At 74.9% G+C, this 41,500-nt stretch carries 41 protein-coding genes, 2 tRNA genes and 1 riboswitch; of the genes, 24 read left to right on the forward strand and 19 right to left on the reverse strand.

The features are described from left to right. Positions 1–58: 58 nt before the first annotated feature. The 6 genes from ACFRQN_RS11505 (at position 59) to ACFRQN_RS11530 (ending at position 6,791) form a co-directional block, all read left to right on the forward strand. Complete coding sequence (locus tag ACFRQN_RS11505; RefSeq protein WP_380739936.1) at positions 59–1,636, forward strand: TROVE domain-containing protein; 1,578 nt, start codon at positions 59–61, stop codon at positions 1,634–1,636. A 122-nt stretch (positions 1,637–1,758) separates the two neighbouring features. Continuing rightward, complete coding sequence (gene trmB / locus ACFRQN_RS11510) at positions 1,759–2,589, forward strand: tRNA (guanosine(46)-N7)-methyltransferase TrmB (RefSeq protein WP_380739938.1); 831 nt, start codon at positions 1,759–1,761, stop codon at positions 2,587–2,589. Between the two features lie 115 nt (positions 2,590–2,704). Beyond that, positions 2,705–4,054 (forward strand): PrsW family intramembrane metalloprotease, encoded by a 1,350-nt coding sequence (locus tag ACFRQN_RS11515; protein WP_380739940.1) that lies wholly within the window; start codon positions 2,705–2,707, stop codon positions 4,052–4,054. 98 nt (positions 4,055–4,152) lie between these two features. Beyond that, positions 4,153–4,226, forward strand: a tRNA-Met gene (locus ACFRQN_RS11520). Between the two features lie 193 nt (positions 4,227–4,419). Then, positions 4,420–5,193 (forward strand): hypothetical protein, encoded by a 774-nt coding sequence (locus ACFRQN_RS11525; RefSeq protein ID WP_380739942.1) that lies wholly within the window; start codon positions 4,420–4,422, stop codon positions 5,191–5,193. Between the two features lie 425 nt (positions 5,194–5,618). Further along, positions 5,619–6,791 carry a hypothetical protein gene (locus tag ACFRQN_RS11530; RefSeq protein WP_380739944.1) on the forward strand — a complete coding sequence of 391 codons (1,173 nt, stop codon included), beginning with the start codon at positions 5,619–5,621 and terminating at the stop codon, positions 6,789–6,791. Between the two features lie 9 nt (positions 6,792–6,800). On the opposite strand, the gene ACFRQN_RS11535 is transcribed toward ACFRQN_RS11530, so the two are convergent. The 4 genes from ACFRQN_RS11535 to ACFRQN_RS11550 form a co-directional block, all read right to left on the reverse strand. Continuing rightward, positions 6,801–7,250, reverse strand: a complete 450-nt coding sequence (locus ACFRQN_RS11535; protein ID WP_380739946.1) for a GNAT family N-acetyltransferase — start codon at positions 7,248–7,250, stop codon at positions 6,801–6,803. A 36-nt stretch (positions 7,251–7,286) separates the two neighbouring features. Beyond that, positions 7,287–8,030: a hypothetical protein gene (locus tag ACFRQN_RS11540; protein ID WP_380739948.1), complete on the reverse strand. Its 744-nt coding sequence runs from the start codon at positions 8,028–8,030 to the stop codon at positions 7,287–7,289. A 90-nt stretch (positions 8,031–8,120) separates the two neighbouring features. Beyond that, the gene (locus tag ACFRQN_RS11545; protein WP_053112132.1) at positions 8,121–8,861 is read right to left on the reverse strand and encodes a sensor domain-containing protein; all 741 of its coding nucleotides are present in this window, start codon (positions 8,859–8,861) and stop codon (positions 8,121–8,123) included. A gap of 120 nt (positions 8,862–8,981) precedes the next feature. After that, on the reverse strand, positions 8,982–9,551 hold the full coding sequence (locus tag ACFRQN_RS11550; RefSeq protein ID WP_380739950.1) for a GNAT family N-acetyltransferase: 570 nt from the start codon (positions 9,549–9,551) through the stop codon (positions 8,982–8,984). A gap of 42 nt (positions 9,552–9,593) precedes the next feature. On the opposite strand from ACFRQN_RS11550, the gene ACFRQN_RS11555 reads away from it, so the two are divergent. After that, a complete protein-coding gene (locus ACFRQN_RS11555; RefSeq protein ID WP_049653179.1) occupies positions 9,594–10,469 on the forward strand; it encodes a hypothetical protein in 876 nt (291 codons plus the stop codon). Between the two features lie 93 nt (positions 10,470–10,562). On the opposite strand, the gene ACFRQN_RS11560 is transcribed toward ACFRQN_RS11555, so the two are convergent. Then, complete coding sequence (locus ACFRQN_RS11560; RefSeq protein WP_053112130.1) at positions 10,563–11,411, reverse strand: M23 family metallopeptidase; 849 nt, start codon at positions 11,409–11,411, stop codon at positions 10,563–10,565. Positions 11,412–11,423: 12 nt separating this feature from the next. Beyond that, a riboswitch (cyclic di-AMP (ydaO/yuaA leader) is annotated at positions 11,424–11,582 on the reverse strand. A 195-nt stretch (positions 11,583–11,777) separates the two neighbouring features. Here ACFRQN_RS11560 and ACFRQN_RS11565 point away from each other — a divergent pair. The 11 genes from ACFRQN_RS11565 (at position 11,778) to ACFRQN_RS11615 (ending at position 21,723) form a co-directional block, all read left to right on the forward strand. Next, complete coding sequence (locus tag ACFRQN_RS11565; protein ID WP_074002080.1) at positions 11,778–12,068, forward strand: YiaA/YiaB family inner membrane protein; 291 nt, start codon at positions 11,778–11,780, stop codon at positions 12,066–12,068. A gap of 75 nt (positions 12,069–12,143) precedes the next feature. Next, positions 12,144–13,025 (forward strand): alpha/beta fold hydrolase, encoded by an 882-nt coding sequence (locus ACFRQN_RS11570; RefSeq protein WP_375876781.1) that lies wholly within the window; start codon positions 12,144–12,146, stop codon positions 13,023–13,025. A 59-nt stretch (positions 13,026–13,084) separates the two neighbouring features. Further along, positions 13,085–13,651, forward strand: a complete 567-nt coding sequence (locus ACFRQN_RS11575; protein WP_049653172.1) for a TetR/AcrR family transcriptional regulator — start codon at positions 13,085–13,087, stop codon at positions 13,649–13,651. A 127-nt stretch (positions 13,652–13,778) separates the two neighbouring features. Further along, complete coding sequence (locus tag ACFRQN_RS11580; RefSeq protein WP_380739955.1) at positions 13,779–15,998, forward strand: SpoIIE family protein phosphatase; 2,220 nt, start codon at positions 13,779–13,781, stop codon at positions 15,996–15,998. A gap of 232 nt (positions 15,999–16,230) precedes the next feature. Continuing rightward, the gene (locus ACFRQN_RS11585) at positions 16,231–17,490 is read left to right on the forward strand and encodes a sensor histidine kinase (protein ID WP_380739988.1); all 1,260 of its coding nucleotides are present in this window, start codon (positions 16,231–16,233) and stop codon (positions 17,488–17,490) included. Further along, positions 17,474–17,887, forward strand: a complete 414-nt coding sequence (locus ACFRQN_RS11590; RefSeq protein WP_049653168.1) for a roadblock/LC7 domain-containing protein — start codon at positions 17,474–17,476, stop codon at positions 17,885–17,887. The genes ACFRQN_RS11585 and ACFRQN_RS11590 overlap by 17 nt, the downstream gene beginning before the upstream one ends. Continuing rightward, complete coding sequence (locus tag ACFRQN_RS11595) at positions 17,884–18,249, forward strand: DUF742 domain-containing protein (RefSeq protein ID WP_049653167.1); 366 nt, start codon at positions 17,884–17,886, stop codon at positions 18,247–18,249. The genes ACFRQN_RS11590 and ACFRQN_RS11595 overlap by 4 nt, the downstream gene beginning before the upstream one ends. 70 nt (positions 18,250–18,319) lie before the next feature. Further along, the gene (locus ACFRQN_RS11600; RefSeq protein ID WP_049653188.1) at positions 18,320–18,889 is read left to right on the forward strand and encodes an ATP/GTP-binding protein; all 570 of its coding nucleotides are present in this window, start codon (positions 18,320–18,322) and stop codon (positions 18,887–18,889) included. Beyond that, positions 18,886–20,349 (forward strand): cytochrome P450, encoded by a 1,464-nt coding sequence (locus ACFRQN_RS11605; RefSeq protein WP_380739957.1) that lies wholly within the window; start codon positions 18,886–18,888, stop codon positions 20,347–20,349. Before ACFRQN_RS11600 ends, ACFRQN_RS11605 begins: the two co-directional genes overlap by 4 nt. Further along, complete coding sequence (locus ACFRQN_RS11610) at positions 20,334–21,419, forward strand: cytochrome P450 (protein WP_234348443.1); 1,086 nt, start codon at positions 20,334–20,336, stop codon at positions 21,417–21,419. The genes ACFRQN_RS11605 and ACFRQN_RS11610 overlap by 16 nt, the downstream gene beginning before the upstream one ends. A 43-nt stretch (positions 21,420–21,462) precedes the next feature. Further along, positions 21,463–21,723 (forward strand): hypothetical protein, encoded by a 261-nt coding sequence (locus ACFRQN_RS11615; protein ID WP_049653159.1) that lies wholly within the window; start codon positions 21,463–21,465, stop codon positions 21,721–21,723. A gap of 112 nt (positions 21,724–21,835) precedes the next feature. Here the strand turns inward: ACFRQN_RS11615 and ACFRQN_RS11620 are convergent, their stop codons facing one another. Continuing rightward, positions 21,836–22,660, reverse strand: a complete 825-nt coding sequence (locus tag ACFRQN_RS11620) for an isocitrate lyase/phosphoenolpyruvate mutase family protein (protein ID WP_380739960.1) — start codon at positions 22,658–22,660, stop codon at positions 21,836–21,838. Further along, positions 22,657–23,169, reverse strand: a complete 513-nt coding sequence (locus ACFRQN_RS11625; protein WP_079272027.1) for a carboxymuconolactone decarboxylase family protein — start codon at positions 23,167–23,169, stop codon at positions 22,657–22,659. The genes ACFRQN_RS11620 and ACFRQN_RS11625 overlap by 4 nt, the downstream gene beginning before the upstream one ends. A gap of 155 nt (positions 23,170–23,324) precedes the next feature. Between ACFRQN_RS11625 and ACFRQN_RS11630 the strand changes: the two genes are divergently transcribed. The 3 genes from ACFRQN_RS11630 (at position 23,325) to ACFRQN_RS11640 (ending at position 25,458) form a co-directional block, all read left to right on the forward strand. Next, positions 23,325–24,107, forward strand: a complete 783-nt coding sequence (locus ACFRQN_RS11630) for an NRDE family protein (protein ID WP_380739962.1) — start codon at positions 23,325–23,327, stop codon at positions 24,105–24,107. Between the two features lie 113 nt (positions 24,108–24,220). Next, positions 24,221–24,436 carry a hypothetical protein gene (locus tag ACFRQN_RS11635; RefSeq protein WP_074002072.1) on the forward strand — a complete coding sequence of 72 codons (216 nt, stop codon included), beginning with the start codon at positions 24,221–24,223 and terminating at the stop codon, positions 24,434–24,436. Between the two features lie 98 nt (positions 24,437–24,534). Next, entirely contained in the window at positions 24,535–25,458 is a 924-nt protein-coding gene (locus ACFRQN_RS11640) for an undecaprenyl-diphosphate phosphatase (protein ID WP_380739964.1), read from the forward strand. Here the strand turns inward: ACFRQN_RS11640 and ACFRQN_RS11645 are convergent. Together ACFRQN_RS11645 and ACFRQN_RS11650 are read right to left on the reverse strand one after the other, a co-directional pair. Beyond that, positions 25,443–26,195 carry an alpha/beta fold hydrolase gene (locus ACFRQN_RS11645; RefSeq protein WP_380739966.1) on the reverse strand — a complete coding sequence of 251 codons (753 nt, stop codon included), beginning with the start codon at positions 26,193–26,195 and terminating at the stop codon, positions 25,443–25,445. The two genes, ACFRQN_RS11640 and ACFRQN_RS11645, sit on opposite strands and share 16 nt — an antisense overlap. Positions 26,196–26,310: 115 nt before the next feature. After that, complete coding sequence (locus ACFRQN_RS11650) at positions 26,311–27,180, reverse strand: sigma-70 family RNA polymerase sigma factor (RefSeq protein ID WP_380739990.1); 870 nt, start codon at positions 27,178–27,180, stop codon at positions 26,311–26,313. Between the two features lie 210 nt (positions 27,181–27,390). On the opposite strand from ACFRQN_RS11650, the gene ACFRQN_RS11655 reads away from it, so the two are divergent. Next, on the forward strand, positions 27,391–28,833 hold the full coding sequence (locus ACFRQN_RS11655) for a PLP-dependent aminotransferase family protein (protein WP_380739968.1): 1,443 nt from the start codon (positions 27,391–27,393) through the stop codon (positions 28,831–28,833). Between the two features lie 91 nt (positions 28,834–28,924). Here the strand turns inward: ACFRQN_RS11655 and ACFRQN_RS11660 are convergent, their stop codons facing one another. The 10 genes from ACFRQN_RS11660 to ACFRQN_RS11705 form a co-directional block, all read right to left on the reverse strand. Continuing rightward, positions 28,925–29,134, reverse strand: coding sequence for a DUF6126 family protein (locus tag ACFRQN_RS11660; protein ID WP_049651771.1), 210 nt, complete (start codon positions 29,132–29,134; stop codon positions 28,925–28,927). Positions 29,135–29,166: 32 nt separating this feature from the next. After that, complete coding sequence (locus ACFRQN_RS11665) at positions 29,167–29,802, reverse strand: helix-turn-helix domain-containing protein (protein WP_049651770.1); 636 nt, start codon at positions 29,800–29,802, stop codon at positions 29,167–29,169. 89 nt (positions 29,803–29,891) lie between these two features. After that, positions 29,892–31,604: a pyruvate dehydrogenase gene (locus ACFRQN_RS11670; RefSeq protein WP_380739992.1), complete on the reverse strand. Its 1,713-nt coding sequence runs from the start codon at positions 31,602–31,604 to the stop codon at positions 29,892–29,894. A gap of 150 nt (positions 31,605–31,754) precedes the next feature. Beyond that, positions 31,755–34,163, reverse strand: a complete 2,409-nt coding sequence (locus ACFRQN_RS11675) for a glycoside hydrolase family 65 protein (RefSeq protein ID WP_074002068.1) — start codon at positions 34,161–34,163, stop codon at positions 31,755–31,757. Further along, complete coding sequence (locus ACFRQN_RS11680; protein ID WP_380739970.1) at positions 34,160–34,909, reverse strand: HAD family hydrolase; 750 nt, start codon at positions 34,907–34,909, stop codon at positions 34,160–34,162. Before ACFRQN_RS11680 ends, ACFRQN_RS11675 begins: the two co-directional genes overlap by 4 nt. 133 nt (positions 34,910–35,042) lie before the next feature. After that, positions 35,043–35,843, reverse strand: coding sequence for a VOC family protein (locus tag ACFRQN_RS11685; RefSeq protein ID WP_049651767.1), 801 nt, complete (start codon positions 35,841–35,843; stop codon positions 35,043–35,045). 262 nt (positions 35,844–36,105) lie between these two features. After that, a complete protein-coding gene (locus ACFRQN_RS11690) occupies positions 36,106–36,597 on the reverse strand; it encodes an SRPBCC domain-containing protein (RefSeq protein ID WP_380739972.1) in 492 nt (163 codons plus the stop codon). Between the two features lie 132 nt (positions 36,598–36,729). Next, on the reverse strand, positions 36,730–38,451 hold the full coding sequence (locus tag ACFRQN_RS11695) for an LCP family protein (RefSeq protein ID WP_380739974.1): 1,722 nt from the start codon (positions 38,449–38,451) through the stop codon (positions 36,730–36,732). A gap of 588 nt (positions 38,452–39,039) precedes the next feature. Beyond that, positions 39,040–39,112, reverse strand: a tRNA-Lys gene (locus ACFRQN_RS11700). Positions 39,113–39,159: 47 nt separating this feature from the next. Next, on the reverse strand, positions 39,160–39,939 hold the full coding sequence (locus tag ACFRQN_RS11705) for a DNA polymerase beta superfamily protein (protein ID WP_117488956.1): 780 nt from the start codon (positions 39,937–39,939) through the stop codon (positions 39,160–39,162). 193 nt (positions 39,940–40,132) lie between these two features. Between ACFRQN_RS11705 and ACFRQN_RS11710 the strand changes: the two genes are divergently transcribed. After that, on the forward strand, positions 40,133–40,894 hold the full coding sequence (locus tag ACFRQN_RS11710) for an SDR family oxidoreductase (protein WP_117488954.1): 762 nt from the start codon (positions 40,133–40,135) through the stop codon (positions 40,892–40,894). Positions 40,895–41,006: 112 nt separating this feature from the next. Continuing rightward, a partial coding sequence (locus ACFRQN_RS11715) for a tyrosine-protein phosphatase (protein ID WP_380739977.1) occupies positions 41,007–41,500 on the forward strand: 494 nt, incomplete at its 3' end.

A 41,500-nucleotide genomic window follows, 5' to 3' on the forward strand; every position in this document is an offset into this window, starting at 1 on the left:
CCGCTGCCGCAGCACGCCTCCCTCCCACCGACACCAGCACGCCGAGGGGGGCTGCCGCATGTCCAGGTTCAACGTCCGCGGGGCCAAGTCCGGTCCGAGTTCGCCGGTGACCACCACCGGCGCGCGCACCGTCAACCACAACGGCGGCCCCGGCTTCGTCCGGGACCGCAAGTCCGAGCTCTTCCTGCTCGCGGTGGCCAACATGGTCGGCCAGGACACCTTCCACGAGCGCGGCGGCGAGCGCGACGACCGCTACACCGCGCTGGTGCGCGAACTCGCCGTCGCCGACCCGGAGTGGACCCTCGGACTGCTGCGCTGGCTGCGCCACGGCGCCCAGCTGCGCACCGCCGCCCTGGTCGGCGCCGCCGAGTTCACCCGCGCCCGGCTGGACGCGGGCGCCCACGGCCACTCCCGGCAGGCCGTCGCGGCGGTGCTGCGGCGCGCCGACGAGCCCGGCGAGCTGCTCGCCTACTGGACCTCTCGCTACGGCCGGGCGCTGCCCAAGCCGCTCAAGCGCGGTGTCGCGGACGCCGTCCGGCACCTCTACGACGCCCGCTCGCTGCTCAAGTACGACACCGCCGGCAAGGGCTACCGCTTCGGCGACGTGATCGAGCTGACCCACCCCTCGCCGGACCCGCGGAAGCACTGGCAGGGCGCGCTGTTCGCCCACGCGCTGGACCGCCGGCACCGGCCGGAGGAGGCCGTCCCGCCGGCCGCCGACCGGGTGCTGACCGCCAACCGCGAACTGCTCGCGCTGCCCGTCGAGGAGCGCCGGGCGGCGGTGACCGCCGAGGGCGGCGCGGAACGGCTGGCCGCCGCCGGGCTGACCTGGGAAGCTCTGGCGGGCTGGCTGCAGGGCCCGCTGGACGCGGCGGTCTGGGAGGCGGTCATCCCGTCCATGGGTCCGATGGCGCTGGTGCGGAACCTGCGCAACTTCGACCGTGCCGGGGTCCCGGACGCCGTCGCGGCCGAGGTCGCCCGGCGGATCTCCGACCAGGACGAGGTGCGGCGCTCGCGCCAGTTCCCGTTCCGCTACCTGGCCGCGTACCGCAACGTCCCCTCGCTGCGCTGGGGGCACGCGCTGGAGACCGCGCTCGGCCACTCGCTGGCCAACGTGCCGGAACTGCCCGGCCGGACGCTGATCCTGGTGGACCGCTCCGGTTCGATGTTCGACCGTTCCGGCGGGCCGACCGAGCTCAACCGGGCGGACTCCGCGGCGATCTTCGGCACCACGCTGAAGCTCCGGGCCGCCGAGGCGGACCTGGTCGAGTTCGGCACCACCAGCCGGGTCGTCGAGGTCGGCCGGGGCGAGGCGGTGCTGCGGGTGCTGGAACGGTTCTCCAGCCTCGGCGGCACCAACACCGCCGACGCGGTCCGTGCCCGCTACCGGGGCCACGACCGGGTGGTGATCGTCACCGACGAGCAGACCGGCCCGGGCCACCGGGGCGGTGACCCGCTCTCCGCCGTCCCGGCCCACGTGCCCGTCTACACCTGGAACCTGGCCGGCTACGCCCCGGGCCACGGTCCCGGCGGCGGCGCCCACCGGCACACCTTCGGCGGCCTGAGCGACGCGGCCTTCCGGCTGGTCCCCCTCCTGGAGGCCGGGGCGAACGCCCGCTGGCCCTGGGAGGAGTAGCGGGGCGGCGGAGCTTCGGGGGCGGGTCGGCGCACCGGACGGAGGGCGGGCGGACGGGCTTGGATGAGCCCGGTCACAGGCCCGGCCGGGGCGCCCCGGCAGCCCCGTAGACTCGGTTGATTGTGACTGCCACCGCCCCGATCCCCCAGCCCTCGCCGTCCGCCCGGCTGTCCGCCGCGCCGGCCGCCTACCCCGCGCCGATGTACCCGCACAAGGCCACCGAGGCCCAGCACCGCGAGCGTCGCATCCGCAGCTTCCAGCCGCGCCGGGGCCGGATGACCAACGCCCAGGCGAGCGCCCTGGACCGGAGCTGGGAGACGTACGGCATCCCCATCGACGGCACCCCGCTGGACCTGCCGGAGCTGTTCGGCGGCCTGCCGGTGACCCTGGAGATCGGCTTCGGCATGGGCGAGACCACCGCCGCGATGGCCGCCGCCGACCCGGCCACCGGCATCCTCGCCGCCGACGTGCACACCCCCGGCCACGGCAACCTGCTCGGCATGCTGGAGCGCGACGGCTCCCGCAACGTCCGGACGGCCGCCGGGGACGCGGTGATCCTGCTGCGCGACATGCTCCAGGACGCCTCGCTGGCCGGTCTGCGGGTCTACTTCGCCGACCCGTGGCCCAAGCCGAAGCACCACAAGCGCCGGCTGGTCCAGCCCTCCTTCCTCGACCTGGTGCTGCCCCGGCTCGCCCCCGGCGCCCTGGTGCACTGCGCCACCGACTGGGAGCCGTACGCGGAGCAGATGCTGGCCGTGCTGTCCGCCTCGCCGGAGCTGGAGAACCTGCACCCCGAGGGCGACGGGACCGGCTGGCTGGAGCCCGCGGACCACCCGGACGGCAGCGTCCCCGGCTACGCCCCGCGGCCGGACTGGCGGCCGGTCACCAAGTTCGAACGGGCCGGGATCGTCAAGGGCCACGTCGTCCACGACCTGCTGTTCCGCCGCCGCTGACCCACCGGCCCGGTTCGAACGGGCCACCGCGCGGCGGCCGTACGGGCGGGACCGGGACGGACGGTTCGTCCCGAGTCCTCCCGACGGGCCGCCGCCGTGGCCTACCCTGTGCCGCATGGGCAGCCCGTCCGGCGGCGGGTTCCGGGCGAACGGTCGGACGACGGTCGCCGCCGCCGGCGCACCGGAGACGGTCCCGCGCACCGGCGACACCCGGACCATCCCGGGGCCCCGGAGGCACCGGGCCCACCGCCCGCTGCCCGCTCCTGGCACCGCCGCCGTCCCGGTAGCGGCCCGGCCCCCGGCCGTCGCCCCCGCCGCGGCCCGGACGCCCGCCGCCCCTGGAGCCCCCGGAGCCCCGCCGGGCCGCAGCCGCTCGGTGGCGCTCTCCTCGGTCACCGCGACCGCCGTGCTGACCCTGATCGGCTGCGGGGTGCTGATCCTGCACCTCGTCCAGCGGCAGACCGGCACCGTCGGGCTGCTGGTCGGCCTGGGCCTGGCGATGGTGCCGCTGCCGTTCGTGCTCGGCGGCCTGGCCTGGCTCAACCTCACCGCCCGGGTGCCGCTGCGGCACACCGTGTTCTGCCTCGGCTGGGGCGCCTGCGCGGCCACCACCGTCGCCATCCTGGCCAACAACTGGACGGCGAACTACCTGGCCCGGTACCGGGGCCCGTTCGGGGAGCTGCTCGGCGCCGGGATCGCCACCCCGGTGATCGAGGAGACCGCCAAGGCCACCGCCCTGCTGGTGCTCCTGCTCCCGCTCGGCCAGCGGCTGCGCTGCCACGGCCGCCGCACCGGGCGCCCCTGCGCGCCGCTGCTGCGCCGGTCGCCCGCGCCCCGGAGCCCCCGCCCGTACCCGCGCCACCCGGTCGGGCCGCACGCCCGCGGCCGGCTGCGGCTGCGCCCGTACCTGCGGCCGCTGCCCTACCTGCGCCCGGCCCCGCCCTCCGGTGCGCCGCACCGCCGCTCCCGGCCGCGCACCCTGGCCGCCGGGGTGGTGCTCGGCGGGATGACCGCCTGCGGCTTCGCGTTCACCGAGAACGCCCTCTACCTGGGCCGGGCCTTCACCAGCGACCAGCGCCAGCGGCTGGACAGCATCGGCCTCGGCGACCCGCCCAGCCTGCGCGATTTCGACAGCACCGTGCAGACCTTCGTGCTGCGCGCCCTGCTCTCCCCCTTCGCCCACCCGCTGTTCACCGCGCTCACCGGGATCGGCCTGGCCCTCGCCCTCACCACCGCACGCCGCTGGCTGGCCCGGCTGGCGGTCCCGGCCGGGCTGCTGCTGGCGATGGCGCTGCACGGCACCTGGAACGCCGCCGCCGACCTCGGCACGGACGGCTTCCTGGTGGTGTACGGGGCGCTGATGGTGCCCTGCTTCGCCGCGCTGGTCTGCTTCGCGGCCTGGGCGAGGTGCCGCACGGGCCGGCACGCGGCGCCCGCCCGGCGGCGGGCCGCCCGGGTGCCCTGAACAGGTGCCTGCGGAGGAGCTCGAGCGGTGCCTTCAAGAGGTGCTCGGGGAACCGATTTCCCATCTCGGCGACTTCCACGTATTGTTGTGTTTACCGACGCGGGGTGGAGCAGCTCGGTAGCTCGCTGGGCTCATAACCCAGAGGTCGCAGGTTCAAATCCTGTCCCCGCTACTCAGTAGCGGAAAGGCCCGGAGGATTCTTCCTCCGGGCCTTTCGCATGTCCGGGTACGGGCGCGGCACGGTCCTGCCACGAAGCTGTAACAGCGGCCCGTCCGACGATCACCTGTCAGGGACCTGAACCATACTGAGGAAAAATTCATCCAATTGGGGGGCCGCACGGGCCACCCCGGACAGGAATCACCACATGCTGTCGAAGCGCCTGGTCAGCACCGCCGCGATATGCCTCGTCCTGGCCGCCGGCACCGCCGCGTGCGGCAGTGCCACGAGCGACGGGAAGGCGGGCTCCGCGCAGAAGCTCGACACCGGCAAGCTCAGCGCCCAGGACATCGAGAAGCAGGCCAAGGAGGCCCTGGCCTCCGCGACCTCCCTCAAGATGGCGGGCACCGTCGACACCGGCGACGGTGCGATGGAGCTGAACCTGACGATGGACAACAAGAGCCAGTGCACCGGCACCATGGCGATGCCGGGCATGGGCAAGTTCGAGATCATCAGCGACGGCAAGACCTCGTACGTCAAGCCGGACACCGCCTTCTGGACCGCCGTGGGCGGCCCGAACGGCGCCAAGGCCGCCGAGCTGTTCAAGGGCCGCTACCTGACCGGCTTCGAGAGCGACCCGTCGATGGGCTCCCTCACCAAGGTCTGCAACCTGGCCGACTTCAGCAAGAAGATCACCGACAGCAAGAGCAGCGGCGACAAGGTCGAGAAGGGCTCCGCCGGCGACGTCAACGGCGTGAAGACCTTCAGTCTGAAGAGCACCGACTCCAAGGGCGAGGTCACGACCCTCCAGATCGCGACCGAGGGCAAGCCCTACCCGGTGCGGATCGAGCACGCCGGCGCCAAGGACGGCAACGGCAAGATCGACTTCAGCGAGTTCGACAAGCCGCTGACCGTCCAGGTCCCGTCGGCCGACAGCACGATCGACTTCACCAAGTTCAAGGACCAGCTCAAGACCGCCTGAGCGGCGGACGCGGGGACCGCGAAATAATCCGTTGCCTCCGGCCGGAGCGCTGCCTAGGCTGGCAGCACACTGAAGGGAGGTGATCCTGAGTTGAGTACCGTCAGGATGCGTGAGGTGGCTGCTCGCTAGAGCCGCCCCTGCCTGCGCAGGGTGAGGCCCCAGGCCTCCGGCAGGCGAAATCCACAGCAGTCACCCGGCCCGCGGGCTCACCGGTACATCCCCGGTGCCTCGGCGCCTGGCCAGTGCACGGGCCGGCGTAGAGGAGCAGCCCGCGGGTCGTCTGCGTTCCCGGGGAGCTTCCGGCACTGCGCCGGAGGCTCCCCGTGGCGTGTCCGGGGAGGACCGTCGCGTGTCCGGGGCGGGGCCGCGGCGCTAGAGTCTGCGCGGGTTCCGGAGCGGAGCGGCGCGGGCACAGGGGGTAGGCGATGGCGAAGGCGCGGCGGCGGGACGGCGGGGCGGCCCTGCGGACGGCGCGGTGGGGCGCCACCGGGGTGCTGGCCGGGACGGGGCTGCTCGGACTGCTGCTGTTCGCGCTCGGCCGGGAGCACGCCTGGCAGGCGCTCGGCGGCGGACTGGTCGTGGTCGGGGCCTCGGTGGTGCTGGGCGGCGGGCTGGGCTTCCTGTTCGGGGTGCCCCGGGTCCGCGGTGGCGGCACCGGTGAGCCGCAGGGCTCGTACGCGCCGAACACCAATCTGGAGCAGGTCTCGGACTGGCTGACCAAGGTGCTGCTGGGCGTCGGGCTGACCCAGCTCGGCTCGCTCGGCGAGCGGCTGCACGACCTCGGTACGGCGCTGGCGCCCGCCCTCGGCGGCGGCCCGGAGGCGGTGCCGTTCGCGGCGGCGCTCGTGCTGTACTTCCTGGTCTTCGGCTTCCTGGCCGGCTGGCTGGTGACCAGACTGGCGCTGCCGCAGGTGCTGACCGAGACCGACCAGGCGCTGGACCTCTTCCTCGCCGGGCAGGACCGCGACCGGCACGGCGACAAGGTGGGCGCGGACGACCTGCGGGTCCGCGCGATGCAGCAGCTCGGACTGCTGGGCGGCAGCGCGGAGCGCCAGGCCGCCCTGGCCGGGCAGCTGCCGCCCGCCTCCGGTGCGCCGGCCGGGCCGGAGGGCGTGGTGGCGGAGGTCCGCTCGACCGCGCGGCGCTCGGCGCTGACCGCGGACCAGGTGCGGGCCCTCTTCGCGGACGGCTCCGAGGGCCGACGGATCCAGGCGCTCGCACTGATGCAGGGCGACCCGGCGCTGGCGGACCTGCCGAGCGTGCTGGACGCGATCGAGCACCCGCGCTCGGACTTCGAGCAGTACCACGCCCTGCTGGCCGCCCGGGGGCTGCTCTCCTGGCTGCCCGCCGCCGGGGCGCAGCGGCTGCGGGACGCGGTGGCGACGCAGCTGGTGGACCCGCGGGGCATCCCGTACGGGTCGGACCGCAGCTGGCTGGCGGAGAAGATCCTGTCCCGGCTCCAGGGGACGGCCCTCGTGCCGGAGCAGCCGGCCCGGCCCGCCCCGCAGGCCGGACCGCACGCCGTGCCGCAGCCCGTCGCGGCGGTACCGGCCCAGCCGGGCGGGCCGGGCGGGCCGCCGGCCGCGGGGACCTCCTGACCGGAGGAACTACCGGACGGTGAAGCGCAGTTCGGGGCGGTCCCAGGTGATCCTGCCGTGCGCGGGGAAGGTGCCGACGCGTTCGGCGCCCATCCGCAGGTAGAAGCGCTCGGCGTCCGGGTGGGAGACCACCAGCACGCTGGCGATGCCGGCCGCGCGGGCCTGCTCCAGCATGTGCGCGATCAGCTCGCGGCCGGTGCCGCGCCCCTGGGCCTCGTCGGCGACGAACATCAGGTCCAGTTCGGCCGGTTCGCGGATCAGCCCGTAGAAGCCGAGCAGTTGGTCGGTGGCCGGGTCGAGGGCGAGGAACACCTCGTGGCCGGCGATGTAGTCGGGCGTCACCCGGTAGCCGTCGACCATCGGCGCGTACTCGCCGTGGTAGGCGGAGGAGGCCTGGATCAGGTCGGTGAGCCGGTCGGCGTCGGTCGCCTCTGCGCGCCGGATAGTCGTCTCGATCATGGCGGCGAGTATAGGGGCAAACCGGAGTAGTGACTATTACATGACCGGCTGCCCGGCCGCCCGGCGGCGTCGGTCGGCGGCCCGCAGCACCAGGACCCGCACGGTGCGGCCGTCCACCGGCCCCGGACAGCGGAGGATCTCGCTGGCTATCCGGCGCTCGCCGAGCGCGTACCGCAGCGGGTCGAGGTGGCCGCAGCGGCGGCCGTGCCCGTCGTTCAGCGGCTGGACCCGGACCTCGCCGTCCGGGGAGGTGACCCGGACCAGCTCGGTCAGCGCCGCCAACTGGCCCTCCGGGCCGAAGACTTCGGGGTAGGCGAAGATCAGGTAGCCGCTCAGGGTGAGGGCGAAGGCGCCGTCCGCGAAGGGCAGCCGGGGCAGCGCGGCGGCCACGTACCGCTGCGGGTGGGCGGCCGAGTCGGCGGCGAACAGCCGGCGGGCCCGGTCCCAGCTGCGCAGGTACCGCTCGGGCCGGTACGGGCGGGGCGAGGGGTGGAGCCACGGGCGGGCGGTCATCGAGGCGGCCATCGCCGCCCGGGCGGCCAGGGCGAGGTCGGCGACCACCGGCGGCGGCAGCGCGTACGCCGGGTCGACGGCGACCACCCGGCAGCCCAGCTCGCGCGCCTCGGCGGCCAGGCCGGCCGCGCCCCCGGGGCAGTCCAGCAGCGGCCCGGGCAGGGCGGCGAGCCGGGCCCGGGTGAGGCCGAACAGGGCGCAGTACTCGTCCAGCGGACGGGAGGTGACCAGCACGTCCGGGAGGGCGGGGTGAGGGCCGGCGGACACCCGGCCATCCGAACACGGAGCGGCCCCGCCCGCATCCGGGAGGGGTCCGGGACGCGGGCGGGGCCGTCGGGCCTGGGTGGAGCCGGGCGGTCAGCGGCCGAGCAGGCCCTGGGCGGCGGCCCGGTTGACGTTGGTCAGGCCGCGGACCAGCTGGGTGGTGAGGAGGACCAGCAGCACCCCGAGGAGCGAGAGCCCGGCGATCTGCCAGGGCGCCTCGATGTCGTACACGTGCCGGATGTCGTGGCTGTCGTAGAAGTCGAACACCCGGTACCCGTGCCAGGAGGTGTAGGTCGGGAAGACCCAGTGGTACAGCGGGTAGAGCGCCGCCGCCCAGCCGAGCAGCAGGAACACCAGCGTCACCGCGAAGCTGAACACCGCCCAGGGGAGCATCAGCACCTGGTACAGCACGGCCTTCCAGCCGGCCCCGTCCGCCAGCCGCGCGGTGACCGCGCCCCAGCTGCCCTGGCGGACCCGGCGCACCGGCTCCGGGCCGGGGACGTCCAGGGCCAGCATGCCGCGCACCCGGGCCCGCTCCAGCCGGCCGAAGCCGCGGGCCGTGGCGGTCAGGGCGCCCAGCACGGGCAGGCCGAGCGCGGTGACGAAGGTGGCGAGGCCGAAGCAGAACATCGTGACCGCGACGGCGAAGCCGAGGATCGCCACCGGCAGACCGGTGAGCGCGTAGCCGACCTCGCGGTAGTAGTACGCCGAGAACGGGGCCCGCCACAGGGCCGGACGCCGCTCGGTCCGCCGGGCCCGGACGGGGCGCGGGTCGTCACCGCGACCGCCCAGAACGTCCCACTCCCGGTCCTCCACGCTGCGGCTGCTGCTCATGTTCCCGGCCCCCGGCCCCTCGTGCTGTCGTCTGTCGCTCGTTCGTCCCGCTGACTGCGTCCAGTCTGGTGGACGCGCCGCCCGGCCGTGATCCGGAGGCCTGGCGGATCCGGGGTGGGGTTAACCCCCCTCCACCCGGGCGGCCGGGCCCGGCCACTCCTCGGCGAGCAGCGTGAAGAGGTACGTGTCGGACCCGTCGGACCGAGGCCGCCCCTCCGGCCGGAAGCCCAGCCGGGTGAGCACCCGGCCGGGGGCCGGGTTGGCCGCGGCGGTCCGGGCGGTCAGCCGGTGCAGGCCCAGGGTGCCGAAGGCGAAGTCGCCGAGCAGGCCGACGGTCTCGCCCGCGTAGCCCCGGCCCCAGGACCCGCGGGCCAGCACGCACCCGAGGTCGGCGGCGCCGTGCCCGTCGAGGGTGAGCGCGGCCTGCCCGATCGGCGTCGCGTCCCCGGGCTCCTCGGCGTCGGCGATCCTGGTGACGGCGAGCCGGTAGGTGTCCCGCTCCTCGGCCATCGCCTCCTCCAGGTAGAGCTCGATCTGGTCGGCGCAGTCCTCCCGGCCGCTCGGCCCGAAGGGCAGGTGGCGGGTGACCTCGGGGTCGCCGAACAGCGCGTGCAGCGCGTCCACCTCCTCCTCGGTGTGGTGGTACTCGCGGACGGCCAGGCGCGGGCCGGTGAGTCGTACGGGGACCATGGCTGCCGACCCTATCCCCGCCCGGCGGCTACCGTTCGGACTATGAACGACGAAGACCTGCGGCTCGCCCCGCGCACCAAGGCCGCCGACCTGCTCGCCTGGGCGGCCGAGCAGGGCCGCGCGCCGGTGGCCGAGGGGCCGCTGCGCGCGGTGCTGGCGCTGCTGGAGCTGGGCGAGGGCAGGATGCACGACGGCTGGCCCGAACTGACCTCCGACGCGGTGGAGCACCTGCTGTACGAGCGGCTCCACCTGTACGTCCAACCCGCGCCCGAGGAGGACCCGTTCGCCTACGGCGACGCCGTCCGGCTGCTGGTCGACCACCAGCGGGCGTCCCGGCGGCTGAACGCCAAGCGCCAGGAGCGGCTGCACGCGGAGGCCGAGTGGCAGGGCGAGGTCGCGGCCGGGCTGCTGCGCCGCGCCGACCTGGTGACCTGGCCCCGGCTGTACGCGCTGCTGCTGCACGCGTACGGGGTGGACGTCACGGACCCGGCGGCGGTGCGGGACTGGCTGGCCGGCTTCGGGGAGCTCCCGGAGGAGGAGCGGCTGGCCGCGTACGAGGCGCTGGCACCGGCCGGCTGGCTGGACGAGCCGGACGAGCAGGGCTGGGGCCCGGGCCGGGTGCTGTCGGTCGGCATGGCCACGGACGGCGCGCGGCGGCTGCTGGAGCAGGGCCTGATGCGGCGCAGCTACCGCAACCTGGCGGAGCTGACCGCGCTGGGGCGGCCGATGCCGGAGGAACTGGCCGGGGACTTCGGGCGGTTCGAGGAGGCGGCGGTCGAGGCGGCGCTCGACCTGTTCGGCGGGTGGACGGTGCCGGGGCTGCCGCGGCTGCTGGTGACGGAGTTCCCGGAGCTGGCGCCGGAGCCTGGCCAGGAGGAGATCGAGGCGTACCTGGCGCAGCTTCCCGCCGAGGAGTGAGACGCCGCGGCGAAGCCCCCGGTCCGGTGCTGGTGCTCCGGGCCGGGGGCTTCGCGCTGGGTCCGCCCGGGCGGGTGCCTCAGGGCGGGTGCGTCAGGGGTTGAGGCCGCGCTGCTGGAGCCAGGGCTCCGGGTCGACCGGGGCGCCGCCGCCGGGGCGGACCTCCATGTGCAGGTGCGGGCCGGTGACGTTGCCGGTCGCGCCGACCTTGCCGATCTGCTGGCCGGCGGCGACCTTGCCGGAGCCCTTGGTGATCGCGGAGAGGTGGCAGTACCAGATCTCGGTGCCGTCGGGCAGGGTCTCGACGATCCGGTAGCCGTACGAGCCGGCCCAGCCGGCCGAGGTGATGGTGCCCTGGCCGAGCGCGTGGACCGGGGTGCCGGTGTCGGCGGCGAAGTCCAGGCCGGTGTGCAGGTTGGCCCAGTAGCGGGCGCTCTGGCCGTAGTGGGCGGAGAGCCGGTAGTCCGTCACCGGGAGGGTGAGGGCGGCGGCCTTGGCCCGCTCGGCCTCCTCGGCGGCGCGCTTGGCCTCGGCCTCCTTGGCGGCGGCTTTGGCCTCCGCCTCCTGGGCGGCCTGGAGCCGGGCGGTCTCCTCGGCGGCGGTGCGCTGGCTGTCGGCCTGGTTCTGGATGCGGGCGGCGAGCGCGAGGCCGGGGTCGGCGGAGAGGGCGACCGCCGTCTCGTCCGGGGCCTCGATGGCGGGGGCGGCGGCCGGGGTCGCCGAGGTGAAGCCGGTGGCACCCAGGGTGGCGGCGACGGCGGTGACGCCGAGCAGCGGGGAGGTTCCGCGGGTCTGACGCGGCATCCGGTGGCGGTTGGTCTCGGCCTCCGCGGCGAAGTCCTCCGGGCCGAAGGCCTCGGGGCCGTCCGGACCGGGGTGGTCGAGGAGCTGGGTACCGGCTGCGAAGCCGGCCGGGTGTGCCGGGGTGTGCGTCGACGCCACGGAGGCGCGCTCCTTTCCTTCCTTCGCGCCTACCGGGTTAGCTGACGGGTTCGGAGCAGGAAGGTCTCCTACGGCCGGGCCGGAGCCCCGCCGATTCACCCCAAGGAACGTGGTTCCCCGGCTCCCTGACCTGCCCGGAGGCCGGTCGGTGGGATTAGGCGACGGCGCACGGTGCCGTCTGGGTACGGCGTTGACAACCGCGCTGCGTTATCAAACGTTAATCCTAGGAGGCTCTGATTCCAAGCCATCCGTTCGGAGCAGCCCCGCGGCAGGTGATCGGACGTCAACGAACGGTCCCTCATGCACGGCCCCATCTGAGTACGCCTACTCATGTGCGGCCCGGCCGGGCCGCAGCATCCTGACGCCATGAGCGCACCGATGCAGACCCGCACCACGGCCGCCTACTACCTCCAGGCCGTCCTGTCCTTCGCCCTGTCGGGCACCGCCCTCGCCGTGGGGATCATCTACCTGCCGGTCGGCGGGTGGACCCGGGCCTTCCTCGGGCTCGGCCTCCTCTTCACGGTCAGCTCCGCGTTCACGCTGGCGAAGGTGATCCGGGACCGGCAGGAGTCCAACGACATGGTCACCCGGGTGGACCAGGCCCGGCTGGAGAAGCTGCTCAGCGAGCACGACCCGTTCAAGGTCGAAGGGGTCTGACCGCTCCCTTCCCCCTCTTCTCCGACGCCTCCGACGCCCGACCGCTTGACGGCTAAGGCTATTAGCCTTAGCTTTATGGCTATCGGCAGCACCGCCGATGCCCCGCACCGGCGGCCCGAGGAGGACCCCATGAACGGCACCATCACCCCGAGCACCCAGTACCTCACCGTCCCCGGCGGCCGGATCGCCTACGACGACACCCGGCAGGGCGACGGCACCCCGGTCGTCCTGCTCCCCGGCATGCTCGACAGCCGGGCCGCGTACCGGCACCTGCGCCCGCTGCTCGTCGCCGCCGGCCACCGGGTCGTCACCATGGACCTGCGGGGCTTCGGCGAATCCTCGATCACCTGGGACGACTACGGCCCGGCCGCCCTCGCCGGCGACGTCCTCGCCCTGCTCGACCACCTCGGCATCGAGCGCGCCGTCCTCGCCGGGAACTCGTACACCGGGGCGACCGTCGTCAAGGCCGCCGGGGACGCCCCCGAGCGGGTCGCCGGGATCGTCCTGCTCAACGCCTTCGTCGAGAACCCGCCGCAGGGCGCCCTGATGCGCGGCGCCATGGGCCTGATGGGCGCCGCCCTCGTCCACTGGCCGGCCGCCTGGGGCTTCTACCTGCGCCGGATGGCCTTCCCCGGTGCCAGGCCCGCCGACTTCGACGCGTACGTGGACGGGCTGGTCGCCGCGCTGCGCACCCCGGGCCGGAAGACCGCCACCCGCGGGTACGTCCACGGCGACTCGGCGCCGGTCGGCTGGACGGCCGCGGTGCGGTGCCCGGCCCTGGTCGTCATGGGCAGCAAGGACCCCGACTTCCCGAAGCCGGAGCTGGTCGCCGACCGGCAGGCCGCCGCGCTCGGCGCGCGGAAGGCGATGATCGAGGGGTCCGGGCACTACCCGATGGCCGACAACCCGGCGGCCACCGCGGACGCCCTGCTGCCGTTCCTCGCCGAGCTCGGCTGAGCCCCGCCCGTCCGCTGCCCGCCCCTGCCCGACCTGATCCGTACGGAGAGCCCGAACCCATGCCCCGCGTAGGACTGACCCCCGACCAGGTCGTCGACCACGCCCTCGCCCTCATCGACGAGCAGGGCGCCGAGGCCCTCACCCTGGCCTCCGTCGCCGCCCGGGCCGGGGTCGCCACCCCCTCGCTGTACAAGCACGTCAGCGGCGGCCTCGCCGAACTGCGGCGGCTGATCGCCGTCCGGGTCACCGGGGACCTCGCCGACCGGCTGGCCGGGGCGGCCGTCGGACGCAGCGGGGACGACGCCGTCGCCGCCGTGCTGCGCGCCTACCACGCGTACGCCACCGAGCACCCGCACCGCTACAACGCCCTCCCCCAGGCCCCGCAGCCCGACGACGACCTGGCCCGGGCGGCCGCCCGGCTCGTCGGCGTGATCATCGCCGTGCTGCGGGAGTACGGGCTCGACGGCTCCGAGGCGGTCCACGCCGCCCGCACCGTGCGCTCCGTCGCCCACGGCTTCGCCTCCCTCACCACGGCCGGCGCCTTCCAGCTCACCGAGGACCTCGCCACCACCCAGGACCGCCTCATCGCCACCCTCACCACCGGTCTCCGCGCCTGGCCCGCGTAAGCGGCCGGAGCGGCGAGTGCGGCCCCGCACAGGAAGTCGGCCCGGCCGACTTCTCGCGGTGGCGGTGGTGCTGGTGCGGCGGTTCGGTCGGCCTTCGCCGGTGGGGGAAATGGGGTATCAAGGACCAGTGCCCCTGGAGCCCGCCGGCAGTCCGACCGCGCGCAGTGCGATGCGCTGCGTGCGGCTGCTGCTGGGCTGCACCAGCGCGGCCGAGCTGCTCGGCACCGTCCTGGCCGAGGGCCCGAGCTGGATCACCGGCGAGGGGTCCGCGCTGTACCTGCTGGACTCCGCCGGGATGCTCCGGCTGACCGCCTCGCACGGGCTGCCGGACTGGGCGCACGAGCGCTACAGCGTGGTCGACCCGGCCGGTGAGCTGCCCGCCGCGATGGCCCTGCGGCTGCGCCGCCCGTACCTGCTCAGCCCCGAGCACACCAGCGTCGACTACCCGAACCGGAACACCGGCATGGGCACCGGGATGGTCGCCGTGATCACCCTGCCGATGGTCGTGGACGAGCGGCCGATCGGTGTGCTGGCCCTGGCGCTGGCCCACCGGGGCACCGTGCCGCGCCGCGACCTGGACGTCCTGGAGACCCTCGCCGAGGCCTGCGCCCACCGGCTGGCCCACCTGCTGGACCACGCCGACGCCCACCTCCCGTACGGCACCCGGGCACCGTACGGCGTCCGGTTACCCGAGGACCCGCGGGCGGCGGACGGCCGCCCCGCCGGGCTGGCCCACCCGCTGCTGTCGCTGGCCGTGCGGGCCGCCGGGCACGGGGCCTTCGAGCGGGACCTGGTCACCGGGGAGAGCTACTGGGACGCCGAGGCGTTCCGGCTGGCGGGCCGCCCGCCCACCCCGGACGGCGCCGCCCCCGAGCTGGACCGGCTGGTCCACCCGGAGGACCTGCCGGACGTGCAGGCGGCGCTCGCCGAGGCGCTGGCCGCCGGCGGCCGCTACCGGATCGGCTACCGGGTGCTGCGGCCCGGCGGCAGGGTCGCCCGGGTCGAGGAGTCCGGCGAGGTGATGCTGGACGTGCACGGGCGGCCGGTGCGGATCGCCGGGCTGCTGGCCGAGGCCGGGCACCGGGAGCCGCCGCCGGCCGAGGGGCGGAACTCCCCGGCCGCCGCCCGGACGGCGCTGCTGCTGACGCTCACCCGGGCGCTGTCCCGGGCGGTGACCGTCCGGGACGTCACCACCGCCGTCACCGATGTCGCCCGCCCGGCGCTCGGCGCCGCCGGCATCGTCCTGGACCTGGTGGACGAGGGCCGGCTGCTGCCCGTCTCGCACACCGTGTACGGGGGCCCGCGCCGCACCGAGCTCACCCGTCTGGCGGACCTGTCCGAGTCCGTGATGCAGCGTTCGCTGGCCCGCTCCGCCCCGCTGTTCAGCGAGCCCGCCGCCGCCCGCACCCGGCGCGACCCGCTCACCCCGGCCGCCTGGGCGGTGCTGCCGCTGGTCGCCTCCGGGCAGCAGGTCGGCTCGTGCCTGATCACCTTCGCCGCCGAGCGGGCGTTCAGCCGGGAGGACCGCACCCTGTACTCGGCCTTCGCCGGCATCCTGGCGCAGTCCCTGGAGCGGGCCCGGCTGTACGACACCCACCACCACCGGGCCTCCGAGCTGCAGCGGGCGATGCTCCCGCGCACCCTGCCGCGGCTGGCCGGGATCGCCAGCGCCGCCCGCTACCTGCCGAGCACCGAGGGGATGCAGATCGGCGGCGACTGGTACGACCTGCTGCGGCTGCCGGACGGCCGGATCGGGCTGGTGATCGGCGACGTCCAGGGCCACAACGCGGAGGCCACCGCGGTGATGGGCCAACTGCGCAGCGGGCTGCGGGCGTACGCGACGGACGGGCACGACCCGGCCGCCACCCTGACCCGCACCAGCCGGCTGCTGGCCGAGCTGGACACCGAGCTGTTCGCGACCTGCCTCTACCTGACCCTGGACCCGGCCGACGGCGTGCTGACCGCGGCCCGGGCCGGGCACCCGGCGCCGGTGCGGATCACCGCCGACGCCGCGGCCGTCGAGCTGGAGCTGCCGGGCGGGCCGCCGCTGGGGGTGGCCCCGGAGCGGCCGTACCCGCTGGCGGTGGAGCGGCTGGCGGTCGGCGAGACGCTGCTGGCGTACACCGACGGGCTGGTTGAGGACCGCGAGGAGGACTACGACGAGTCGGTGCAGCGGATGCTCGGCGGGCTCGAACTGTGGGCGCGGCAGACCGGTCCGGGGCGGATCGGCCCGGCTCCGGCGCTGGAGCGGCTGGCCGATCTGCTCACCCTGAACGTGACCGAGCGGCGGTCCCGGCCGGACGACGTGGCGCTGCTGCTCCTGCACCGGACGGCGCCCCTTCCGTAACACCGTGCGCACAGGCCCCACACATCACCGGACGCGATCCGGCCGGGCGGCTCGATCCCGACGTTCCCGGCGGCGCCGGTCGGGCCGCTCCGATACCTCGTCAGGCGGTGGGATCGGGGTCGAACGATTGCCGATTGACGCCGAATTGACTCGATATTGACGAGATCCGGTCACTTGGCGAGATCCGTTCACACCTTCGTAGGATCATCACCCTAGAATTCGCGGCGTGACGATGACTCAGTGGTCCGTAACGGCAACCGGCGTACTCGCCGTCCTCGCCCTCGTGGCCGCCGCGCGGTACCGCGCCGTGTCCGTCACCCAGCGCGGCCGCGCCGACCGGCTGCTCGGCGAACTCCTCGCCGTCCAGGAACAGCTGGCCACCGAGCTCTCCCGCCGCGGCGCCGAACTCGCCGCCGTCCAGCAGGAGCAGGAGCACACCGCCTCCACCCAGCGGGCCTTCCTCAGCGTCGCCCGCCGGATCCTGGTGATGGCCCACGACCAGCAGGCGCTGCTGGACGAGATGGAGCGCACCCACGACGACCCGACGCTGCTGGAGGGCCTGCTCAAGGCCGACCACGCCGCCGCCCAACAGGCCCGGCTGGCCCAGACCCTGGCCGTGCTGTGCGGCGCGCGGGCCGGCCGGCACTGGCCGGAACCGGTCTCCCTGGAGGACGTCGTCCGCGGCGCCCAGTCGCGCATCCTGCCGTTCCAGCGCGTGGTGGTGCGCAGCCGGACCGAGACCGCGGTGGTCGGCGCCGCCGCCGAGGCGCTGATCCACGCGATCGCCGAACTGCTGGACAACGCCACCCGCTACTCCCCGCCCAGCACCCAGGTGTTCGTCACCCTGATGCCGGTCCACAACGGCGCCGTCATCGAGATCGACGACGGCGGCGTCGGCATGCCGGAACAGGCCGTCGCCAAGGCCGCCGCCGCGCTGGCCGGCGGCAGCACCCTGGAGGTCTCCCGGCTCGGCGAGGTGCCGCAGCTGGGCCTCGCCGCGGTCGGCCGGCTCGCCGAGCAGTACGGCTTCCGGGTCACGCTCAGCTCGGCGCCCTCGCCGTACGGCGGCGTGCGGGTGGTCCTGCTGCTGCCGAACGCGCTGCTCACCGAGCCGCTGCCGCCCACCGTCCCCGGCCTCGGGCCGGACGACCGGGCGTTCAACCCCGGCCCCCGGCCGGCCTCTCCCGCCGGCCACCCCCTGGTGGAGACCCCGCCGCCCGGCCGGCACGCCGCGACCGGTGACACCCCTCCCCCGCTGCCCCGCCGGAGCCACCGGCGCGGCCGCACGGGCCGCCCCGCCCAGCACGCCGCTCCCCCACCGCCGCCCGCGCCGCCCTACCGCTCGGCCCGGGACGCGCAGGCGTTCATGGCGATGTTCCAGGCCGGGACGGCCAGCGGCCGTTCCGCCGCCCGGGCCCAGTCCACCCCTTCCCTTCCCGCTTCCCCCCGACTTCCCCAGCGCTCCGGAGAGTTCCATGACCACCACCCCTGATCTCGGCTGGCTGCTCGCCGACATCATCGCCGTCCCACAGGTCCAGCACGCCGTCGTCGTCTCCAACGACGGCCTGGAGATCGGCCGCAGCGCGGGCATCCCGCGCGACGACGCCGAACGGCTCGCCGCCGCCTGCTCCGGACTGCAGTCGCTGGCCCGCGGCGTCGCGACGGGCTTCGGCGGACCGGGCAGCGCCACCCGCCAGATCATCATCGAGTACGGCGGCGGCTACCTCTTCGTCGTCGCCGCCGGGGCCGGCGCGCACCTGGCCGTGGTGGCCGGCGAGGCGGTCGACGCCGGCCTGGTCGCCTACCAGATGCAGGTCCTGGTCGAGCGGATCGGCACCCACCTCACCAGCCCGCCGCGCGTCGACCACGCGGCGGGGGGCCACCGGTGAGCGGCCCGGTCCGGCCGTACGTCATCACCGGTGGGCGCAGCCGCCCCACCCGGTCCGATCTGGCCGTGGAGAGCCTGGTCAGCGCCGTGCCCGGACCATTAGGACTGCCCGAGCCGCCGGACCTGCCCGAGCACGAGCTGATCAACCGTGAGCACCGGCGCATCCTCGCGCTCTGCCACAGCCTGCTGTCCGTCGCCGAGGTGGCGGCCCACCTGGGGCTGCCGCTCGGCGTCGTCAAGGTGCTGGTCGGTGACCTCTGGGACCTCGGCGCCGTGCAGGTGCTCCCGCCCGTCCCCCAGGCCGAACGCCTGCCCGCAACCCTCCTGGAGGAGGTGCTCGTTGGCCTCCGCCAACTCCGCTGAAGCCGTCCCCGACGCCCCGGACGCACCGGGCACCACGGACGCCGCCGGGTCCGCCGCCGGGCCGCAGTACCTGCCCTCCTCGGTGCAGGGCGCGGTCAAGATCCTGGTCACCGGTCCGTTCGGGGTCGGCAAGACCACCCTGGTCGGCTCGCTGAGCGAGATCACCCCGCTGCGCACCGAGGAGACCATGACCGCCGCCAGCGCCGGCATCGACGACCTCACCGGTCGCGCCGGCAAGACCACCACCACGGTGGCGCTGGACTTCGGCCGGATCACGCTCAACTCGCGGCTCGCGCTGTACCTGTTCGGCACGCCCGGGCAGCAGCGGTTCTGGCCGCTCTGGGACGACCTGTCGCGCGGCGCGCTCGGCGCCATCGCCATGGTCGACCTGCGCCGCCCGGACGAGAGCTTCGACGTGCTCGGCCGGCTGGAGGAGCAGCGCATCCCGTTCGCGGTCGCGGTCAACACCTTCCCGGACACGCCGAGTTACCCGGAGGAGGAGCTGCGCTCGGCGCTGGACCTGCTGCCGGAGGTGCCGATCCTGCACTGCGACGCGCGCGACCGCCGGCAGTCCTACGACCTGCTGATCGACTTCGTCGACCACCTGCACCGCAACTCGATCCTGGAGCTCCAGGGATGACCTCCCCCGAACACCCGGGAGCCCCCGGGTGCCCCGTCGCCCACGGCGGCGGACGGCCCGGCGGGCTGCCCGTGGGCGTGCCGCTGACGCCGCTGTACGGCCCGGCCGTCGCCGAGGACCCGCACGGCCTGTACGCCCGGCTGCGCGAGCGCTACGGGCCGGTCGCCCCGATCGAGCTGGAGCCCGGGGTCGAGGCCTGGCTCGTCCTCGGCTACGCCGAACTGCTCGAACTCACCCGCAACGAGGCGCTGTTCTCCAAGGACTCGCGCCGCTGGCGGGTGCCCGCCGAGGGCCGGCTGGCGGCCGACTCCCGGCTGCTGCCGATGACCTCCTGGCGGCCCACCCTGCTCAACCTGGACGGCGCCGAGCACCAGCGGCTGCGCGCCGCCGTCTCCGACACCCTCGCCCAGATCGACCACCGCCAGCTGCGCGGCACCACCGAGGCCGCCGCCAACGGGCTGATCGACGGCTGGGGCCCGGACGGCACCGCCGACCTGGTCGCCCAGTACGCGCGCCGGCTGCCGCTGCTGGTCTTCACCCAGCTGGTCGGACTGCCGGTGGAGAGCGGGCCCCGGGTGGTCGAGCTGATCAGCCACTTCGTGGACAGCAGCGCGCAGTCGCAGCGCGCCGGCCTGGAGTTCCAGGCACTGCTCGTCGACCTGGTGCGCCGCCGCCGGGCCGCCCCCAGCGCCGACCTCACCTCCTGGCTGCTCGCCCACCCGGCCGGGCTGACCGACGAGGAGGCGGTGCACCACCTGGTGGTGCTGATGGTCGCGGGCAACGAGACCTCGATCAACTGGACCGGCAACACGCTGCGGCTGCTGCTCACCGACCGGCGCTTCCGGGCCACCCTCACCGGCGGGCGGCTGACCGTCTCCGACGCGCTGGAGGAGGTGCTCTGGCGCGACCCGCCCACCCAGAACTTCCCCGGCCGCTGGGCCACCGGCGACACCGTGCTCGGCGGCCAGTACATCAGCGCCGGCGACATGCTCGTCCTCGGCCTGGCCGCGGCCAACGCCGACCCGGCCGCGCAGGGCGTATCGGCCGCCGCGCAGGGCTCGCTCGGCGGCAACCGGGCCCACCTCGCCTGGGGCGCGGGCCGGCACGTCTGCCCGGCCCAGCACCCGGCCCGGATCATCGTCGAGACCGCCGTCGAGACCCTGCTGCACCGCCTGCCGGACCTCCAACTGGCCGTACCGTCCGGCGAGTTGGCCTGGCGCCCGTCCCCGTGGTCCCGGGCCCTGACCGCCCTCCCGGTGCTCTACAGCGCCTTCACCCCGCCCCGCCCGCCCGCCCCCGAGAGGCCCGCATGGACACCACCACCGAATCCGGAACCCGCGCCGAGCCCGTCAGACTCGACCCCTTCGGCCGCGACCAGCACGGCGAGAACGCCCGACTCCGCGAAGCCGGCCCCGCGGTCCTGGTGGAGCTCCCTGGCGGGGTGGTGGTCTGGGCGGTAACCCACCACGACACCCTTCAGTCGCTGCTGTCCGACCCCCGGGTCGGCAAGGACGCCCGGCTCTGGACGACCTTCCGGGAGGGGCGGCTGCCGGAGGGCTGGCCGCTGCTCAACTTCATCGTCGTCCCCGGCATGGTCACCGCCGACGGCGAGGACCACCGGCGGCTGCGCGGACTGGTCTCGCAGGCCTTCACCCCGCGCCGGATAGCCGACCTGGCCCCCGCCGTCGAGGCCCGGACGGTCGCGCTGCTGGACGGGGTCGCGAAGCTGGAGGGCGAGTTCGACCTGCGGCGGCACTTCGCCTACCCGCTGCCGATGCAGGTGATCGGCGAACTGCTCGGCCTCGGGCTGGCGGAGCAGGACGAACTGCACGAGCTGTCCGACACCATGGTCTCCAGCTCGGCCACCCCGGCGGCGGCGCTGGCCGCGCAGCGGGGCCTGAACGCGCTGCTGGCCTCGGTGGTGGCGGCCAAGCGGGCCGAGCCCGGCGACGACCTGACCACCGACCTGATCGCCGTCCACGAGGCGGGCGACCGGCTCAGCGAGGCCGAGCTGGTCGGCACCCTGCTGCTGATGCTGGTCGCCGGGCACGAGACCACGCTCAACCTGATCACCAACGCCGTCCGCGCCCTGCTCGCCCACCCGGACCAGCTGCGGCTCGTCCTGGACGGGGAGCAGCCGTGGTCGGCGGTGGTCGAGGAGACCCTGCGCTACGACTCCCCGGTCGGGCAGTTCCCGCTGCGCTACGCGAGCGAGGACATCGCGGTCGGCGACGTGGTGATCCGGCGCGGCGAGGCGCTGCTGGCCTCCTACGCGGCGGCCGGACGGGACTCCGGGCACCACCCGGACGCGGACCGCTTCGACCTCACCCGGCAGCCCGCCAAGCACCTGTCGCTCGGCCACGGCCCGCACTTCTGCCTCGGCTCCGGGCTCGCCCGGATGGAGGCCGAGACGGCGCTGCGGCACCTGTTCACCCGCTTCCCGGGGCTGGCCCTCGCGGAGGGCCGGACCGACGAGCCGATCGCCTCGTTCGTCAGCAACAGCGTGCGCACCCTGTGGGTGACGGTCTGAGCCGACCGGTTACCTGAGGGCGGTCCGGGTCGTTCGGCAGGGCATGAAGAAACTCGCCACCCTGGCCGCCCTCACCATGGCGGGCCTCGCCCTCGCCGTCCCGGCGGCCTCCGCCACCTCCCAGACCGCCTCCTCGCCGGACGCCACCGGCGGGCTCACCGACGGGCTCGAAGTCTCCCCCGGCGACCTCGCCCTGCGGACCGTGGGCAAGCTCCCGCTGCTCGGCAAGCCCGCCAACGAGATCGAGGCGATCGGGACCAACCAGATGGCCCACCCGGGGCTCAGCGGGCAGATCCTGAACTGACCCGGCGCTCCGCCACCGGAGCGCGGGCGGCCGGCCGACCCCCGAACGGCCGGCCGCCCACGCCACCCGACGCACGACGACCGCTCGACCCGCGGCGCTCGGGCCGCCGGGTTCAGAGCGCGGACAGCCGGTTGAGCTCCGGGTAGCCCAGCCCCTGCGCGAGCGCGGTGAACGTGCCGCTCCCGTACACCTCCTCGGCGGCCCGGCGGACCGCCGCGTACGCCACCTCGGCCAGGCCCGGGCCCAGGCTGATCCGGGCCACGCCGAGCTTCGCCAGCTCGGCGACCGCCGGGGAGCCGGGGCCGGCCAGCACGTTCAGCGGCGCCGGGACGGCCCCGACCAGGGCGGCGATGGTCTCCGGGTCGGACACCCCGGGGACGAACACCCCGTCCGCGCCCGCCTCGACGTACGCCCGCAGCCGGTGCACCGCGTCGTCCAGCCGGCCCTCCGGGGCGCCGATCCCGCGCAGGAACACGTCGGTCCGGGCGTTGACGAAGAGCGGCACGCCGACCGCGTCCGCCGCGGCCCGGGCGGCCGCGATCCGCTCGGCGGCCTCCGCCGGGGGGCGCCCCTCGTCCTCCAGGTTCACCCCGACTGCACCGGTGGCGAGCAGCGCGGCGACCGTCTCCCCGACCCCGGCGGCGGTGTCCGCGTAGCCGCCCTCCAGGTCCGCGGTGACCGGCAGGTCGACCGCGCGGACCACCTGGGCGGTCCGGGCCAGCACCTGCCCGGGGTCGGCGCCGCCGCCGTCCGCGCTGCCGAGCGACCAGGACACGCTCGCGCTGGCCGTCGCCACCGCCCGCGCCCCGGCGGCGGCCACCAGCCGGGCGCTCGGCACGTCCCAGGCGTTCGCCAGCACCAGCGGCTCGCCCGGGCGGTGCAGCTCCCGCAGCAGCCGGGCCCGCTCCCGCCGGACGGCGGGGTCCGCGGCGCTCACCGGGCGGCCGGGCTCATGCGGGTGGACACGCCGATCCGGTTCCAGGCGTTGATGGTGGCGATCAGCGCGATCAGCTGGGCCAGCTCGGTCTCGTCGAACCGCGCGGCGGCCTCCGCGTACACGGCGTCCGGCACGTGCCCCTGGGTCAGCAGGGTGACGGACTCGGTGAGGGCCAGGGCGGCGCGCTCGCGGGCGGTGAACCACGGGGTCTCACGCCAGGCCGGGAGGGAGACCAGGCGGTGGTCCTGCTCGCCGTGCTCGCGGGCGTCGGTGGAGTGCATGTCGATGCAGAAGGCGCAGCCGTTGAGCATCGAGGCGTGCACCTTGACCAGCTCGGCGATGACCGGGTCGACGCCCTCCCGGGAGGCCCGGTCCACGGCGACCATCGCCTGGTAGTAGGCGGGGGCGAGCTTGTGCATCAGCAGGCGCTGCTCGGGGGCGGGCACCGGGGCGCCGTCCGTACCGGCCGTCCCGTCCGCGGTCGCGCGCGTGGTCTCGTTCGTCGTCATGGTCGCCAGCCTAGGAGCGGGGTGGCCTGCCGTCCTGGTGCGTTCGGCCACGCGTTCCTTGGGCCACTTCCGGCGTGCGAACGACCGTGCGAGGATCGCCGGCAGGAGATCACCGCCAGGAGGTCTCCGACAGGACGAGGTCAGGGGGCCCGGTCGTGTGCACGGCGTTCGTCAGCATCGAGCCGGAAGCGGCCGTGCCGGTGCTGCTGCTGTCCGTCCGGGACGAGTACCTGGGCCGCGCCTGGCTGCCGCCGGACCACCACTGGCCGGACCGGCCCGACCTGCTCGGCGGACTGGACCTCGCGGCCGGCGGCACCTGGCTGGCCGTCGACCCGGCCCGGCGCACCGCCGCCTGCCTGCTGAACGGCTTCGGCCCGCTCGCCCCCGCCGAGGCCCGGCGCACCCGCGGCCGGCTGCCGCTCACCGCCGTCCGGGAGGGCGGCATCGGCCACCTCGACCTCACCCCGTACGACCCGTTCCACCTCGTCCTGGTCCGGGCCGACGGGGCCCGGGTGTCCAGCTGGAGCGGCGGACGGCTGGAGGAGCGCGAACTGCCGTCCGGCCTGAGCGTGGTGCTCAACGACGGGCTGGAGGGCCGGGCGGCCGACCGGACCACCTCCGAGCGGATCCGCGACCTGATGGCCGCGCGGGCCGCCCACTTCCGGTCCCGCCTCACCGCCGAACCCCGGCCCGAACCGACCGCCGACGGGCCGGCCGCCGCGGCCTGGGGCGGATGGCTGCCGATCGTCGCCGGGGACGGGCTGGCGCCGGACGCGGACGCCGCGCTGATCCAGCGGCGCGACTTCGGCGACGGGCGGATCTGGGGCTCCTCGTCGATCTCACTGCTCGCGCTCGGGCCGGACCTGCTGCGCTACGACTTCGCGGCCGCGCCGGTGGCCGCGGACGGGCCGGGGTGGCGGCGGGTGGCGACGGGCTGACCCGCGGCTCGCGGCGGGCGGCGGCGGGCGGCGGGCGGCGCCGGGAAAAGGGCTTGCACCTGACGCTGCGGGAGGCGGCATCGTGGCCCGGGTCGAGCCCGAAGGAGACCGCCGTGACCCGCCCGGACCCCCCGCGCCGCCCCCGCCGCCTGCTCGCCGTCCTGACCGTCGCCCTGCCGCTGGCCGGCATGCCGGCCGCGGTGACCGCCGTCGTCCTGCTCGGCGACGCGGCGCACCGGGCCGTCCCGTCCGCCACCGTCCTGGCCTCCGTGGCGGCGGCGCTGATCGGGCACCTCGCCCCCGGTGTCCCGCAGCCGTACGGTCGGTGAACTTCCGACGGCGGGGCTGCCGAACGTCTACATGCGCGTAGTAGCTTCGCGAGGGCCCCCGACCCGGCCGGCCACCGACCCCCGAGCGAAGGTGCGCGATGTCGACCCTGACCTACCCGGAAGCGATAGGCGTCGGCCTGCTCCAGGGCGTGACGGAACTCTTCCCGGTCTCCAGCCTCGGCCACAGCATCCTGCTGCCCGCCCTGGTCGGCGGGCGGATCCAGCACGACCTCGACATGACCGCCGAGGGCTCCTCGTACCTCGCCGCCCTGGTCGCCCTGCACCTGGCCACCGCGCTCGCCCTGGTGGTCTACTTCCGCAAGGACTGGGTCCGGGTGGTCGAGGGGCTGTTCGGCTCGATCCGGCACCGCCGGGTGGAGACCCGCAACGAGAGGCTCGCCTGGCTGCTCGTCCTGTCCACCATCCCGGTCGGCGTGGCCGGCCTCGCGCTGGAGAAGGCCCTGCGCAACGCGCTCGGCAAGCCCGTCCCGGCCGCGGTCTTCCTCGCCCTCAACGGGCTCGTGCTGCTCGGCGCCGAGCGGCTCAAGCGCGGCGGCACCGGCCGCCGCCGGGCCGGACACTCCGCCGGACACGCCGCCGACGAGCCGGGCCTGGACCCGGCGATCGCCTCCGACCACCGGCTGACCAGGCTCGGCTACGGGCAGGGCGCCTGGATCGGCGCCGCGCAGATCCTCGCGCTGTTCCCGGGCATCAGCCGCTCCGGCGTCACCATGAGCGCCGGCATCCTGCGCGGACTGCACCACGAGGACGCCGCCCGGTTCTCCTTCCTGCTCGCCACCCCGGTCATCCTGGCCGCCTCGGTGCTCAAGGTGCCCGAGCTGTTCAGGCCGGAGAACTCCGGCGTGCTCGGCCCCGTCCTCGCGGGCAGCGTCGCCGCCTTCGTGGCCGGCTACGTCTCGGTGCGGTTCCTCACCCGGTACTTCGAGACCCGCAGCCTGACGCCGTTCGCGCTGTACTGCTTCCTGGCCGGCGTCGGCAGCGCGGTCTACCTGTCGCTCTGAGCCGTCCGGCCGCCGCTCCGGGCCGTCCGGCCACCGCTCTTCGCCGTACGGGCCGCCTCACCCAGGATCCCGGCGAGGTCGGCCGGCCGGGAGAACATCGGCCAGTGCCCGGTGTCCAGCTCCACCAGCCGCCAGTGGCCGTCCGCGACCAGCCCGGCGACCACCGGCGGCGGCTCCGGCCAGTCCATCAGGCACTTCACGTACACCGCCGGGAGCCCGCTCAACGGGCCCTCCAGGAAGGCCGGTTCGGTCAGCGAGGGGCCCGGGTGCGGGGTCGCCCCCGCGGCGATCCGGGCGATCTGCCCGACCGTCAGCCCCTGCTCGGCGAACTCGGCCGGCGGCAGCGGCGGCCACCAGCCCCCGTGCGCGGCCAGGTCGGCCCGCAGCGCGGCCGGCTCCGGCAGCTGGTCGGCGAAGGACTCCCCCGCCACCGGCACGTTGGCGTCCACCAGGACCAGCCCGGCCAGCCGCCCGCCGATCCGCTCGGCGGCCTGGCCCACCGGGATGCCCGAGTAGCTGTGCCCGACCAGCACCACCTCGCGCAGGTCCAGCCGCTCCACCTCCGCGACGACGTCCGCCACGTGCGCCTGCTGCCCGGCGGGCGCGCCGCGCTTCTCCGCGAGCCCGGAGAGCGTCAGCGGGTACGCCCCGTGCCCGGCCGCGCGCAGCTCCGCCACGACCTCGTCCCACGCCCAGGCGCCGAGCCAGGCGCCCGCCACCAGCACAAAGTTCGCCATGGGCGGCACCGTAGCGCGCGAGTGTGACGGCGGCCCGGAAAGCGACGGGAAACACCACGTGGAGGAACGGTGGGGGCGCCCCGCCCGCGCCCGGGCGCCCCCGGCGGTTCCCGGGTCAGCCGGTGGTGAGGCCCAGGGCGGCCAGCCGGGTCGGGTCGGTGAGGATGTCCAGCCCGGTGATCCGGCCCCCGTGGACGGTGAACGACATGACCGACAGCGGACGGCCCCCGGCGAAGGACACCACCCCGGGCGAGCCGTTGACCGGCACCAGCCGGCCGTCGGCGGCGAACCGGGCGAAGGCGATCGCCTGCGAGGCGACGTCCGCCGCACCGCGGCGCAGCACGCTCGGCACCAGCGTGCCGCCGTCCGACCGGGCCACCACGTCCGGGTCGAGCACCGTCAGCAGAGCGTCGAAGTCCCCGCCCCGGGCGGCCCGCAGGAAGGCCTCCACCACCTCGCGCTTGCGGGCGTCGTCGGAGTCCGCGGCCGGGGTCGCGCCCTGGACCCGGCGGCGGGCGCGGCTGGCCAACTGCCGGGTGGAGGCGGAGGTCCGGCCGAGCACCTCGGCGATCCCGTCGAAGGGCACCTCGAACATGTCGTGCAGCACGAAGGCCACCCGCTCCGCCGGGGAGAGCGTCTCCAGGACCACCATCAGCGCGATCCCGACCGAGTCCGCGACCAGCACCTCGTGCACCGGGTCCAGCGCCGACAGCCCGCCGACCACCGGGTCCGGCAGCCGCACCCGGCCCTCCTGCTCGGGCAGCGGGTCCTCCCGGCGGGAGGCACGGGAACGCAACTGGTCCAGGCAGACCCGGCCGACCACGGTGGTGAGCCACGCCCCGAGGTTGCGCACCCCGCCCACATCGCTGCGGCTGAGCTTCAGCCAGGCCTCCTGCACGGCGTCCTCGGCCTCGGCGAGCGACCCGAGCATCCGGTAGGCCACCGCCCGCAGCTGGGGGCGCTCCGCCTCGAAACGCCGGGCCAGTTCGGCCGGTTCGGTCGGCTCGGCCGATTCGACTGCTTCAGCCGGCTCGGCCGGAAGGTTCTCCTCGCTCACCCTGTCACATCCTCGGGTCGGGATCCGTCGGTCCAGTGACGGACGCTAACCGACCGGGAGGACACGATGAGGAGGAGCCCGCCCGCCCCACCCGGTGACCCCGCCCGCGCCCCCTGGCGACAGGCGAGAATGGAGGCCGTGAGCACCTCCCGGACCACCTCCTGGACCACCTTCGGCGGCGACCTGCACCTGGACCTCACCGAGCGCCGGGCCGCCGGCGCCGGACTGCGGGCCGCCCTGGAGGACGCGCTGCGCGAGGCCGTCCAGGACGGGCGGCTCACCCCCGGCACCCGGCTGCCGTCCTCCCGGGCGCTCGGCGAGGACCTCGGGATCGCCCGCAACACCGTGGTCGAGGCGTACGGCCAGCTCACCGCCGAGGGCTGGCTCAGCTCCCGGCAGGGCTCCGGCACCACCGTCGCCCGGCGGACGGTCCCGGAACCGGTCCAGGGCCGGCGGCCGGCCCCCCGGGCGGTACGGGCGCGGCAGACCGCCCGGTACGACCTGATGGCCGGACGGCCCGACCTCTCGCTCTTCCCCCGCACCGCCTGGCTGGCCGCCGCCCGCCGCGCCCTCGCCACCGCGCCGCACGAGGCCCTCGACTACGGCAGCCCGCTCGGCCGGATCGAACTGCGGCAGGCGCTCACCCACTACCTGGCCCGGGTCCGCGGGGTGCGCACCGACCCCGACCACCTGCTCGTCTGCACCGGCGTCACCCAGGGCCTCGGCCTGCTCTGCGCCGCCCTGCGGGAACGCGGCGCCCGCACGCTGGCCGTCGAGGAGTACGGGCTGCCGCCGCAGCACGCGGTCGCCCGGGCCGCCGGACTCGCCACCGCCCCGGTGCCGCTGGACGCGGACGGCGCCCTGGTCGACCGGCTCGACCCCCGGGCCGGCGCCGTCCTCCTCACCCCCGCGCACCAGTTCCCCACCGGCGCGGCACTCTCCGCCGACCGGCGGGCCGAGGCGGTGCGGTGGGCGCGGGAGCAGGACCGGTACGTCATCGAGGACGACTACGACGGCGAGTTCCGCTACGACCGGCAGCCGCTCGGCGCGATGCAGGCGCTGGACCCGGAACGGGTGGTGTACGCCGGGACGGCCGCCAAGAGCCTCGCGCCGGGCCTGCGGCTGGCCTGGCTGGCCCTGCCGGACGCGCTGGTCGAGCCGGTCGCCCGGCTGAAGGCGCTGGCCGACACGATGTCCCCGGTGCTGGACCAGCTGACGCTCGCCGAACTGATCACCTCCGGCACGTACGACCGCCACGTACGGCGCTGCCGGCTGCACTACCGGCGCCGGCGCGACCACCTGGTCGCGGCGCTCGCCGAACACGCCCCGCACGTCCGGGTCACCGGCATCGCGGCCGGCCTGCACGTCGTCATCCGGCTGCCGCCCGGCTCCACCCCCGAACCCGAACTCCTCGCCCGCGCCCAGCAGGCCGGCCTCGCCCTCCACGGCCTCGCCTGGCACCGCACCACCCCGTCCCCCGCCGACGCCCCGACCGCCCTGGTCATCGGCTACGCCACCTCACCGGACCACGCCTTCCCGGCGGCGGTCCAGGCCCTCTGCGAACTGCTGCGCGGGGCCTGAGCGGGAGGAGGGAGGCCGGTGGGCCGGTGCGGGAGCGGCGGTCCGCCCGCCCCCTCGGGGGTGGGGGCGGGCGGACGGTTCGGGGTGTGAACTACTTGTTCCGGCTGCCGAGTTGGAACAGGAGGATGATGAACCCGGCGAAGAGGTGGCAGCCGACGGTGTAGAGCACCAGGCGGTGGTAGACCCGCTTGTTGGCCCACTTGCCGGCGTCCATGGTCTTCGGGCCGGCCGGAGTGTCGGCACCGGCGGCCGGGTTCTCGGCGTCGGCGGCCGGGGTGACGGTGGTGGTGGGATCGGCCATGGTGATCTCCTCCGGGGTGTTCTGACGGCAGGTCAGTGAACGGCGGCGGGGCCGCCGCCGAGGCAGAGTTCGCCGCCGGGGCTCTGCAGCAGGGTGTGGACGAAGAGCAGTTCGACGCCGCTGTCCGACTCTGCGGCGATGCAGTGCGGGGTGAGCGAGTCGTAGTGGGCGGAGTCGCCCACCGCGAGGTGGTGGACGCGGTCGCCGAGGGTGACGCGGAGCGCGCCCTTGAGGACGTACAGCCACTCCTCGCCCGGGTGGACCCGGACCACCGTGTCCTGCACGCCCGGCGGGACGTGCACCCGCAGGGCCTGCATCGCGCGGCCGGGGGCGCCGGCCCGCCGGTAGCCCCAGCCACCGGCCCGGCCGGGTTCGATGGCGCCGCCGCGGACGATCGGGTCCGGCTCGGCGAGGGTCTCGCCGAGCAGGCCGGAGACCGAGGTCCCGTACGCGCGGGCGAGGCCGAGCAGGACGGGCAGCGAGGGCTGCCGGCGGCCGGTTTCCAGTCGGGACAGATAGGCTGGGGAGAGCCCGACCCGCCCGGCGGCCACCTCCAGCGTGAGACGGCTGCTGAGCCGGTGCTCACGGAGACGGGCGGCGAGGCCGGCGACCTCCTGGTCGTCGAGCTGTTCGCCTGCTGCGGCGGCGCCGGTGGAGCTGCTGGTCATGTGTCCAGTGGACACCCGCCGTGCCGCACGGGCAAGAATTTTGCCTCAGAGGCAAGACCTCTCCGACAGACGCCCCGACCGGCCCCCACTCACGGCCGCGGGATGTTCCGCAGGTTGCTCCGGGCCAGGTCGACCATGCGTCCGACGCCGCCCGAGAGCACCGTCCTGCCCGCCGCCAGCGCGAAGCCCTTCAGCTGGGCGGCGGTGATGTGCGGCGGGATGGAGAGCGCGTTGGGGTCGGTGACCACGTCCACGAGGGCCGGGCCCGGCCGCTCCAGCGCCTCGACCAGCACCTCCCGGACCCGGGCCGGCTCGGTCACCCGCTTGGCCTGGATGCCCATCGCCCGGGCGATCCCGGCGTAGTCCACGTCCCCGTTGTCGATCTCGAACTCCGGGTAGCCGGAGACCAGCATCTCCAGCTTGATCATGCCGAGCGCGCCGTTGTTGAAGACCATCGTCTTCACCGGCAGCCGGTGCTTGGCCACCGTGAGCAGCTCGCCGAGCAGCATGCCGATCCCGCCGTCGCCCGCCATCGCGACCACCTGCCGCCCGGGGCAGGCGAGTTGGGCGCCGATCGCGTGCGGGAGGGCGTTGGCCATCGAGCCGTGCAGGAAGGAGCCGATCACCCGGCGGCGGCCGTTGGGCTGGAGGTAGCGGGCGGCCCAGACGTTGTTCATGCCGGTGTCCACGGTGAACACGGCGTCCTCGGCGGCCACCTCGTCGAGCACCGAGGCGACGTACTCGGGGTGGATCGGCAGGTGCTTCTCGATGTCCCGGGTGTACGCGCCGATCACGTCCTCCAGCGACCGGCAGTGCTTGCGCAGCATCCCGTCCAGGAAGGCGCGGTCGCGCTTGGCGTCGAGCAGCGGCAGCACGGCCCGCAGGGTGGCGGCCACGTCGCCGTGGACGGCGAGTTCGAGGGCGGTGCGGCGGCCGAGCCGGGTGGCGTCGTGGTCGACCTGGACGGTGTGCGCCTGCGGCAGGAAGGAGTCGTACGGGAAGTCGGTGCCGAGCAGCACCACCAGGTCGGCGGAGTGCAGCGCCTCGTGGCAGGCCCCGTAGCCGAGCAGGCCGCTCATGCCCACGTCGTACGGGTTGTCGAACTGGATCCACTCCTTGCCGCGCAGGGAGTGGCCGATCGGCGCGTTCAGGGCCTGCGCGGCGGCCATCACCTCGGCGTGCGCCCCGCGCACCCCGGCGCCGCAGAACAGCACCACCTTGCGGGCCGCGTTGAGCAGCCGGGCCAGTTCCTGCACCTGGGACCAGGGCGGGGCGGCGACGGCCTGCTCGGTGAGGAAGTGGCTGGTGCCGGTGGGGGCGGCGGCGGAGAGCGCGGCGACGTCCCCGGGGAAGGCGAGCACCGAGACGCCGTGCGAGCCGAGCGCGTGCTGGACGGCGACCCGCAGCAGGCGGGGCAGCTGGGCGGGGGTCGAGAGCATCTCGCACCAGGTGCTGCAGTCGGTGAACACCCGCTCGGGGTGGGTCTCCTGGAAGAAGCCGGTGCCGATCTGCCCGGACGGGATGTGCGAGGCGAGCGCGAGCACGGGCAGGCCGCTGCGCTGGGCGTCGTACAGCCCCTGGACGAGGTGGGTGTTGCCGGGGCCGCAGGAGCCGGCGCAGACCGCGAGCCGGCCGGAGAGTTCGGCCTCGGCGGCGGCCGCGAAGGCGCCGGCCTCCTCGTTGCGCACGTGCACCCAGCTGATGCCGTCGGCCCGCCGGATGGCGTCCACGACGGGGTTGAGGCTGTCCCCGACGACGCCGTAGACCCGCTCCACCCCGGCCTGCCGGAGCACCTCCACCATCTGTTCGGCCACGCTCGGCACGGCGGCGACTCCTTCGCTGGGGCGGCTCCACGGGACACCAGCACTCTCCGGGGCGGCCGGGGGCGGCGCAGCCGGGGCGGGGCGAACGGGTGAGGCGGCGGACCCGGGAGCGCGGGAGCGGGGTACGGGCTACTCGGCCGCCAGGTGGTCCTGCTGGCCGAGCTTGCCCGCCGCGAGGCCGGCCTGGGGCTTGCGGCGGCCGGGTTCGCGGCCCGGGGGCTGGGCGACCCGTTCCTGGGCGGGCGGGGCGGTGGTCGGCAGGGTGACCGGGGCACCGGACTTGACCTGCACCGCCTCGCCGTCGTGCCGGACGTGGAGGACCTCGCCGCGGCGCAGCGTGTACGTCGTCCGCTCGTGGGTGATCTCGACGCCGAGCAGGTGCCCGCGCACCAGCAGCGAGAAGCTCAGCCGCATCAGCCCGGACGGCAGCCGGGGCCGGAACGAGAGCGCCTCGCCGTGGTCGCGCAGCCCGCCGAAGCCGGCCACCAGGGCGATGCAGGCCCCGGCGAGCGAGGCCATGTGCAGGCCGTCACGGGTGTTGCCGCCGAGGTCGTGCAGGTCCATCAGCGCGGCCTCGGCCGTGTAGTCGTAGGCGAGGTCGAGCTGGCCGACCTCGGCGGCGATCACCGCCTGGGTGCAGGCGGAGAGCGAGGAGTCCCGGACGGTCAGCCGCTCGTAGTAGGCGAAGTTGCGGGCCTTCTGCTCGTCGGTGAAGGCGTCGCCGCGGACCTGCATGGCGAGCACCAGGTCGGCCTGCTTGACCACCTGCTTGCGGTACAGGTCGAAGTACGGGTAGTGCAGCAGCAGCGGGTAGTTCTCCGGCGGGGTGTGCTCGAAGTCCCAGACCTGGTGGTGGGTGAAGCCGTCGGCCTGCGGGTGCACGCCGAGGTCCTCGTCGTACGGGATGTACATCGCGGCGGCCGCGTCGCGCCAGGCGGCGGTCTCCTCGGTGTCCACGCCGAGCAGCGCGGCCTCGTGCGGGTTGCGGACGGCGGCCTCGGCGGCGGCGCGCAGGTTGGTCTGCGCCATCAGGTTGGTGAAGACGTTGTTGTCCGCGACGGCGCTGTACTCGTCGGGGCCGGTGACGCCCTCGATGCGGAACCTCCCGGCCACGTCGTGGTGGCCGAGCGAGCGCCACATCCGGGCGGTCTCGACGAGCAGTTCGAGCCCGTACTCGCGCTCGAACTCCGCGTCGCCGGTGGCCCGGACGTAGCGGGCGACGGCGGCGGCGATGTCGGCGCCGATGTGGAAGGCCGCGGTGCCGGCCGGCCAGTACCCGGAGCACTCCTCGCCGCGGATCGTCCGCCACGGGAACACCGCGCCGGACAGGCCGAGTTGGACCGCCCGCTCACGGGCCAGCGGCAGGGTGGTGTGCCGCCAGCGCAGGGCCTGGTTGACGGCGGCGGGCAGGCAGTAGGTGAGCACCGGCAGGACGAAGGTCTCGGTGTCCCAGAAGCTGTGCCCGTCGTAGCCGGGCCCGGTCAGCCCCTTGGCGGGGATGGCCCGCTCCTCGCTGCGGGCGCCGGCTTGCAGGACGTGGAAGACGGCGAACCGGACGGCCTGCTGGAGTTCGACGTCGCCCTCGATCTCGATGTCGCTGGTCTCCCAGAACTCCTGGAGGAATTCGGCCTGTTCGGCGATCAGCCCGTCCCAGCCGGTGTACCGGGCGGCGGTCAGCGCGGCCTCCACCTGGTCCCGGACGGCGGGCAGCGAGCGGGTGCCGGACCAGCCGTAGGCCATGAACTTGGTCAGCCGCAGCCGCTGTCCGGCCTTGAGCACGGTGGTGACGCTGATCCGGCACTGGTCGGCGTCGGCCTCGGCGACGGTGTCGGACTTCTCCGGCCCCTCGATGATGTGGTCCATCCCGGCCGCGACCCGGATGCCGCTGTACCGGGTGCGGTGCACCAGGATGGCCTTGGTCCCGCTGGCGTGGTGCGCCTCGGGCTGCAGCGGCGCCTCCAGCACGGCGGCGGCCCGCGGGTCGCCCTCGGGGCCGCCGGGCAGCTGCTCGTTGGCGACCAGCTCGGACTGGAGCACGATCCGCACCGGGCCGTCCACCGCCTCGACGCTGTACTCGACGGCGGCGACGGCGCGCTGGGTGAGCGAGACCAGTCGGGAGGAGCGCACCCTGATCGTCCGCCCGGCCGGGGAGGTCCACTCCGCCTCGCGGTGCAGCAGGCCCTCGCGGACGTCCAACCAGCGCTTGTGGCTGACGAGTTCGCCGTAGCGCAGGTCGAAGGGCTCGTCGTCCACCAGCAGCCGGATGATCTTGCCGTTGGTCACGTTGATGACGCTCTGGCTGGACTCCGGGTAGCCGTAGCCGCCCTCGCCGTACGGCAGCGGGCGCAGCTCGAAGACGCCGTTGAGGTAGGTGCCGGGCAGGCCGTGCGGCTCGCCCTCGTCCAGGTTGGCGCGCAGGCCGATGTGGCCGTTGGAGAGCGCGAAGACCGACTCGGCGCGGGCCATCGAGGCCAGGTCCAGGCCCTGTTCGGTGATCTGCCAGGGGTCGATCGCGAAGTTCTTGTCCCCGGGAGTCATGCCTCCTCCTCCCCCAGGAACTCGGAGAGGTCCTGGACGACCACGGTGGCGCCGTCCCGGCGCAGTTCGGCGGCCTGGCCGGTGCGGTCCACCCCGACCACCGCGCCGAAGCCGCCGGCCCGGCCGGAGGCGACCCCGGCGAGCGCGTCCTCGAAGACCGCGGCGTGGGCGGGTTCGACGCCGAGGGCGCGGGCGGCGTACAGGTAGGTGTCGGGGGCCGGCTTGCCGGGCAGTCCCTCGGCCTTGGCGGTGTTGCCGTCCACGATCACCTCGAACAGTTCCTCGATGCCAGCCGCCCGCAGCACGTCCCGGCAGTTGGCGCTGGAGGAGACCACGGCGCTGGGCAGCCCGGCCGCGCGCAGCCGGTGCACGTAGTCGACCGAGCCCTGGTACGCCTGGACGCCCTGCTCCCGGATCAGCCGCAGCACGGTGTCGTTCTTGGCCCGGCTGATCCCTTGCACCGTGGGGGAGTTGGGCGGATCGTCCGGGGTGCCCTCGGGCAGGTCGACGCCCCGGCTGCGCAGGAACCCGCGGGTGCCGTCCAGGCGCGGGCGGCCGTCCACGTAGGTGTCGTAGTCGGTGACGGCGTCGAAGGGGACGAACTGGCCGCCGGTGCGGGCGGCTTCGGCGCGCAGGAAGGCGTCGAAGGTGTCCTTCCAGGCCGCGGCGTGCACCTTCGCGGTCTGGGTGAGCACCCCGTCGAGGTCGAAGAGGAAAGCACGGATGTCGTCCGGTAGCCCCAGCATGGGTGCAGTCTTACCCGGGAACGGGGGGAAGCCGCCCATTTCCCGGCGGCGCGTCGCGGGAAGGGCGGCTTCCGGTTGCCGGGCCGGGCCGGGCGGGGCCGGACCGGGGCGGCGTCACGGCGCCGGGGCGGCGTTACGGCGAGTCGGGCATCTGCGCCTCGGGCGCCTCGATGACCGCGAAGACCGCGCCCTGCGGGTCCTGGACCACCGCCATCCGGCCGGACTGCATGTCGAAGGCCGGCTGGATCACCGAGCCGCCCGCCTTGACCAGGGCGTCCACCGTGGAGTCGGCGCCGTCGACCGAGAAGTAGGTCATCCAGTGCGAGGGCGTGCCGGCCGCCAGGTAGCCGGGGATCGCCTGCATGCCGCCCACCGTGCGGTCGGCGACGTTGAGCGAGAAGTAGCCGTCCATGCCCTGGATGGTGGCCGGGCGCAGCCCGAGGGCCGGCTGGTAGAAGCGGCCGGCCGCGCCGGTGTCGGCGGTGTTGAGCTCGTTCCAGACCAGTGCGCCGGGCTCGTTGACCACGCCCGCGCCGATGAAGTCCATCGCCTGCCAAACCCCGAACACCGCGCCGGTCGGGTCGGCGGCGACCAGCATCCGGCCGATCGTGCCGACGTCCATCGGGTCGTACAGGACCGTGCCGCCGGCCTCGGTGATGGACGCCCGGGCCGCGTCGGCGTCGTCCGAGGCGAGGTAGGTGGTCCAGGCGACGGGCGGCGTCGGCTGCCCCTCGGGCGCCGCCTGCGCCATGATCCCGGCGACCGGCCGGCCGTTGAGCATGCACACGGCGTAGCCGCCGAACTCGGCCGGGCCGACCTCGCCCTGCCAGCCGAACAGGTCGCGGTAGAAGTCGAGCGCGGCCTGCTGGTCGCTCGCCATCAGGTCGACCCAGCACGGGGTGCCGGGCTTGTACGGATCGGTGACTACGGGCATTGCTGGGCCTCCCGGAGGCGGTGGTGGCCGGCTGTGGTGGTCGGGACGGTCGGAGCGGTCGGGCCCTCGTCCCGGCCGGGCCTGGTGGGGGTACGGCCCGGCCGGGACGACGGCGGTACACCGCCACCTTCGGTCCGCCGCCGCGATCCCGCCACCGGACGGCGCCCTGGCGGGCGACCGGCGGCCGGACCGTCACGGGGCTCGGGCGGGGTGCTCACGGGCTGTTCACCGGGGCTGTTCACCGAACTCTTCCCCGGGCTGCTCACGGGGCGTCGTGGTGGTGCCCGGTGACGAAGTACGGCTGCACCTTGCCGCTCTGCGCGTAGTCCTTGAGCCGGACCAGCAGTTCGGCCCAGGTGCCGGCCACCGCCGGGACGCCGTCCTCGCTGCCCGGCTGCCAGCCGCCGTGCCGGAACAGCAGCCGGGTGCGCCCGGGCGCGGCGGGCCGGTCGGGCTCGGAGGCGGTGGGCTCGTCGGGGGCGCCGGGCTGGTCGGACAGCTCCCAGCTGATCCAGGTGCCGGCCCAGTGCGGCGGGAAGGACCCGGCGTTGGTCCACACCACCCGGTCCCGGTCGGCCCGCTCCACCCGCAGCCGGAACGGCTCGGGGACGTCGGGGAAGTCGAACAGCAGGACGTCGCCGTCCCGGTCCACGCCGGTGGTCCACCAGGCGGTCAGCCCGTCGTGCGTGGTGAGTGCGGCGAGCACCACGTCCCGGGGCGCGGCGATGTCGAGCTGGAGGGCGATCTCGGGCATGGGTCCGCCTTTCGGTGGCCGCCGGATTCCCTTACGCCCACCATGGCACGACCCCCGGGCCCGCGCGCCCCGGAGGGCGCCGGCCCGGGGGTCGTCCCCGTCGTTCCGGTGGGTGCGGTCGTTCCGGTGCGGTCAGCCGCCGCTGCCGTAACTGGTGTTCGCGCAGATGTCGTCGTCCGCCGAGCGGGCGTCGTTGGTGATGGTGGTCGGCAGCGGCTGCGGGGGCGCCGGGACGCCCGGGGTGGCGGCCGTCGCGCCGCCGCCGGCGGGGGCACCGGTCGACATCCCCATCGCGGCCGCGAAGTCCTGGCCGGTGATCACCGAGATGCCGCGGGCGGTGCTGGACTCCAGGCTGGCGCCGGGGAACAGCGCGGCGACCTTCTCGGCGTTCGCCTTCTGCCCGGAGCCGTACTCGATCGTGGTGGTCTTGTACTTGGTGCTCGCCGCCTGGCCCGCCGTGCTGGCGGTGAACTTGGCGCCCTTCAGCAGTTCGGTCGCCTTGCCGGCCAGGCCGTTGACGGTCGTCCCGTTGTAGACCGCCACCCTGATCGCCGAGTTGGTGGTGTCCGCGGCCGGGGCGGCCGGGGTGGTGGGCGCGGCGGGCTGCTGCGGAGCCGGGCCGGTGCCGTCCGCCGGGGCGTCCGGCTGCTGGCCGGTGGCGTTCTGGCCGTCGATGGTCTGGTCGGCCTTGAGGGTCTCCCAGAGCTTGTTGGCGTCCGGCTGGACCAGGTCGAGGTCCTTGTCCTGGGTGCGGAAGCGCCAGGGTGCCGTCACGAACTTCAGGTCGTGCATGTCGATGTTCTTCAGCGACAGGCCGAAGGAGGCAAGCTTGTCGGCCGAGTCCAGGCCCGGGTCGACGACCAGCGACTTGGTCGCGGCGTCGGCCAGCGGCAGGAGGGTGGTGGGGTTCATCCCCTCCTTCTTGATCTTGGTGGCGAGCGAGCCGAGGAAGGCCTGCTGGCGCTTCATCCGGCCGATGTCCGAGCCGTCGCCGATGCCGTGCCGCAGCCGGACGTAGTCGAGCGCCTGCTGGCCCTCGACGGTCTGCTTGCCCTGCGGGAGGACGAGGTCGCCCTTCCTCTTCAGGTTGGGGTTGATGTCCCCCTCGTAGATCGGCTTCGGCAGGCAGATGTCCACGCCGTTCACGGCCTTGGTCATCGCGGCGAAGCCGTTGAAGTCGACGACCAGGGTGTGGTCGACGCGGATTCCGGTGAGCTTCTCCACCGTGTTCTGGGTGCAGGCCGGGTTGCCGTCGTCGCTGCCGCCCATCGAGAACGCGGCGTTGAACAGGTCGGTGTTGCCGCCCTTGGTCCACTTGCCGTTGGGCAGCTTGCAGGACGGCAGCTCGACCTTGGCGTTGCGCGGTATCGAGATGCCGACGGCGTGCTTGTGGTCGGCGTAGACGTGCAGCAGGATCGTGGTGTCCGAGCGGGCGCCGCCGTCGTCGGCGCCGCCGCCGAGGTCGGAGTTGTTCTTGCCGCGGCTGTCCGAGCCGATCAGCAGCACGTTGACCGGCCTGTTGCCGTCCGCGTCGGCCTTCGCCTCCGGGGGGCGGTTGCGGGCTATGGCGTCGGCGTCGAAGGACTTGATGTTGGCGTTCAGCTTGAGGTAGATCGCGCCGCCGACACCGGCGATGACCACCAGCACGCCCGCCGTCGACCAGGCGACGATCTTCTTCACGTTCTTCTTGGGCTTGGCGCTCTTGCGCGCCGCGGCCCGGCCGCCACCCGCGGCGGCCGCGGCACCCGCGGTGGCCGAACCGCCGCCCTTGCCCTGCGCGGCACGGCGGGCCTCCGCCCGGCCACCGCTGCGCGGACCGGGCACTGAACTCTCCGCACCTTCCGTCGTGGGCATGTCCTCGCCCCGAGCCGGGCTCTCGCCCCTCCGACCTGACATGCGCGTACCTTTCACCGACGGAAGCGACGCCCCTGACGATCCGGCGCACCGCACACAGAGAGACGGCCCGAACCGTTCCCAGGTTGCACATACGACCGTCACCACTAACCGACGATCGTGGCTTCCGATCATATTTAGGCCCGACACGATCACCGACCCTCGGCCCTCGGACAACCCCGCCGACCGACGGGCAACACCACCGCAGAACAGTCGAAAACGCCCGATTCCGACGTGACCCATGCCACTCCACCGGTCCGCGTCCACACCGAATTCCAGCCACCGGCACGGCAGGTGGGGGCGCCACGCGATCGGCACCGGCCGCGGGGCGCGAACCGGCCACGGACGGCAGCGGAGCGGCCCGCCCCCGGACCTGGGCACCCCAACGCCCTCGCACGCACCGGAGTTGGGCACGCGGGGCACACCCGGGCGGCTTCCGCCAGGACCGGCCGCGGCCCGCGACGGCGCGCGGCTCCGGGCGGCGGAACGCCCACGCCCGGGAACGACGGAGGCCGGATCGGAGAACATCCCGATCCGGCCTCGGTGCGGTGGGGCGCCAGGGGCTCGAACCCTGAACCTACGGATTAAAAGTCCGCAGCTCTGCCAATTGAGCTAGCGCCCCGCGGCCCTGGAACACCCGGGGTTCCGGGTGGGAGGACCACGGCGATCCTACCCGGTGGGGCCCAGGGCTCCGCCAGTGGATTGCGCGGGCGTGCCGGGGTTGTGGAGCGGGTCTTGAGGCGGTGTGTAGTGGGCGGCGCGGACCCGGCGGAGCCAGGCCTCGACGGGGCGCGGGTCGGGCGCGGCGGGCAGCACGCCGGGGCCGGCGAGGCGGTCGGCGGCGTCGGCCAGCAGGCCCTCCGCGAGGGTGGGGTGGTCGGCGATGCGTTCGCCCAGTTCGCGGATGCGTTCGGGGTCGGGCAGTCGGATCGGGTTGCGGCCGGTCTCGTGCAGGCGGACGGCCTGCTCGACCAGCCGGACCAGGTGCCGGGCGTGCTTGGCGGCCCGGCGGCGGGTGGCCGGGTCGGTGGTGTCGCGGGTCAGCAGCTTGCGGAACTGCTGGTCGGCGTAGCCGAGGTAGGCCTTCCGTACGGCCGGTGCGCTGAGGAAGGCCGTGCGCAGGCCGACCAGTTCGTCGCCGAGCGGGGTGCGGACCTCGTAGAGCCCGTCCGGCAGCCAGACCAGCTCGGAGGCGGTCGGGTTGCAGCCCAGCGCCAGCCGGCACCACTTGGCGGCCTCGTGCAGGGTGAGGTCCGGCGCGGTGGTCACCTGGGACTCGGCCGGGCGGTGCAGGCCGTGCAACTCCTCGGTGGGGGTGGCGAACAGGCCCAGCCGGTCGAGGTCGGAGCCGGCGTGGGCGAAGCCGTACGCGGTGGAGCCGACGATGCCGGAGAGCAGCACCGTGCCGGGGACGGACGGAGGGACGGGAGCAGCGGGAACGGCGGACATCGGCGGACTCCTCTCGTACGGACGGGCGGGCACCGCATCCTCGTCCGGGCATCCTCGCCGGAGCGGGCCGCGCCGGGCGAGCGAATTCCGCTCCGGCGCCGGCCCGGCCGCCGATACCGGGCCCCGAGGATCGCGGCCCCGCGGGCGGCCGCGGCGGGTGTCCCCGGCCGGGCCGCCGGGTAGCGTACGGGCCATGTCGACCACCCCGACCGATGAGGTCCTGATCGTCACCGGCGCGAGTCGCGGCATCGGTGCCGCCACCGCCCTGCTGGCCGCCCGCCGCGGCTACCGGGTCTGCGTCAACTACCGTACGGACGAGGCCAACGCGGCCGCCGTCGTGGAGAAGATCCGGGCCGACGGCGGCACCGCCCTCGCGGTCCGCGCCGATGTCAGCCGCACCGCCGAGGTGGAGCGGCTGTTCACCACCGTGGACGCCGAACTCGGCCCGCTCACCGGGCTGGTGAACAACGCCGGCACGCTGGAGAAGCAGTGCCGGCTGGAGGAGATCGACGAGGACCGGCTGAACCGGATCTGGGCCGCCAACATCACCGGCCCGTTCCTCTGCGCGGCCCAGGCCGTCCGCCGGATGTCCACCCGGCACGGCGGGCGCGGCGGCGCCATCGTCAACGTCGGCTCGGCGGCCTCCCGGATCGGCTCGCCGAACGAGTACGTCGACTACGCGGCCGCCAAGGGCGCGGTGGACTCGATGACCCGCGGCCTGGCCCTGGAGGTCGCCGCCGAGGGCATCCGGGTCAACACGGTGCGACCGGGGCTGATCCACACCGGCATCCACGCGCTCGGCGGCGAGCCCGGCCGGGTCGACCGGGTCGCGCCCAACCTGCCGATGCGCCGCGGCGGGCAGCCGGAGGAGGTCGCCGAGGCGGTCCTCTTCCTGCTCTCCCCGGCGGCCTCGTACACCACGGGGGCGTTCCTGGAGGTCTCGGGCGGGCGCTGAACAGCCCGGTTCCGTACCGGAGGGGGCCGGTTTCGGCCAGCGTCGTCCCGCCACCGAGCGGCCCCCTCCGGTTTCCTTCCGCCCGTCCGCCCCCGCCCGTACGGTGGTGGCCATGACCGACGCCTTCATCGACATCCCCGGTGTGCGCAACTTCCGTGACGCGGGCGGGATCGGCGCCCTCCGCCGGGGCGTGCTGTACCGCTCCGGGTCCTTCCACACCCTCACCGAGGAGGGCGCCCGGCGGCTCAAGGCGCTCGGCCTGCGGACGGTGTTCGACCTGCGCAGCGCGTTCGAGCTGCAGACCTGGCCGGACCAGCGGCACGGCCTCGACCACGAGTCCCTCAACCTGCCGACCCTGCCCGCCGACCGCAAGGACGTCGACCGGCCCTGGCCCGAGGACCAGGCGGCCCTCTACCCCTTCATGGCCGAGACGGCCGGCCCCTCGCTGGCCGCCGTGGTCCGCCGCCTCGCCGCGCCGGACTCACTGGCCGCCGTCGTCCACTGCGCCGTCGGCAAGGACCGCACCGGCCTGACCATCGCCGTCCTCCAGTCCCTGCTGGGCGCCTCCGAGGCCGAGATCACCACCGACTTCCTGCGCTCCAACGT

The sequence above is a fragment of the Kitasatospora sp. NPDC056800 genome (assembly GCF_042789775.1).
In the GTDB taxonomy this organism is placed as follows: domain Bacteria; phylum Actinomycetota; class Actinomycetes; order Streptomycetales; family Streptomycetaceae; genus Kitasatospora.

Bases quoted from the DNA above. Each gene is read 5' to 3' on its own strand.
- ACFRQN_RS11590 (WP_049653168.1), top strand. From the start codon at position 17,474: ATGACCACCACCCCTGATCTCGGCTGGCTGCTCGCCGACATCATCGCC.
- ACFRQN_RS11705 (WP_117488956.1), bottom strand. From the start codon at position 39,939: ATGTCCGCCGTTCCCGCTGCTCCCGTCCCTCCGTCCGTCCCCGGCACG.
- ACFRQN_RS11670 (WP_380739992.1), bottom strand. From the start codon at position 31,604: ATGGTGGAGGTGCTCCGGCAGGCCGGGGTGGAGCGGGTCTACGGCGTC.
- ACFRQN_RS11665 (WP_049651770.1), bottom strand. From the start codon at position 29,802: ATGACCAGCAGCTCCACCGGCGCCGCCGCAGCAGGCGAACAGCTCGAC.
- ACFRQN_RS11550 (WP_380739950.1), bottom strand. From the start codon at position 9,551: ATGGTCCCCGTACGACTCACCGGCCCGCGCCTGGCCGTCCGCGAGTAC.
- ACFRQN_RS11525 (WP_380739942.1), top strand. From the start codon at position 4,420: ATGCTGTCGAAGCGCCTGGTCAGCACCGCCGCGATATGCCTCGTCCTG.
- ACFRQN_RS11660 (WP_049651771.1), bottom strand. From the start codon at position 29,134: ATGGCCGATCCCACCACCACCGTCACCCCGGCCGCCGACGCCGAGAAC.
- ACFRQN_RS11570 (WP_375876781.1), top strand. From the start codon at position 12,144: ATGGCTATCGGCAGCACCGCCGATGCCCCGCACCGGCGGCCCGAGGAG.
- ACFRQN_RS11530 (WP_380739944.1), top strand. From the start codon at position 5,619: ATGGCGAAGGCGCGGCGGCGGGACGGCGGGGCGGCCCTGCGGACGGCG.
- ACFRQN_RS11645 (WP_380739966.1), bottom strand. From the start codon at position 26,195: ATGGCGAACTTTGTGCTGGTGGCGGGCGCCTGGCTCGGCGCCTGGGCG.
- ACFRQN_RS11575 (WP_049653172.1), top strand. From the start codon at position 13,085: ATGCCCCGCGTAGGACTGACCCCCGACCAGGTCGTCGACCACGCCCTC.
- ACFRQN_RS11675 (WP_074002068.1), bottom strand. From the start codon at position 34,163: ATGACTCCCGGGGACAAGAACTTCGCGATCGACCCCTGGCAGATCACC.
- ACFRQN_RS11640 (WP_380739964.1), top strand. From the start codon at position 24,535: ATGTCGACCCTGACCTACCCGGAAGCGATAGGCGTCGGCCTGCTCCAG.
- ACFRQN_RS11565 (WP_074002080.1), top strand. From the start codon at position 11,778: ATGAGCGCACCGATGCAGACCCGCACCACGGCCGCCTACTACCTCCAG.
- ACFRQN_RS11625 (WP_079272027.1), bottom strand. From the start codon at position 23,169: ATGACGACGAACGAGACCACGCGCGCGACCGCGGACGGGACGGCCGGT.
- ACFRQN_RS11710 (WP_117488954.1), top strand. From the start codon at position 40,133: ATGTCGACCACCCCGACCGATGAGGTCCTGATCGTCACCGGCGCGAGT.
- ACFRQN_RS11585 (WP_380739988.1), top strand. From the start codon at position 16,231: ATGACTCAGTGGTCCGTAACGGCAACCGGCGTACTCGCCGTCCTCGCC.
- ACFRQN_RS11695 (WP_380739974.1), bottom strand. From the start codon at position 38,451: ATGCCCACGACGGAAGGTGCGGAGAGTTCAGTGCCCGGTCCGCGCAGC.
- ACFRQN_RS11515 (WP_380739940.1), top strand. From the start codon at position 2,705: ATGGGCAGCCCGTCCGGCGGCGGGTTCCGGGCGAACGGTCGGACGACG.
- ACFRQN_RS11605 (WP_380739957.1), top strand. From the start codon at position 18,886: ATGACCTCCCCCGAACACCCGGGAGCCCCCGGGTGCCCCGTCGCCCAC.
- ACFRQN_RS11685 (WP_049651767.1), bottom strand. From the start codon at position 35,843: ATGCCCGTAGTCACCGATCCGTACAAGCCCGGCACCCCGTGCTGGGTC.
- ACFRQN_RS11555 (WP_049653179.1), top strand. From the start codon at position 9,594: ATGAACGACGAAGACCTGCGGCTCGCCCCGCGCACCAAGGCCGCCGAC.
- ACFRQN_RS11680 (WP_380739970.1), bottom strand. From the start codon at position 34,909: ATGCTGGGGCTACCGGACGACATCCGTGCTTTCCTCTTCGACCTCGAC.
- ACFRQN_RS11505 (WP_380739936.1), top strand. From the start codon at position 59: ATGTCCAGGTTCAACGTCCGCGGGGCCAAGTCCGGTCCGAGTTCGCCG.
- ACFRQN_RS11545 (WP_053112132.1), bottom strand. From the start codon at position 8,861: ATGAGCAGCAGCCGCAGCGTGGAGGACCGGGAGTGGGACGTTCTGGGC.
- ACFRQN_RS11615 (WP_049653159.1), top strand. From the start codon at position 21,463: ATGAAGAAACTCGCCACCCTGGCCGCCCTCACCATGGCGGGCCTCGCC.
- ACFRQN_RS11535 (WP_380739946.1), bottom strand. From the start codon at position 7,250: ATGATCGAGACGACTATCCGGCGCGCAGAGGCGACCGACGCCGACCGG.
- ACFRQN_RS11690 (WP_380739972.1), bottom strand. From the start codon at position 36,597: ATGCCCGAGATCGCCCTCCAGCTCGACATCGCCGCGCCCCGGGACGTG.